The following is a 40,620-nucleotide window of genomic DNA, read 5'->3' as shown; positions in this document are numbered from 1 at the left end:
CCGTCGCGCGGGTGCCCCCCCCCCCCGGCCCCCCTCGCCCCCCGACCCCCCGCGGGGGGGGGGGGGGCGGGGCCGGGGGGTGGGGGGGGGGGGGGGGGGGGGGGGCCCCCCCCCCCCCCCGCCTCCCGTCCGTTCGTGGTCGCGCCCATGGCACCTGGTTCCGGACACGGAACCACGGAACGGCGCGGTGTGGTGTCCGGAACCTGGTTCCGCGAGGGGCGCGTGCTTGGATGGTTCCGTGACTGACGCACCCATCGCTGACGAACCCGCCTCGTTCGAGGTCACCGAGTCGACCGTCGTGTACGAGGGCGCCGTCTGGGACGTCCGGCGGGACGCGATCGCCTACAACGACGAGACGATGGTCCGCGAGTACATCGACCACACCGGTGCCGTCGCGGTCTACGCCGAGGACGACGAGGGCCGGGTGCTCGTGATCCAGCAGTACCGGCACCCGGTGCGCGTGCGCGACTGGGAGCTTCCGGCCGGCCTGCTCGACGTGGAGGGCGAGGACCTCCAGGTCGCCGCCGCGCGAGAACTCGCGGAAGAGGCCGACCTCGAAGCGGACACGTGGGAGCCGCTGGTCCGGTACAACACCTCGTCCGGTGGGAGCGACGAGTTCCTGCAGGTCTACCGCGCGCGGGGTGTCCGGCCCACGGCGACCGCGTTCGAGCGTGAGGCCGAGGAAGCCGACATCGTGAAGCGGTGGGTGCCGCGGGCGGAGCTGGTGGAGGCGATCCTCGAGGGACGGCTGCACAACTCCGGGCTCGTCGTGGCCGTGCTCGCCGTCGATGCGCTCGAGCGTCGCCGCGCATGAGCCTGCGCGAACTGGTCGACACGGCCAGCTGGACGCACGAGCCCGAGGCGGCAGTGCTCGACGGCGACGTGCTGCGCGTCACGGCCGTCGAGGGCAGTGACGCCTGGCGGACCACCTCGTACGGGTTCGTCCACGACTCCGAGCATGCACTGGTGGAGCGCATCGACGGGGCGTTCTCGGTCGAGGTCTCGTTCGTGCTCGACTACACGGAACAGTTCGACCAGGCCGGCGTCTTCCTGCGCGTCGACGAGCGGAACTGGATCAAGGCCGGTGTCGAGGTCTCCGACGGGACGCCGCAGCTCGGCGCCGTGGTGACCCGCGACTTCTCGGACTGGTCGGTGGCGCCCGTACCGGAGTGGGTGGGACGCGTCGTGACGATGCGGGTCAGCCGCGACGGCGATGCGGTGACCGTGCGGGCGTGGGCCGACGACGAACAGCCGCGCCTCGTCCGGGTCGCGTACCTCGATCCCGATGCCGCCGTGTCGGCTGGACTGCTGTGCGCTGCTCCGACGCGTGCCGGCCTGACCGTGAGCTTCACCGGGTACCGGGTCGGGGCGCCTGACGAGGCGCTGCACTGACCGTGCGCCTGCTGTCGTGATCCCGCTCGACCGTGCCACGGAGACGTACCTGCGGCACGTCGCGATCGAGCGCGGGCTGTCGCAACACACCTTGTCGGCATACCGGCGTGACCTCGCGGTGTTCACGTCGTGGTTGGCGACCGCTCCGGTGGTCGATTCCGACGGTGCCGACCGGGCCGGCGGGGCGTCTGCGATCGACGACGTCGGGCGGCTGGCGCGTGCGGACGTCTCGGAGTTCGTGACCCACCTGGCGACGAAGCCGGACGGTCCGCTGGCACCGAGGTCGATCGCCCGGATGCTCAGCTCGGTGCGGTCGTTCACGGCCTTCGCGGCAGGAGAGGGCTGGCTGCCGCTCGACCCCGGTACTGCCGTCCGGCCGCCGAAGGCCCCGATGCGGCTGCCGAAGGCCATCTCGGTGGAGGACATGGAACGGCTGCTGGGCGCGGTGTCCGTCGACGCCGACGACCCCGTCCAGTTGCGGGACAAGGCCCTGCTCGAACTGCTCTACGCCACCGGCGCGCGGATCTCCGAGGCGGTGGGGTTGTCGGTGGACGACGTGACCACGCTGTCCGACGACTCGGCTCCCGACGCCGACGGCCTCGCCGTCGTGAAGGTCACCGGCAAGGGGAACAAGCAGCGGGTCGTGCCGCTCGGCAGTTTCGCCCGGGCGGCGATCGACGCCTACCTGGTGCGTGCGCGGCCGGTGTTCGCGGCACGCGGGCCCTCGACGCCGGCGCTGTTCCTCGGCGCCCGGGGCGCTCGGCTCTCACGGCAGAGCGCGTGGCTCGTGATCCAGTCGGCGGCAGAGGCGGCGGGCCTCGAGGCGCACGTGTCGCCGCACACCTTCCGGCACTCGTTCGCCACACACCTGCTCGAGGGCGGGGCCGACGTGCGCGTGGTGCAGGAGTTGCTCGGGCACGCGAGCGTCGCGACGACACAGATCTACACGATGGTCACGGCGGACATGCTGCGGGACGTGTACCAGACGGCGCACCCGCGGGCGCGGCGGTAGGTCTCGGCGTTCGGCGGCCCCGGGCGTGCACTTCGTGAGCAGAAATGGTCGGGTCGCTGGTCGGCACCCGACCATTTCTGCTCACGAAGTCGGACGGTGACGCTACGGGCGCGTCAGAAGAGGTGGAACTGGGTCGAGGCCGCGACCGCGGCGGTCGCGACGGCCACGACGATGGCGCTCGCCGAAGCACTCCTCGCGAGCACACGCCACCCACCGGTCGCACCGGGGCGGACGACACCGATGAACCCGCACACGAGCGCGAGCGCGCTGCAGACACCCAGCGGGTTGCAGAGGATCGACGTCAGCGCCAGCAGCACCGCGAGCACCGTGAACACGCACAACCGTCGGTCGCGGGCGCCGCCGGACGCCCACGCGTGGGTCCGGATCGATGCCGTGTGCACGGAGAACGAGGGACCGACAGGTGCGACGACGATCGGCATGACCGGTTCCGGAGCGCTCGGCAGGACGCGCGTCGCAGCACCCCAGGCGTGACCGTCCCACCAGCGCAGACGGCTGGCGTCCTGCGGGTCCGGGAACCAGCCTGCGGCCGGCAGCGTCACGGGGACTCCTCGAGGTGCGGGGGAACGGTGCTCCTCGACGGTACGAGTCGGGACGGTCCTGCCACAGTCCCAAGGCGGGTGTCGGCACAAGTGCGGACACCCGGCGGTGCGCTACGGTCGGCTGGTGGCCACGACCCTCGACGACTTCTGGAATGAGCGGCGCGCCGAGGCCCCGGAGCTGCCCGTCGAGGCGCCGGAGGCGTGGTCGTTCGGTGCCACACCGGAGCAGGCTGACGAGCTGCTCGAGCTGGTGCTCCGAGGGGTCAAGGACGGTACGGCGTCTTCGCTCTGGGACTACGAGGCGTCGGGTGACCCGCTCCCCGTGACCGGTGAGTGCAGCATCGTGACCGACGGCGCCGGTGTTCCCCGGGCCGCCATCGAGACGACGGACGTCCGGATCGTCCCCTTCGATGCCGTCGGAGCCGAGCACGCGCGTGCCGAAGGCGAGGGCGACCGGACCCTCGAGCACTGGCGAAGAGTGCACGAGGCGTACTGGCGCGCGCACTCCGAGAACCCGCGCGGCTTCGAACCGGACATGCCGGTGGTCTGCGAGCGCTTCCGGCTGCTCTGGCCGACGCCGACGCCGACGTCAACGGCGTCGACGCCACCGCCGACCGTCAGCGCCTGATCGAGCAGGTCAGGCCGGGACGGGCGCCGCGTCGACCTCGGTGAACACGTCCTTCACGGCGGCGAGCAGCCGCGCGTTGAAGTCGACGCCGAGCTGGTTCGGCACCGTGACGAGCACGGTGTCGGCAGCGCGGACGGCCTGGTCGGCTGCCAGCTCCGCGACGAGGTCCTCGGGCGAGCCGATGTAGGACCGGCCGAAGCGTGCCAGTCCGCCGTCGAGGTGTCCGACCTGGTCCTGCCTCTCGACCTGTGCGCGGACGCCGAAGTAGTGCCGCGACTCGTCGTCGATGATCGGGATGATGCTGCGCGAGACGGAGACGCGCGGGGTCCGCTCCCAGCCCGACTCGGCCCAGACACGGCGGAAGCGTTCGATCTGCTCAGCCTGGAGCTCGTCGAACGGCACACCGGTGTCCTCGGTGAGCAGCGTCGACGACATCAGGTTCATACCCTGTTCGGCGGTCCACTCGGCGGTGGCCCGGGTGCCGGCACCCCACCAGATGCGGTCGCCGAGCGAGTCGGAGAGCGGGGAGATCGGCAGCGAACCGACCGAGCCGGTCATCTGCGGGTTGGCATTCGCCATCGGCTCGCCGGCGATGGCGCGACGGAACACGCTGGTGTGTGCGCGGGCCATGTCCCCGCCGTTCTCGTCGGACGCGTCCGGCACGTAGCCGAACTGCTGGTAACCAGCGAGGGCGGTCTCGGGTGATCCACGGGAGACGCCGAGCTGCAGTCGTCCGCCGGAGATGAGGTCGGTCGCCGCTGCCTCTTCCGCCATGTAGAGCGGGTTCTCGTAGCGCATGTCGATCACGCCGGTCCCGATCTCGATGCGGCTGGTCTTCGCGGCGATCGCGGACAGCAGGGGGAACGGAGCAGCCTGCTGCGGAGCGAAGTGGTGCACGCGGAAGTAGGCGCCGTCGACGCCGGCCTCTTCGGCAGCGACCGCGAGGTCGATCGCCTGCACCAGGGACTCACGCCCGCTGCGCACCTTCGACCCCGGCACGTCGCGCCAGTGTCCGAACGACAGGAACCCGATCTTCGTCATGTCGATGCGAACGCATCCGGAGAACCGCGCATTCCGTCGCGACTACGGTGTCCGCCATGGACGACCCCCGCCCGGCACTCGATGCCGAACGCGCCCGCAACGAACGGCTGCTCGCCGACGTCGAGCGGAGCATGCGCGACGTCAGCGACGCCCGGCAGGACGCCAACTCCGACGACGAGCACGACCCCGAGGGCGCGACCCTCGCGTGGGAGCGCGGCTCGCTCGGTGCCGTCCGCGACGCGGCACGGCAACGGATCGAGCAGGTGGACGCCGCGCTCGCGCGGCTCGATGCGGGCACCTACGGAACGTGCACGGTCGGAGGAGAACCGATCCCAGCGGCCCGATTGGCCGCCGTCCCGTGGGCCGCGACGTGCGTCGCGCACGCATGACGGGCCTCCCGGCAGACACCAGTTGACGGCCTGGAGGCACGGTGCGGGCCCGCCACGTCGCTCCCCTCACGCGCACCGCGCGTCCACCGCGTGCGCCGCGGATTCCCAGCCGCACGCCCTACGTTTTCGGCATGGACGGTGACCCGAACGACGGAACCGGCGAGAGCCGGGCCGAGGGTGCGCCCCGTCAGCGCTTCCAGTGGTTCCACGACGTGCGGACCTGGATCCACGCCCGACCGCACCTGCACCTGTTCTACAAGGTGCTCGTCGGAATCGTCGGCGGGCTGGTCGTCATCATCGGACTCGTCCTGGTGCCGCTGCCCGGGCCGGGGTGGCTCGTGGTGTTCATCGGCCTCACGGTGCTGGCGAGCGAGTTCCACTTCTTCCACAAGATCATCGTCTGGCTCAAGGCGCAGCTGCACCGCTTCTGGGACTGGGCCAAGCGGCACGGACCCAAGCGACTGCGTGACGCAGCCGACCGGGGCAAGGCCGACGTCGACGCCGCCCACACCGGTGCGGCGCGGACGGTCGGGGTGCGTGCGCGTGGACGGGCGCGCGGCGCCAACTCGGCGCACCCGGGTCACTAGGTCGGGTCGTCGCGGCCGTCACCGTGCTGTTTTCGTCACTGCGTGCGAGGTTGGTCGCTCGGTGCGGCGCTGCAGACTCGCACTGAGCGAGCAACCTCGCGCCGAATGGGCATTGCCGCACCGTGCGAGCGCGCCGCACCGTGCCGGCGCGCCGAGCGCGCCTACTCCGCAGCGACGCGGACCGACCCCGTGGCGGTGCGCTCGATGACCTCGGCGGCCTGCTCCTCGACGAGGGCCGCGTCCTTCGACACCAGCTGCAGCACGAGTGCGACGACGGCGGCGAGGACGATGAACCCGCCGTACCCGGCGATCACCGGGACCAGGCCGATCGACGGTTCGAGCAGGCCGCCGATGACCGCGGGGACCCCGAACGCCAGGTAGCTGACGACGTAGATCGTCGAGAGCAGGCCGGCGCGGTGCGTCGGCGCAGCGGTGGCGAGCAGCATCCGCAGCGGTGCCTGGAACCCGGCACCGAAGCCGATGCCGGCGATCGCGCTACCGACCACGAGGCCGGGCAGGGAGTGCGCCATCACGAACGCCACGGTCACGATCGGACCGAGCACCAGGGCGACGAGTCCGACGAGCACCGCACGACGTGCGTCCATGCGCTGCGTCGCTAGCCCGGTCAGTGCGCCGACGCCGGTCACGACGGCGATGAGTGCTCCGGCCGCGAAGTGGTTCGTGATGCCGAACACGGCACCGAGGGCCGAGGGGACGAGCGAGAGGAACATGCCACCGAGCGCCCAACTGGCGACGAGGGAACCGACGACCCCGCGGAACAGCCGGCGGGAGCTCCGCGGCACGCTGATCGTCGGACGCAGGGAGCGGAGGGCTCCGGGGCGCCGCTGGACCTGCTCGGGCACCACGAACAGCGCGAGGACGAGCAGGACGAGCAGTGCGCCGAACACCAGGTAGACGAGCTGCTCCGGCGCCGGACCCCACTGGACGAGCGCGCCGCTCGACATCGCACCGGTGGCCAGGGCGATCGGCGGGATGACGCCGTTCAGCACGCCGGCCAGGGTCGGGTGCCGCTCGAGCGAGTTGTCGATGAGGGCCGCGCCGAGCGCCCCGATGAGCAGCCCGACGGAGACGCCCTGCACGATGCGGTCGACGATGAGCGCGCCGACGCCGTCCGCGATCGCGAACAGCCCGAGCGAGAGGGCCACGCCGAGACCGCCGGCGACGAGCACGGGCTTGCGGCCGACGTGGTCCGACAGGCGTCCGGCGACGAGCAGGCTCGCGAGCAGCCCGGCGACGTAGATGGCGAAGACGCCGGTCAGCATGAGCGGCGTGAGGTGCCACTCGGCGGCGTAGACCGGGTAGATCGGCGAGGGGACCGCGGACGACGCGACCGACACCAGGAGCATCGCCGCGAGGATCCAGAACCCGACGACCGAGCGAGCTGACTGCTGCATGAGCATCCTTCCGATGGTCCGTTGTACGAGTGCATTCGTACCGCAGTCCGCTGTACGACGCAAGTCGTACAGCAAGCCGAACGGTGGTAGCGTCCCGTCCATGCCCGCGCACGTCGATGCCCCCGAGCGGCTGCCCCAGCCGTCCGTGGCCGAGATGGACCTCCCCGTCGTCCTGGACGCCCTGAGCGACCCGATCCGGCTGGCGATCCTGCACCGCTACCTCGTCGACGCGGCCGGTGGTGAACGGAGCTGCGGCTGGGTCGGCATCGACCGACCGAAGTCCACGCTCACCCACCACTTCCGGGTCCTGCGCGAGGCCGGACTGCTCGAACAGCACCTCGAGGGTCTGACCCGCATCAGCCGCGTCCGGATCGAGGACGTGCAGCAGCGGTTCCCGGGGCTGCTCGACCTGGTGCTCGACTGGCAGGTGCCTGCGGCACTCCTCCGCGACGGGATCGAGTCGTGAGCACGGTGCCCGGCGCGGGTGCCGGCGTGCACACACTCCCCGACATCGGGGCCGGGCCCGCCGTGTCGACGGCGCTCGCCGCGGACCTCGACGCCGCCGGCTTCACCGTCGACCGGGTCGACGCACTCTGGGGGACCGAAGCGGCCGCATCGCTGCACCGTGGGTCACGAGTCGCGGCCCTCCGTGCACTCGCAGCGCGCGAGACGACGCCGCTCGGCACACTCGCCACCCTGTTCGTGCTCGGGCTGCCGACGTCCCGAGCGGACGCCGCCGAGGCGTTCCCGACCGCCGGGCTCGACGCCGTGATCACGGCGGGGCTGCTGACCGGAGACGAAGCCGACGTCCGTCCGACGGTCGACCTGCGCCCCTACGCCTTCGTCGACGACCTCGGCGCCGGCAGCTGGTGGATCGTGTCCGACCTCGGGGAACTCGCCCTCGGGCACGCGATCAGCGAGGAGCACGTCCTCGGCATCGGCGGCGCCACCACCACGCTGAGCGGCCTGCAGGTACCCGTCCCCGTCCGCACGGTGCTCGACCTCGGTACCGGCTGCGGGATCCAGGCCATGCACGCCCGACGCTTCGCCGAGCACGTCGTCGCCACCGACATCTCGCGCCGCGCCCTCGACATCGCCCGCTTCAACGCGCAGCTGAACGGCATCGACGGGATCGACTTCCGGTACGGCTCGCTCTTCGAGCCCGTCGCGGGGGAGCGGTTCGACCGCATCGTCTCGAACCCGCCGTTCGTCATCACGCCCCGGCGGCCAGGCGTCCCCTCGTACGAGTACCGCGACGGCGGCATGGTCGGCGACGCGCTCGTCGAGACCGTGCTCCGAGGGCTGTCCGACCACCTCGAGCCCGGTGGGACCGCGCAGCTGCTCGGCAACTGGGAGTACCACTGGGGCGTCGACGGCCTCGACCGCGTGCGCGGCTGGTTCGCGGACACCGACCTCGACGCATGGGTCATCGAGCGCGAGCGCCAGGACCCGACGTCGTACGCCGAGACCTGGATCCGCGACGGCGGCACGAAGCCCGGAACGCCCGAGTTCGACACGCTGATGGGCGCCTGGCTCGACGACTTCGCGGACCGCCGCGTCACCGGCGTCGGCTTCGGCTACGTCGTGGCCCGTCGAGCCCAGCCAGGAGGAACGGCGAGCCTCCGCCGGTTCGAGCGCGTCCCCGAGACGCTCGGCTCCAACCCCGCAGGGCTCGGTGCCACGGTCGCTCGCGTCCTCGACGCGGCCGCCTGGCTCGCCGACCACGACGACGCCGCGCTCGCCGTGGCGCACCTGACGGTGGCGGGCGACGTCACCGAGGAGCGCTACTACTGGCCGGGCAACGACGACCCGACGGTGATGACCCTCGTGCAGGGCGGCGGGCTCGGACGACGGGTCGATGCGGACACGGCGCTCGCCGCGTTCGTCGGAGCGTGCGACGGGGACCTGTCCGTCGCCGCGATCGTCGGCGCGCTCGCGCAGATCACGGGTGTCGACGAGCAGGTGCTCGCCGCCGACCTGCTGCCGGCGGCGCGCGACCTGGTGCTCGACGGGCTGTTGCTGCCGGCGTAGCCGCGGTCGCGGGCGCTGTCAGCGCCCGTCGCGCCAGCTGTGCTCGGGGGCGTAGCCGAGCAGCTCGCGAGCCTTCTCCGACGACAGCAGCGAGCTGACGCCGTCGATGTCCGCGCGACGCTCGATGTCGGGCACGTAGCGCTCGACGAGCTCGATCGTCGGGGTGTCCATGACGGTGTCGGGGCTCGCGATGACGAACGCCTCGAACCCGGTGAGCTCGGCCTCGACGGCCTTGCGGACCGCCTGGGCACCGTCGCGCGAGTCGATGTACGACCACAGGTTGAAGGTCTTCGCCTCGGGGGTGGCGTCCCACGGGAACGCCGGGTAGTCCGTCTCGTCCATCACGTTCGAGAACCGCAGGCCGATCATCTTCAGCTCCGGGTCCCAGCGGGTGAAGTGGCGCGCCATCTCCTCTTCCACGGCCTTGCCGAGGGAGTACGACGACTGCGGGCGGACCGCGAACTCCTCGTCGACGGGCAGGTAGGGCGGGTGGTGCTCGCCCATCGGGATGCCGAGCAGGGTCTCGCTCGACGCCCACACCAGGTTCTTGATCTTCGCGGCGCGAGCGGCGTGGAAGACGTTGATCGACGCCGTGACGTTGTTCGTGATGAGCGCCACGTCGGGGACCTGCCCCGGAGCGGGGACGGCCGCGAGGTGCACGACGGCGTCCACGTGGTCGTAGCGGTCGTCGACGCCGAGCAGGGCGTTCAGCACCTGGCCGTAGTCGGTCAGGTCGATCCGAACGAACTGCACGCCCTCAGGCTGGTCGGGGGAGGGCACGCGGTCGAGCAGCACCACGTCGTACCCGTGCGCATCGAGGTCGCGCACCACCGCTCGTCCGAGCTTGCCGCTGCCGCCGGTCACCACTACACGCGTCATCGCGTCACTCCACATCGTCGTCGGGTCGCCCTGACGGGCACGCCCCATCCTGCCCGGCGCTGCCTGACCCGACCAGGCCCTGTCCGTACCCCGCTGTCGCCGCGCGAACCAGGTTCCGGACACGACACCACGGAATCGCGCGGTGCTGTGTCCGGAACCTGGTGCCGGCGGGGAGCGCCCGGCGGGGAGGGCGAGAGACGCGTCAGGCGGTGGGAGCGACCTGGGCCATCGCGAGCCGGGCGACGAGCTCGACGTGCTGCGCCATGTCCCGCGAGGGGTCGAACAGCCACTGGATCTGCATGCCGTCGGACACCGCGAGCAGCACGCTCGTCAGTTCCTCGGCGTCGACGTCGGAGCGGAGCCGTCCGTCCTGCTGCATGGCGCGGAAGTCGGCGGACAGGTCGCGACGGCTGCGCTCGTAGCGCTCCTGGAAGTACGCGTGCGCCGGGTGCTCGGGGTCGGTCGCAGCGGCGGCCGACAGGTTGACGAACATCTGCACCAGGCCGGGGACCTCGGCGTTGTGCCGGACGATCGCGGCGAGCAGCGCGGCCGGGTCCGACGCCTGCCAGTCGTGCTGCAGGTCGAGCTCGTCGCGTCGCCGCAGGATCTCGACCCAGAGCTCGTCCTTCGAGTCGAAGTAGTGCAGCAGGCCGGCCTGGGTCAGTCCGACGGCGTCGGCGATGTCCTTGATGCTGGTGCGGCGGAAGCCCTGCGAGGCGACGAGGTCGAGCGCGACCGTGAGGATCTCCTCGCGCTTCGCGATGCCCTTCGCGTACGAACCCCGTCGTGCCATGGCAGGACTGTACCGCTCGGAGTGCACCCCTAAAACCTAGCCAGGCTTGGTTTTGGTGTTACGGTGGCACGAGCCGCCGACGAAGGCGTGCGAGTCACCGACGCAGGTGGCGCACCCGAGAAGAGGTTGCAGTGGCCAAAGACGCCCTGACAGTCAGCGACACCCCGACCGCCGTCGCCCCCACGCACGGCCGAGGGGCCCCGCTCATGTACACGCTCGGCATGCCGATCGCGATGCTCGGCCTGTACATCGCCCTTTTGCCACCGGTGCTGGTCGCCATGGCGCTCAAGGTCGCCGAGATCGCGCCGGACAACCAGGCGGGCGTCCTCGGTCTGGCACTCGGCGTCGGCGCGTTCGCCGCGATGGTCGCCAACCCCCTGGCCGGTCGCTTCAGTGACCGGACGTACGGGAGGCTCGGCATGCGTCGTCCGTGGATCATCGGTGGCACCGTGGTCGGCTTCGCGGGCCTCGTGGTCGTCGCGACGACCACCTCCACCGTCGTGCTGGTCATCGCGTGGGGCGTCACGCAGATCGCCTACAACGCCACGATCGCCGCCCTGACGGCCGTCCTGCCGGACCACGTCACGCGGTCGCAGCGTGGCCGGGTCGCGGCGCTGCTCGGGCTCGCCCAGAACCTCGCGCTGGTCGGCGGCACCTTTCTCGTGCAGCTCTTCTCGACCTCGGCGACGCAGATGATCATCCCCGGCGCGATCGGGTCGATCGTCGTCGTGCTCTACGCGCTGGTGTTCCGCGACCGCGTGCTCACGAACCGGCCGACGTCGAAGCTCGGCATCGGGCAGGTCTTCGGCTCGTTCGTCTTCAACCCCGTGAAGCACCCGGACCTCGGATGGGCCTGGCTCACCCGGTTCCTGATGGTCGCCGCGCAGTACACCGCGGTGAGCTACCTGACGTACTTCCTGCGGGACGACATCGGCGTGGACAGTGACCACGTCGCGAACGCGGTGTTCCAGGGCACGCTGTGGAACGTCGTCGGCATCGTGCTCACCTCGCTCATCGCCGGCTGGCTGTCGGACAAGCTCGGCCGCCGCAAGCTGTTCGTCGCGGTCGCCGGCATCGTCGGCGTCGTCGGGCTCGTCATCATCGCGCTCGCGCCGTCCCTGGGCATGGTCCTGGTGGGCGAGTTCGTGATGGGTGCCGGCATGGGTGTCTTCTACGCCGTCGACCTGGCGCTCATCACCGACGTGCTGCCGTCCGACGAGGACAACGCGAAGGACCTCGGCGTCGTCAACATCGCGCAGGCCCTGCCCCAGTCGATCGTCCCCGCGGCGGCCCCGGGCGTCATCGCCCTGACCGGCGGGTACAGCGGCTTCTTCATCACCGGTGCCGTCGTCGGTCTGCTCGGCATCGCCTCGGTGTCCCGCATCCGCGGCGTGCGCTGACCACCTGTTCCGGCTCTGAACGAAAGGACCGATCACCGTGACCACCGTGAACGACGTGACCGACGCCTCCAGTACGGCTGAGCGCATCGACGCGCTCGTCGACCAGCTGACGACCGACGAGAAGGTGCAGCTCCTGACCGGGCGCGACTTCTGGACCACCTGGCCGATCGAGAAGATCGGGCTGCGCCGCATCCTGATGTCGGACGGCCCTTCCGGCGTCCGGGGTGAGGTCTGGGACGAGCGCGACCCGTCCCTGAACCTGCCCTCGGCGACCGCGCTGTCGGCGTCGTGGGACCGCGCGATCGCCAAGCGCTACGGCGCCGCAGCAGCCGTCGAGGCCCGCCGCAAGGGCGTCGACGTCGTGCTCGGCCCGACCATCAACCTGCACCGCTCACCGCTCGGTGGTCGTCACTTCGAGGCGTTCAGCGAGGACCCCGTCCTGACCGGCGACCTGGCTGCGTCCTACGTCGACGGCGTGCAGGACAACGGTGTCGCCGCCACCCCGAAGCACTACATCGCGAACGACTACGAGACCGACCGCTTCACGGCGTCGACCGAGGTGTCCGACCGAGCCCTGCGCGAGCTGTACCTGCTCGCGTTCGAGAAGGCCGTGACCGAGGCGCACGCCTGGGCGATCATGTCGTCGTACAACTCGATCAACGGCGTCACCGCGTCGGAGCACGACCTGCTCGAGACCCCCTTGAACTCGGAGTGGGGCTTCGACGGCATCGTCGTGTCCGACTGGACCGGCGTGCGCTCGGTCGACTCGGCGAAAGCGTCGCAGGACGTCGCGATGCCCGGACCGAACCAGTGGTGGAGCGAGGGGCCACTCCTCGCCGCGGTGCAGTCCGGCGACGTGCCGATCGAGGCCGTCGACCGCAAGGTCCGCCGCGTCCTGACCCTCGCTGCCCGTGTCGGAGCACTCGAGGGCTTCGAGCCCGTCGCCGAGCAGCCCGTGCACGTCGAGGACGGCGTCGCGTTCGTCCGCGAAGCCGAGGCCGAGGGCACCGTCCTCGTCCGCAACACCGGCGTCCTGCCGCTCGACGCGCCCGCCGTCTCCCGCATCGCCGTCATCGGTCACAACGCCGACCAGGCCCGCACGCAGGGCGGTGGCTCGGCCACGGTCGTGCCGTCGCAGGTCGTCTCGCCGCTCGACGGGATCCGCTCGGCGTTCCCGGGTGCCACGGTCGACTACGCCATCGGTGCCGTCGTGCAGGAGGGCATCGCGGAGTTCCCGCTGTCCACCATCACGAACCCCGGCACCGGCGAGCCCGGCGCCCGCGTCGCCTTCGTCAAGGACGGCGAGGAGCTGTACGTCGAGGACCGCCGCGCCACCGCGCTGTTCTGGTTCGGCGGCGACGCCCCCACGCGTGAGGCCGACCGGCTCGACATCACCACGACCTACACCGCGCCGTCCACCGGCACCGTGCGGATCGGCATCGGCGCGGCCGGCCGCTCGCGCATGTGGATCGACGGCGAGCTGCTGCTCGACGAGGACGTGCCGTTCGAGGGCGACCAGCTCGGTGCGGCGTTCCTCAACCCGCCGGCACGGTCGGTGCCCGTCGAGGTGACCGCCGGGCAGGACGTCGCGATCCGCATCGAGTACGACGTCATCCAGGACGAGACCCTCGGCGGGGTGCTCGCGTACCAGTTCGGCACCGAGCCCAGCGACGAGGACCCGTCCGTGCTGATCGACGCGGCGGTGTCCGTGGCCCGGTCCGCCGACGTCGCCGTGGTGGTCGTCGGCACGAACTCGAAGGTCGAGTCCGAGGGCTACGACCGCTCGTCGCTCGCGCTGCCCGGCCACCAGGACGACCTGGTCCGCGCCGTCGCCGCGGCGAACCCGAACACGGTCGTCGTCGTGAACGCCGGCTCGCCCGTCGAGATGCCGTGGCGGAACGACGTCGCCGCGGTCCTGCTCACCTGGTTCGGCGGTCAGGAGTACGGCAACGCACTCGCCGACGTGCTCACCGGCGTCCAGGAGCCCGGCGGCCGACTGCCCACCACGTGGCCGGTCGCGATGGCCGACGTGCCCGTGCTGGACGTGACCCCCGTCGACGGCAAGGTGTCGTACGACGAGGGTGTCCACATCGGGTACCGCGCCTGGCTCCGTGCCGGTACCGAGCCCGCGTACCCGTTCGGGCACGGCCTCGGCTACACCTCGTGGACGATCGACGGGGTGGCGGCGACCCCGACCGTGTCCGAGGGGGATGCGGTCATCGTCACCGCGACGGTCGCGAACACCGGTGCTCGCGCCGGCAAGCACGTCGTGCAGGTCTACGCCTCGAGGGAGTCCTCTGCCGTGGACCGCCCGGTGCGGTGGCTCGTCGGGTTCGCCCCGGTCCGCCTCGGAGCGGGGGAGTCGACCGAGGTCTCGATCGAGGTACCGGCCCGGGCGTTCGCGCACTGGGACGGGGCCTGGCAGTACGAGTCCGGTGCCTTCACGCTGCACGTCGGGGCATCGGTCAGTGACGAGTCCGGAACAGCGGCCCTCGAACTGGAGTGAGCGGGTTCGTCCGGTTTCCGCGCATCGACGACGCCTGTTGAGTACCATCGATGTGCGCCAGTCGGCTGGTTACCGTCGGCGCACGCACCGACTACGGGGTCGCTGGTTGTGCGACTCAGCCTCCTGATCCGGCTGACGATGCCCCAGCTTCCCCGGTGCGTCCAGAATGCGTCCCCGCGTCCGCGCGGGGGCGCATTCGTCCGTTCCGGCCCGGATCCGCGCCCGATCGGTCTTCAGTCCGGCGAACCGGTTGACGGACTTCGTGCAATCCGGGCAAAACGGATGAAGGATGATCAACTTTCTTCGCCCGTGGGTCCATCTCGGTGTGACAAACCGCTCGGTAGGTGGAACGATGGTCCCACCATCCCGTGCGGATCAGGGACGAGATGGTCATCCGGCAGGGCTCTCGGGACTCACCGATCCGATCTGAGCCCGCCGGATGTCCTGATCCGTCCTCAGGCCCGCAGCGCCGGTGCGATCTCCTCGGCGACGATGCGCAGGATCCGCTCGTGGGCGACCACGTCCCCGTTCGCGGGCAGGGTGATCACCAGCTCGTCCGTCGCGGTGACGGCGGGGTCGGCGAGCAGTGCGTCGACGATGGCGGACGGCTCGCCGGACAGGACCTTGCTGAACCGGAACGGGGGACCGGAGAGCGGCCGGCCCTCGTCGTCCATGCCGGCGGCGTACCCGGTCAGGAACTCCTCGTGCACCGCGCGGTCGTGGTCGTCGAGCAGCGGGACCACGATGCGGCCCACCGCGACCTTCGACGTGCGGCCGGTCTCGCCGTGCAACTCGGTGAACCGCTCGCGGTAGGCGGCGATCTGGTCCGCCTGCGCCTGGGCGAAGGGAGCGCCGGTGTCCTCGGTGTTCAGGGTCGAGCAGTGCAGGAGCAGCCCCTTCTCGGCCGTGCGCACCGCCGTGCCCATGCTGCCGCCGCCCCACCAGACACGATCGCGCAGACCGGGGCTGAGCGGCTGCAGGGCGAGGTCGGCGCCCGCCGGGATGCTCTCGTACCCCTTGCCCGCGCTGCCGAGGGGCTCGCCCTGCAGGACCTCGAGCAGGCGGGCCGCGCGGGCCTCGGCCTCGTCGCGGAAGGGACGGTCGACGGCGCCGAACACCGGGTCGAGGATCGGCCCGTACCCGGCGATGCCCGTGCTGATGCCGAGCTGCACCCGCCCACCGCTCAGCAGGTCGACGGTGCTGGCGTCCTCGGCGAGCCGGACCGGGTCCTCGTACCGCATGCCGAGCACCGCGGTGCCGAAGGCGATGGTGCTCGTGCGCTGAGCCGCGGCGGCGAAGAAGGTCATCGGGCTCGTCAGGAACGGCTCGAAGTGGCGACCACGGACCCAGCCCGTGCCGTAGCCCAGGGACTCGGCCGTCTCGAACAGCCGGAGGCCGTCCTCGAGGGCGCTCGCCGCACCCTCCGTGCCGCCGTGGTTCGGGACGAAGGTGAGGAAGCCGAGTTCGCGCATGACGCGAGTCTATGCGCGCGTATGGAGCCGGGCCTCCCGGTCATCCGTCCCCGACCACCTCGTCACCGCAGCCTGGGAGGATGGGCGCATGACCGACGTCACCACCGTGCCCCCGCTCGTCGCCGCGATCCCGGCGGCGGTGGACGGCGTCGTCGACCCCGACGAGGTCTACGAGGCCTTCGCGGCATGGGCCGAGGAGGGCGGACGGCCGCTGTACCCGGCGCAGGACGAAGCGGTCATCGAGCTCGTCTCCGGCGCGAACGTCGTGCTGAGCACCCCCACCGGCACCGGCAAGTCGCTCGTCGCGGCCGGCGCGCACTTCGCCGCGCTCGCCGAGGGCAAGCGGAGCTACTACACGGCACCGATCAAGGCGCTCGTCTCCGAGAAGTTCTTCCAGCTCGTCGAACTGTTCGGCGCGCAGAACGTCGGCATGGTCACCGGCGACTCCAGCGTGAACGGCGACGCACCCATCGTCTGCTGCACCGCCGAGATCCTGGCGAACCTGGCCCTGCGCGAAGGCCCGGACGCCGACGTCGACGTCGTGGTGATGGACGAGTTCCACTTCTACGGCGACCCCGACCGCGGCTGGGCGTGGCAGGTGCCGCTGCTCGTGCTCGAGCGTGCGCAGTTCCTGCTCATGTCGGCCACCCTCGGCGACGTCACCACCATCGCCGACGACCTGTCCCGACGCACCGGCCGACCCACCGCCCGCGTGACGGGTGTCAGCCGACCGGTGCCGCTCGAGTACGAGTACGTGATGACGCCCGTGCAGGAGACCGTCGAACGGCTGCTGGAGGAGGGCAAGGCACCGATCTACATCGTGCACTTCGCCCAGGCCGCGGCGCTCGAACGGGCGCAGTCACTGATGTCAGCGAAGGTCGCTGATCGGGCGCGTCGAGACCAGATCGCGGAAGCGATCGCGGGCTTCCGCTTCAGCGCCGGCTTCGGACAGACCCTGTCCCGCCTGATCCGCGCCGGCATCGGTGTCCACCACGCCGGCATGCTGCCGAAGTACCGACGGCTCGTCGAGCAGCTCGCACAGCGCGGGCTGCTGCCCGTCATCTGCGGCACCGACACCCTGGGCGTCGGCATCAACGTGCCGATCCGCTCCGTGCTGTTCACCGGACTGACGAAGTTCGACGGCACGAAGATGCGCCAGCTGTCCGCGCGCGAGTTCCACCAGATCGCGGGCCGTGCCGGACGCGCCGGGTACGACACCGAGGGCGACGTCGTCGCCGAAGCCCCCGAGCACGACATCGAGAACGCCCGCGCCGTCGCCAAGGCCGGGGACGACCAGAAGAAGAAGAGCAAGATCAAGCGGAAGAAGGCACCGGAGGGGTTCGTGTCCTGGGGGCAGGCCTCGTTCGACCGGCTCATCGGCGCCGAACCGGAACCGATGGTGTCGCGGATGCGGATCACGCACGCGATGGTGCTGTCGGTGGTGGCCCGCGGGGGTTCCGCGTTCGACGAGGTCCGGTCGCTGGTGTTCGACAACCACGAACCGCGCTCCCGCCAGCTCGCGATGGCCCGGCGCGCACTCGTCATCGCCCGGACGCTGATCAACGCCCAGGTCATCGAGCGGGTGCCGGGGCCTCCGGTCACGTACCGCCTCACCGTCGACCTGCAGTCGAACTTCGCCCTCAACCAGCCGCTGTCGCCGTTCGCGCTCGCCGCGTTCGAACTGCTCGATCCTTCGTCTCCCACCTACGCGCTGGACATGGTCTCGATCGTCGAAGCCACCCTCGACGACCCGCGCGCGATCCTGTCGCAGCAGCAGTTCAAGGAGCGCGGTGAAGAGGTCGCCCGCATGAAGCGGGAGGGCATCGAGTACGAGGAGCGGATGGAGCTGCTCGAGGAGGTCACCTGGCCTCGCCCCCTGTCCGAGCTGTTGGAGGCGGCCTACGAGGCGTACGCGGCTGAACAGCCGTGGGTCCTCGACTTCCAGCTCTCGCCGAAGGCCGTCGTCCGCGACATGTACGAGCGCGCGATGACCTTCGGCGACTTCGTGCGGTTCTACCAGCTCACCCGCTCCGAGGGGCTCGTGCTCCGGTACCTGTCCGACGCCTACCGCACCATGCGCCAGACCATCACCGAGGAGCAGCGGAACCCGGAGCTCGACGACCTGATCGAGTGGCTCGGCGAGGTCGTCCGGCAGACCGACTCCTCGCTCGTCGACGAGTGGGAGGCGCTGCTCAACGGTGACGTCCTGCTCGCCCTGGCCGAGGAGCAGGAGATCGCGCCGCCGCAGCCCGCACGGCTCACCGGCAACGTGCGCGCCTTCACGGTGCTCGTGCGGAACGCGCTGTTCCAGCGGGTGCTGCTCGCCGCGCGGGACGACGTCGACGGCCTCGGCGCGCTCGACGCGGCTGCCGGGTTCGACGGGGACGCGTGGGACGCGGTGCTCGAGGAGTACTACGAGTCGCACGACGAGATCCGCACCGACGCCGACGCCCGGTCGATGTCGTACCTGGTGCTCGACCAGACGGGAGCGACGGGTGCCGGGGCGACGGCGGCTGCGGGTGCATCGCGCGTGTGGCGTGCACGGCAGATCTTCGCGGACCCGTCGGGCGACAAGGACTTCGGGTTCTCGGCGACGATCGACCTCGACGCCTCGGACGAAGCCGGCGAGGCCGTCGTCCGGGTCACCGAGATCGGACGGTTCGACGGGTGGACCGACGTGGACGTGGACTGATGCCGGGCGGTGCTGGTCCGTTCGTCGTGCGCGCGCTCGGCGCTGACGACGTCGACGCGTTGCAGGCGCTGCTCGAGACCGTGCCGGACTACGCCGAGCGGATCACCGGGTACCCGCCGGGGCCGTCCGACGGACTTAGCGCACTCGTGTCGGTGCCGGACGGCTTCGACCCGGCGGGCAAGCACGGGATCGGGCTGTGGGACGGCGACGCGCTCGTGGCGTTCGCAGACGTCCTGCTCGGGTACCCCGCACCGACCACGGCGTACATCGGTCTGCTCATCACCCGTGGTGATCGGCACGGTGCGGGGCTCGGACGCAGGCTGCACGAGGCCGTCGTGTCCCTGGCCACCGATGCCGGCGCCGGCCGACTGCGGCTGGGCATCGTGGCGACCAACGCCGCCGGTGCCGAGCCGTTCTGGCGAGCGCTCGGGTACGCGCCGACGGGGGAGCGGAAGCCGTACCGGTACGACCGGCTCGAGAGCACCGTGGCGCTGTGGGAGCGGGCGGTCTGATCCTCGTGGGGCAGGAGTGCGTTCAGTGCTCCGGGAGGTATTCGTGCCGGAACTCAGCGACAGCCGATGCGATGTGCTCGTAGTCACGGTCGGAGCTCAGAACCGTCGCCCCGTTGCAGACGGCGTACGCGGCGATGTGGACGTCGACCGGCCCGGCGCCGCGCACGTGTCCGTTGCGCCACAGTGCGTTCTGGATACTCGTCACCGCCGTCACATCAGGGTGGGTCGACGCTTCGAGGAACGCCGCCATGTCATCGCGATGGTCGTCGTGGTCGGAGCTGGACTGCGCTGAGTGGCAGTACTCGAGTACCTGCGGAGGGCACGTCAGGATGAGGTCCTGAGTCGCGATCTCCCGCAGGCGCTGAGCGATCGCCGGGGAGCGGTGCGCTTTCCACCAGACCGAGTTGTCGACGATGTACGTCGCCATCAGGGGTGCAGTTCGTCCGCGGCCGTCGGGTCTGCGGCGAAATCCCGGGCGATGATCCGCTCGACCGCCGCAGGCTGCCGTCGCACAGCGATGAGTGTCTCGAGCGCGCGCTGGACGACCTCTCTGTTCGAGCGTGCTCCGGTGAGTTGCTTCGCGTCCTCGAGGACTCGCTGATCGAGGTCGATCGTCGTCACTGCCATGAGCACCTCCAGTTTATACAAGCCACTATATACGCTGGCCGGTTCCTATCGGCCGATGAGGCCCTTCGCCACCAGGCTCCGGGCCGCCGCCACGATCGCCTGGTGGGGATCACGAGGTGTCCAGCCGAGCACGGTGCGGGCTCGCTCGTTCGAGGCGCGCTTGGCGTAGCCGAGGTCGGGCACCATCGCACGGAACTGCGGCTGGGTCTCGGCCGCGGTCCGTACGACGTCGTCGGGCAGTGTCTGCGTCGGGACCGCCCGGGCGTCGTCACCGAGGTGCTCGCGCAGGGTGGCGGCGATCTCGGCCATCTCGAGCGCCGGACCGTTCGAGAGCAGGAACCGCTTGCTCGCCGCGTTCGGTTCGGTCGTCGCGGTGACGTGCGCCGCGGCGACGTCACGGACGTCGACGATGGGGATGAACAGCCGCGGGGTCGCGGGCATCGCCCCGGAGAGCATGGACTGCAGGATGTGGTTCGCGCCGGACACCGCGTGCCCCATCGCCGGACCCATCACCGCGACCGGCATCGTCGTGACGAGCTCCGGCGCACCGGGCTCGGACGCGACGAAGTCCCAGGCGGCGCGTTCGGCAAGGGTCTTGCTCGTGCCGTAGGCATCGACCCCGGGCCCGTCGAGCACCGTCCAGTCGGCCTCGGTGAACACGTGGTCGGAGTGCGGGTGGCCCCAGCTGACCGCGTGGAAGGCCGAGGTCAGCACGACGCGATCGACTCCGGCCGCGTGTGCGGCGCGCAGCACCCGCAGTGTCCCCTCCACCGCCGGACGGATCACGGAGTCCTCGTCCTCGACGTGGCCGGGCATCACCGGCGAGGCGACGTGGTGCACGACGTCGATGTCCGCGACCGCCTGAGTCCATCCGTCATCGGACGTCAGGTCGGCGGCGACGAACTCCAGCCGGTCGTCGGCGGTCAGGCCGGCTTCGGCGAGGACCGCACGGACCGCGGGTTCACGCTCGAGGGACCGGATCGTGGTGCGGACGCGGTGCCCGGCGTCGAGCAGCTGCAGGATCAGGTGGCCGGCGATGAAGCCGGAGCCGCCGGTGACCAGGACGTGTTCGGTGTTCTCTATGCGTCCAGCATCGTCTCGGGGTCGGATGCGGACCAGTGCCTCGGTGTTCCTGGGTCTCCCAGGCCCAGGCTGACCGAGTTCGTCGGTCAGAAGAGTGTGGCCGGCGGGGTCGCCTCGGGCAGTGCGGACGGCTCGGTGACCTCGACTCCGGGCCAGCCCGGACCGTGCGGCACGTCGGTGTGGTTCTGGTACGCGGTGGCGGCACCACGGGCGCGGACGTCGGCGGCCTCGTTCATCTCGTGACCGACGTGGCCACGGACCCACTCGAACGTGACCTTGCGGCCCTGCAGTTCGGCGTCGAGCTCCTTGATGATCTCGACGTTCATGACCGGCTTGCCGTCGGCCTTGCGCCAGTTCTTCCGTTTCCACCCTGCGAGCCACTCGGTGCAGGCCTTGATGGCGTACTGGCTGTCGCACAGGATGTGCAGCGGTTCGCCGGTGTCCTTCGTCGCGCGGAGCAACTGCAGGACGGCCGTGAGTTCGCCGATGTTGTTCGTTGCCCGGGGCCAGCCACCGGCGGCCCAGCGGTCGTCGTCGACGTACCAGGCCCAGCCGGCGGGGCCAGGGTTGCCGAGGGCTGAGCCGTCTGCTGCGGCGACGATCGTCACGAGGGGACCTCCTGGTCGGGGCTGGTGCCCGTCGAGCGTAACGGACGGTCGCGTGCCGTCCGCGCCGAGGTCAGCGGCGCGCGGGATCGATGTTCAGCGTGTTGCCCTCGAGCAGCCAGTCGTCGGCGCGCGGCTTCATGTACGGGTTGAGCCACTGCACCTCGGCCGGTGTGATGCCGAACCGCTCGGCGACGGTCGAGAGCTCGTCACCGTGGGCCACCAGGTAGCCGGCCGGGCTGCCGTCGGCCTGCGTGACGATGCCATACGCCCCCGGTCGGTCCTCGCCCACGGTGACCCGCAGGTCCGGGTAGGGGTTCGGGATCGTCCACGTGAGGTCAGCGGCGGCGAGCACCGATCCGACCCACGGGCGCTTCGACGGGTCTTCGTCCGGCACCGACGCGGGGACGAGGACGACACTGCGCAGGTAGTCCGGTCGTGCACCGGCGTCGTTCATCACCACGGTCTTCGGCGGGCCGGAGGCGGCGGTCCACTCGGTCGTGTCCCGCGCCGAGGCGTCACCGCCGTCGAGCGGGCTCGCGTGCCGGTGGCGGAACTGCAGGCTCATCTGCTGCGGGTTGGTCGTGCGGTAGCCGGAGAGCTGCGCGGTGAACGTGCCGCTGTCGTTCGCAACGATGCGGACGTGGATGCTCGTGTCACCGCTCGGGGACGTGACGTCGGTCTCCGCAGCGACCGTGCCCGTGGGCAGGACCTGCTCGACCTCGTCCGGGTCGTCGTCGACCTGTTCGGTCGTGAGCGTCGGATCGGGGATCGGCTCCGCCGTGCGCTCGGCCGCCTGTCGGGTCGGCTTCGGCAGGGGGTCCTCCCCGCCGAACGCCGTGCAGCCCGTCAGCAGCAGCCCGACCAGTGCCGTGCCGACGACCGCGCTCGCCGCGGTCCGCTTCCGTCTCATCGTTCCCCCCACGTCGGTGAGCGTACCGCCGGGGTCGAGCACGACCGACCGTCGTGACCGAACTGTCACTCGGGGCACACGGACTACCGTCCGGGGGCATGAGCGACAGCATCCCCCAGGCCCCCGGCCCCGAGCCGTCCGACGATCGTGCACGCACCGACGCACTGCGTGACGCCGCCCACAGCGACGACGTCGACGGGGTCAGCGAGCGCGAGCAGCGGGCGGCCGACACCGCGTACAGCCCGTCGAGCGAGCGCGAGATGGACGCGTCGCAGACGAAGCAGCGCGACGACGCCGACCTGCGTGCGGACGGCATCGATCCGTCGAAGGTCATCGCCGCACCGGGCACCGGTGGCGCTGACGATGCCGGTGACGTCGAACCCGAGCCCGGTGCCCTGCACCTGCCGTGGCAGTCCGAGGAGGACCGCCGGGGCTAGCTCGGCTACGACACCGAGTCGGGGTGCGAGCCCGTTCGCTGCCCGGACTCGAGCGTGGCGATCGCCGCGAGCTCGTCGTCGCTGAGCACGAAGCCGTCGACATCGAGGTTCGACCGGATCCGCGAGGGCGTCACCGACTTCGGCAGCACCACGACCCCCTGCTGCACGTTCCACCGGACGAGGACCTGTGCGACGCTCACCCCGTGGGCGTCCGCGATGCCGGTGAGGACCGGTTCGTCGATCAGCCGTCCGCGTCCGAGTGGCGACCAGGCCCCGGTGACGATGTCGTGCTGCTGGTGGAACGCGACGAGCTCGTGCTGGGGGAGCCACGGGTGCCGTTCGACCTGGTTCAGCGCCGGGACCTCGCCCGTCTCGTCGATGAGTCGTTGCAGGTGCGGCACCTGGAAGTTCGAGACCCCGATGCTCCGCGCCCGACCGGAGTCGCGCAGTTCGACGAGCGCGCGCCAGGTCTCGACGTAGCGGTCGTTCGCCGCGGCGGGCCAGTGGATGAGGTAGAGGTCGACCGCGTCGAGCCCGAGCCGCTCGAGGCTGCCGTCGAAAGCCCGCAGGGTCGCGTCGTGCCCCTGGTGGTCGTTCCACACCTTGGTCGTCACGAAGACGTCGTCACGGTTCAGTCCGGAGGCCCGGATCGCCTTCCCGACGCCGGTCTCGTTGCCGTACATCTCGGCGGTGTCGACATGGCGGTAGCCGGCGTCGAGCGCGAGACCGACCGCCGTCTCGGCCTCGGTGTCGTCGACCTTGTAGACGCCGAACCCGATCGCGGGGATCGCGGCGCCGTCGCGGAGGGGAAGTGAACTGACCATGCACCCATCCTGCCGGTGCGTGGCGGGCGCGCGCCGGGCCTCCCGGTCGTCTGTGGAGAACGCGACCCGCGTCCCGGGCGCACGTTCCTTCCCACACCGGCTGCGATGGCAAGTGGAAACGGGCGTACCTGGTCGGAACTCCCGACCAGGTACGCCCGTTTCGACAAGGTATGCCCGAAACCGCACGCTCAGGTCGGCAGGTGCACCGGCTCGGTGTCGGGGAGGGGGCTGGCGTCACGGCCGCGCAGGTCGGGCAGCCAGCTGCGCATCGCCAGGGGGAGCAGCACGCCCAGGCCGGCCATCACGGCGCCGACGGTGAAGCCACCGACGGGGCCGCTGCCGTCGATCAGGAAGCCGGCGATCGCCGAACCGCCGGCGGCACCGATGAGCTGGCCGGTGCCCATCCAGCCGTAGGCCTCGGCCGTGTCGGAGAACTTGACCGTGGCGGACACCGAACCGAACATCACCGCGAGGGCCGGCGCGATGCCGATGCCCGCGATGACGAGGGCGAGGCAGAGCCACCAGAAGTTCGTGCCGCCCAGGGCGAGTGCGAGACCGACGAAGACGATGGCCATGCGCGTCCACAGGGTGTTGGGGGAGATCGGACGGTGGCCGAACGCCAGGCCACCGAACAGCGACCCGACCGCGAAGACGGCCAGGACGATGCCGGCGTTCGGGCTGCCCTCGCCGAAGACGCTGGTGACGCTGGCCTCGACCGCGGCGCACGCCCCGATGAGCAGCAGACCGGTCAGGGTGGCGACGACGACCGACGGGCGCTTCAGGACCACGCCGAACGCGCGCTTCGAGCGGGGGATGCGGACACGGCCGAGCTCGGGGGAGGCGATGAACCACGTGCCGCCGACGACGAGGAAGACCATGGCGACGACGATCGCCTCGACCGTCCCGATCTGGGTCGCGACGAACGTGGTGATGACCGGGCCGGCGACCCAGATGAGTTCCTGGGCGCTGGCGTCGAGGGAGAAGAGGGGAGTGAGCTGCGATGAGGTCACCATCTTGGGGTAGATGGTGCGCACCGCCGGCTGCACGGGCGGGACCGCGAGACCGCCGAGGAACCCGACCACCACGTAGCCCCAGAGTGGCATGAGCACGAAGCCGATGACCCCCATGCTCACGAGCGCGACGATGCTCGTCAGGATGAGGACGGGGCGCATGCCCCAGCTGCCCATCCACCGGCTCGTCAGCGGACCGGCCAGCGCCTGCCCGACACTCGTCGTCGCGAGCACCAGACCGGCGGCGCCGTAGGAGTGGAAGACGTGTTCGACGTGCAGCAGGTAGGCCAGCGACAGCATCCCGAACGGGAAGCGCGCGGTGAGCTGTGCAGCGATGACGCGACCCACGCCGGGGGTCTTCAGGAGGGGGCCGTACGTGCTCACGAGACGAGTGTACGGACCGGACGGAACGGGGTGTCACCCGTCCGGGGGAGGTGTGGAGGAGGTCCTCGTCGACACCGTTCTCAGACACGCCGACGGGAGGTGTCGAGAACTTCCGTCCACAGCTTGTGGAGAGTGTCGGTGGTGGGTGCGAGAGTGGCGGAAAACCGGGCCTCCGGGAATCCACAGTCTGTGGATCGGGTTGTGGAAACTACAGGCGTGTAACACTTTCTCTTGTGGTCGACGGGTCCGCCTGGCACAACATGTAGTAGCGTCGTCCTCAGCACCGCACACGAACTTCGGACCTGGAATCAGGCCCAGAAACCAGGGGAGAACATGGCCGTCACCGTCTACACCAAGCCGTCCTGCGTCCAGTGCACCGCGACGTACCGGGCCCTCGACAACAAGGGCATCGAGTACGAAGTGCACGACGTCTCCACGGACGAAGCAGCGCTCGAGCACGTCAAGAGCCTCGGCTACATGCAGGCCCCCGTCGTCGTCACGGACGACGACCACTGGTCGGGCTTCCGCCCCGACAAGATCGCGACGCTCAGCGCCGAACTGGCGTAGTCGCCTCCCGTCCTGTGGGCGGTCACCCGGTTCCGTTCAGGAGGCCCGGCAACCGCCCGTAGGACACCCTCCGGTCCGCCTGTTCCGCACCTTCACCACAGGAGCGCACCATGAGCCGATTGGTCTACTTCTCGAGCGTGTCCGGGTACACCGCACGCTTCGTCGAGAAGCTCGGCCGCGACGCGGACCGGATCCCGCTCTACCCGAGCGAACCCTTCCTCCACGTGGACGAGCCCTACGTCCTGTTCCTGCCCACCTACGGTGGCGGCAACGGCGAGGGTGCGGTCCCCAAGCAGGTCATCAAGTTCCTCAACGACGCGCACAACCGCTCGCTCATCCGCGGTGTGGTCGTCGGCGGCAACACGAACTTCGGCGAGGCCTACGGCCTGGCAGGGGACGTCATCGCACGGAAGTGCAACGTCCCCCTTCTCTACAGATTCGAACTCTTCGGGACCCCTGACGACGTGTCGGCGGTCAACTCAGGATTGGATGCATTTTGGACGCAGCAGTTGCAGACGTCGATCTGACGTCGCCGCAGACGGGGATGGACTACCACTCCCTCAACGCGATGCTCAACCTCTACGACGCGGACGGGAACATCCAGTTCGACAAGGATCGTGAGGCCGCCAAGCAGTTCTTCCTGCAGCACGTCAACCAGAACACCGTCTTCTTCCACAACCTGAAGGAGCGGCTCGACTACCTGGTCGAGAACGAGTACTACGAAAAAGCCACGATCGACATGTACTCGCTGGACTTCATCCAGCGACTCAACGACCTGGCGTACTCGAAGAAGTTCCGGTTCCAGACGTTCCTCGGCGCGTTCAAGTACTACACGAGCTACACGCTCAAGACGTTCGACGGCAAGCGCTACCTCGAGCGCTTCGAGGACCGCGTCGTCATGACCGCCCTCGGCCTGGCCCAGGGCAACGAGCAGCTCGCCATCGACCTGGTCGAAGAGATCGTCGCTGGCCGCTTCCAGCCCGCGACCCCCACGTTCCTCAACACGGCGAAGGCACAGCGCGGCGAGCTCGTCTCCTGCTTCCTGCTCCGCATCGAGGACAACATGGAGTCGATCTCGCGCGGCATCAACTCCTCGCTGCAGCTCTCGAAGCGCGGCGGCGGCGTGGCCCTGCTCCTCTCCAACATCCGCGAGGCCGGCGCCCCGATCAAGCAGATCGAGAACCAGTCCTCGGGCATCATCCCCGTGATGAAGCTGCTGGAAGACTCCTTCTCCTACGCGAACCAGCTCGGTGCGCGTCAGGGTGCCGGTGCGGTCTACCTCAGCGCCCACCACCCGGACATCATGAAGTTCCTCGACACCAAGCGCGAGAACGCCGACGAGAAGATCCGCATCAAGACGCTGTCCCTCGGCGTCGTCGTGCCGGACATCACGTTCGAACTCGCGAAGAACAACGAGGACATGTACCTGTTCTCGCCGTACGACGTCGAGAAGGTCTACGGCGTCCCCTTCGGCGACGTCCCGATCTCCGAGAACTACCGCGCGATGGTCGACGACTCGCGCATCAAGAAGACGAAGATCAAGGCGCGTGACTTCTTCACGACCATCGCCGAGATCCAGTTCGAGTCGGGCTACCCGTACATCGTGTTCGAGGACACGGTGAACAAGGCCAACCCGATCAAGGGTCGGATCAACATGTCCAACCTGTGCTCGGAGATCCTGCAGGTCAACACCCCGACGACCTTCAACGAGGACCTGTCCTACAAGGAGATCGGCAAGGACATCTCCTGCAACCTCGGCTCGCTGAACATCGCGCTGACGATGGACTCGCCCGACTTCGGCAAGACCATCGAGACGGCCATCCGCGGCCTGACCTCGGTCTCGCAGATGTCGCACATCACCTCGGTGCGGAGCGTCGAGGACGGCAACGACAAGTCGCACGCCATCGGCCTCGGCCAGATGAACCTGCACGGCTACCTCGCTCGTGAGCGCGTCTACTACGGCTCCGAAGAGGGCATCGACTTCACGAACATCTACTTCTACACGGTGCTGTTCCACGCCCTGCGTGCGTCGAACAAGATCGCGATCGAGACCGGCGAGACCTTCGACGGGTTCCGCGACTCGAAGTACGCGTCGGGTGAGTTCTTCGACAAGTACACCGACCAGGCGTGGACCCCCGCGACCGCTCGTGTTGCCTCGCTGTTCGACAACGCGAACATCACGATCCCGACGCAGGAGGACTGGAAGGCGCTGAAGGCGTCCGTCCAGGAGCACGGCATCTACAACCAGAACCTGCAGGCCGTCCCGCCGACCGGTTCGATCTCGTACATCAACCACTCGACGTCGTCGATCCACCCGATCGCGTCGAAGATCGAGATCCGCAAGGAAGGCAAGCTCGGCCGCGTCTACTACCCGGCGCCGTTCATGACGAACGACAACCTGGACTACTACCAGGACGCGTACGAGATCGGTGCCGAGAAGATCATCGACACGTACGCCGCGGCGACGCAGCACGTGGACCAGGGCCTGTCCCTGACGCTGTTCTTCAAGGACACCGCCACCACGCGTGACATCAACAAGGCCCAGATCTACGCATGGCGCAAGGGCATCAAGACGATCTACTACATCCGTCTCCGCCAGCTCGCGCTGGAGGGCACGGAGGTCGAGGGCTGCGTCAGCTGCATGCTGTAGAGCTGCTGCTCTCTTCCTGGAGGCGCGGGGCGGGCCCCGCCCCGCGCCTCCAGTCCGTCATCAGATCACCATCTCGAATCCGGAAGACAATCCCATGACCCTCACCGACCCGGTCCACGCCACGGGCAAGTCCATCCCGCTGATCAGCTCGGTCAGTGCCATCAACTGGAACCGCATCCAGGACGACAAGGACGTCGAGGTCTGGAACCGGCTGGTCAACAACTTCTGGCTCCCCGAGAAGGTGCCGCTCTCGAACGACGTGCAGTCGTGGAACACGCTGACGCCGGCAGAGCAGCAGCTCACCATGCGGGTCTTCACCGGCCTGACGCTGCTCGACACCATCCAGGGCACCGTCGGCGCGATCAGCCTGATCCCCGACGCGATCACCCCGCACGAAGAAGCCGTCTACACGAACATCGCGTTCATGGAGTCGGTGCACGCGAAGAGCTACTCGTCGATCTTCTCGACGCTCGCCTCGACGCCTGAGATCGACGACGCCTTCCGCTGGTCCACCGAGAACGTGAACCTGCAGAAGAAGGCCCAGATCGTCCTCGACTACTACACCGGTGACGACCCCTTGAAGCGCAAGGTCGCCTCGACGCTGCTCGAGTCGTTCCTGTTCTACTCCGGCTTCTACCTGCCGATGTACTGGTCCTCGCGCGCGAAGCTCACCAACACCGCCGACCTGATCCGCCTGATCATCCGCGACGAAGCCGTCCATGGGTACTACATCGGGTACAAGTTCCAGAAGGGTCTCGAGGGCGCTTCCGAAGAGCGCAAGCAGGAGATCAAGGACTACACGTTCAACCTGCTCTTCGAGCTCTACGAGAACGAGGTGCAGTACACGCAGGACCTCTACGACCAGGTCGGGCTGACCGAGGACGTCAAGAAGTTCCTGCACTACAACGCCAACAAGGCGCTGATGAACCTGGGCTACGAGCCGATGTTCCCCAAGGAGACGACGGACGTGAACCCGGCGATCCTGTCGGCGCTGTCGCCGAACGCGGACGAGAACCACGACTTCTTCTCGGGGTCCGGGTCGTCGTACGTCATCGGCAAGGCGGAGAAGACTGAGGACGAGGACTGGGACTTCTGATCCTGGTTTGACTCGTGGGGACGCCCCGCTGGCTTCGGCTGGCGGGGCGTTTCTGCGTCCGCATGTCCGCCCGTCACTGAGATGAAGCGCGGACGGGCTATGTGAGACAGGGTTTGTCCACCTGCTCACGCGTGGAGCAGTGCGTTCGCTGGCCGACCGGCTACCGAGACGGCGGTACGAACGAGCGCCGACACCGCGGCGACGTGCAAGTCTGTCCAGGTGAATCTCGAAGGCCTGCCTCGACTCTCCGCTCCTAATCGGTGGGTCTATGTCGTCGGCAAGATTGTCGTTGAGTCCGTGAGCATGGATGCGCGGCTGCGAGCACTGCTGGCAATCATGCGCGGCCAGGCGGAGCCGGACGCCGCGCTGGAGGCGGCCCCGCCGTGGAACAAGAGCATCACCGACTGCCGGGAGCTTCTTCCCGCCATCGCAGACGACACCACTCGAGCTGCGGTCGCGGCTGTTCTGGGCGAGGCTGACCATGCCTGGAACGAGCGGAACCGGTACGTCCACGACATGCTCGTCGACAAGATCGCAGCAGACGACGATTCTTATCCGACAGTTGTCGGATCGAAAGGCGACGACCAACGGCTGCGAATGAGGCTCGCGCGCGACAAGAAGGGTGGCGCGCCGGCCGCTGAGGTGGTCTCCCTCCATCATGCCGTCGAGCTGGTTGAGCAGATCGTGTCGGCCACCTGGCGTCTGCAAGCTGCGCGGGGCTACCTCCTCGGCCGAACGAACATGTGGCGTCCTCTTCTCTTTGGGCACGTCACCGGAGTCTGGGACGGATCCGTCGAATGGATTTCTGTTGACGACGACGACGACTGAGGCGTCTCGGTAGCCGATCGGACGCTGCACGAGATGTCGCCTTCGCGTGCGTTATGCCTTGACCAGGTAGCCCGCCGCGTGCAGGATGAATAACTAGGCGGTGCTAATACGTATTAGCTCGATGGTCTTCAGAGAGGAAGGCTCCAAGCGACATGTTTCGACCACTTCAACGCATCAGCGTGATCGCGGCGGCAGCGATATCGGGGGCGCTGGTTCTCGCGACCGTGACCGCGACAGCGAGCTCGGCCGATACCAGCCAGTACCACGAGACGTACCGGCCCCAGTCCCACTACTCACTACCGTCCGGCTGGATCGGGGACCCGAACGGCCTCGTCTACGACGACGGGCTCTACTACCTGTTCAGCTACGGCACGTGGGAGGGAGCAGTGAGCAAAGACCTGGTCCACTGGGAGAACATCCCGGTGAAGGGGCCTGAGCCAGACCCGGGTAGCAACGCGTTCTTCAGCGGGGGAGCGGTTGTCGACAACGGCAACACCAGCGGCTTCGGAACCAAGAAGAACCCAGCCATGGTGGCGTTCTACACCAGCGTCCAGGCCGGAACCGGCATCCAGTCGCAGTCGCTGGCATACAGCACCGATCACGGCCGCACGTGGACGCGGTACGCCGGCAATCCGGTCCTCGACCTCCAGTCGACGAACTTCCGCGACCCGAAGGTGTTCTGGTACGCGCCGAAGAAGGAGTGGGTGATGGCGGTCACCCTCTCCGATCAGTACAAAATCGCCTTCTACACGTCGAAGGACCTGAAGTCGTGGACACACGCCAGCGACTTCGGTCCGCGCGGCGCAACCAGCGGCGTCTGGGAGATGCCCGACCTCTACGCACTGCCCGTGGATGGCAACAAGCGGCAGATGAAGTGGGTGCTCAGCGTCAGTGTCGGCAGCACAGGTGTCCAGTACTTCACCGGGCAGTTCGACGGTACATCGTTCACCCCGGATGGCCCGGCGACCTACACCGCTCCAGCCGGCGCGACAGTGGCCGACTTCGAGTCGGGAACCTACGCGGGCTGGACCGCGACCGGCTCCGCGTTCGGCGCGGCACCCGCAGCCGGCGCCCTCCCTGACCAGCAGGCCGTCGCAGGCTTCCAGGGCAAGTACCTCGTTGACAGCTACAACGGGGGTGACGGAGCAACCGGGACGCTCACCTCGGCACCGTTCACGCTCAACAAAGCGCGCCTGAACTTCCTCGTCGGCGGAGGCAACAACCCCGCTATCCCAGGCTCCGTTCCAGCAGGGACGGTTCCGAGCGGATCTGTCCTCGCTGACTTCGCCGGCCCCACCTACGGTGAGGGTTGGACCGCGACCGGTTCCTTCATCGGCGCCGGGCCGACAAAGGAATCACTGCCGAACCAGATCGGCAGCTCGGTGCTGGACACGTTCACCCCGGATGGGGATGCCGGGACCGGCACGGTCACGTCGCCGACGTTCACGGTCACGAAGCCCTACATCGACCTGCAGATCGCCGGCGGCGACCACCCGTGGGGACAGGCGAACCCCACGGCCGTCAACCTGATCGTTGACGGCAAGGTCGTGCAGTCAGTCACCAGCGACGGCACCGGGACGCTTCGATGGGCAAGCCTCGACGCCACGGCGTACCAAGGTAAGGACGCGCAGATTCAGGTTGTCGACGACAACGACGGCACGGGCGGCTGGGGTCACCTCATGGTTGGGCAGATCATCGCCGCGGACCAGAAAGCCGCTCCCTGGGACACGCAGACCACGGTGAACCTCCTCGTCGACGGGAAGGCTGTTCGCACTGCGACCGGTGCAAACAGCGAGACGCTGGATTGGACGTCGTGGAACATCGCCGACCTGCGCGGCAGGCAAGCGCAGCTCCAGATCGTTGACAACGCCACCGGCGGATGGGGCCACATCCTCGCCGACGGGTTCACGCAGAGCGATGCGCCGGCATTGACCCGGTACCAGCGTGCCAACTGGTTGGACTACGGGGCTGACTTCTACGCGGAGAACACGTGGGAGAACGCCCCCAACGGGGAGCGCATCGCCATCGCCTGGATGAACAACTGGGCGTACGCCTCAAACGTGCCGACGTCCCCATGGCAGGGCGCCGAGACGTTCCCGCGCGCCCTGTCACTGCGGACCATCGATGGGAAGCTCAAGATCGTCGAACAGCCCGTCGACGGTATCGACAAGCTGCACGCGGGTCGTCCTGCGCGGGTGAAGAACGTCTCTGTCGCGAACACGACGACAGCGCTCCCGGTGACAGGCCAGACTCTCGATGTGCAGGCCCACCTCACCGCAGGTTCGGCGAAGACCTTCGGCCTCAACGTGCGAACTGGTGCCGGACAGTACACGCAGGTTGGGTACGACACGAGCACCGGAACGGTGTTCATCGATCGCACCCGCTCTGGGAACGTGGCCTTCAGCAGCGCGTTCGCATCACGCAGCGATGCGCCGCTGCAGTTGACCCGCGGTGGCTTGGATCTACGGATCCTGGTTGACGCCTCTTCGATCGAGGTGTTCGGCGCGAACGGCCAAGTGGTCCTCACCGACCAGATCTTCCCGGACTCGACCAGCACCGGTGTCAGCGCTTTCGCTACGGGTGGTACAGCCCGCGTCGACGACCTCCGAGCCTGGAACCTCAAGTCGATCTGGAAGTAGCGCAACGAACGAAGTGCGCCTGCCCGCGATCCGGGGCAGGCGCACTTCGTCGATGCTGGCGCTAGCGAGTACTGACCGTCAGACGATCAAGGGTGAACGCGCCGTCCTGCGCGAAGACACCGACGCGCCCCGCGGGGCGATCGTAGAGACGCGTGCTCAACGCGACGGCCCCGTCGACGATGGCGACACAGATGTCCCCGTCCAACTGCACCTCGAGGTGATGCGCGCCTGGGGCGAGCTCCACCGGGCGCTCGAGCTCGACGGCGTGCGGAACGTCGCCGAGGATCTGCCACTGCTCGGTGCCAGTGCTGCCGCGCGGCCAGCGGTCCAGCACGAGCCGGTTCCGATCCGGCTCGAAGCGCAGGGCGTAGCCCTCTTCGCCGTCGTCGCTGGTACGCAGGAGTACGCCGAACGACCTGGTGTCTGCGTCGAGTGTCAGGTCCACCGCCAGGAGCGCCTCGGTCGGGAGCTCGGGCCCGACCCAGGACGCGTACCGGGTCGCTGCGCCAGCGCCCACGGTCGCTGCAGCACCGTTGACCGGTTCGAGGTGTGCCGTGAGATCGATCTCCTCGGTGTATGCCGCCTTGATGCCGTCGGGGAGGTCGAACCGCAGCGACCCGTCCGTCCGCTGGTGGGCTTGCAGTGTGGCCATGGTCCCGGCCCACTGCCACGCGCCGCCATCCCGCTGGTCTTCCTTGGACGCGATCCACCCGACGAAGTACCGCTGGTCGTCGAGTGCGACGGTCTTCGCGGCGTAGAAGGCTCGGCCGTCGACGGTGTCATCAGCCGGCGCAAACCATGGGCCGTCCGGTGACTTCGCGATGCGGTAGCGGGTGCAGAACGCGTCGGAGAACTCCGAGTACACGAGGTACCACCACTCGCCCCACTGGAACACGTCAGGGCACTCCTGGGTGATGAAGCGGTGTGGTTCCCAGATGGGGTCAGCGTCTCGCCAGGTGATGAGGTCGTCAGACTCGAGCCGTGCCACGACGCCGGAACGCCGATACGGCTCGTCCGGTCGCCGAGTGGCGAGGAGCATCTGCCAGGGCCGGTCGGCATTGGGACGGAAGACGAAAGGGTCTCGCCAGTCTTCGGGGGAGTAGCCAGCGAGTGCGGGGAAGTCCCACTCGGGATGCTTGGTCCAGTCGGTCAGATCACCGGATGACGTCGCGTGCGCGACAACCTGCGCGTCCTTGAAGCCGCCATCGGGTCCGGTCTTGATACGGGGATTGTGCCCCGTGTAGAACAAGTGCAGCGTTCCCTCCTCATCACGAACAACGCTGCCGGTGTAGCAGTCAAAGTCGCTCGCGTCGGGGCCGCCGGAGGGCAGTACCACGCCCTTGTCGGTGAAGGTGACGAAGTCGGTTGTGGTCACGACCGCCCAGGGCATGCCCGTTGCTCGCTTGAGCGGCGGAGCGTCCGGCCGTTCGTCGAGCAGGTAGAACAACCACGCGGTGCCTTCGTGTTCAAACGGGATGACGTCGCCGACGTAGCCGTTCGGGGGGCGGAAATGGGTGCTGGACGGGAGCGTCATTCAAGTTCCTTCGGGTCGTGGGGCCGCAAGCGAGCTGCGGGCGACGTATTCGCAGGGCACGAGGTGTCGGCCGGGCTGTTCCGCCTCCGCTAGCAGCAGAGTTCCGGCTTCAAAGCCCATCTGCTGGTGCGGCAGCGCGACGGTGGTGAGCGGTGGGTGCATCTGGTCGGCGAGGTCGGGTTGGTCGTCGAAGCCGACGATGCTGATGTCCTCCGGGCATCGCATTCCCAGTGCCTGAGCAGCCATCAGAGCGCCGACCGCCATGCGGTCGTTTCCGCAGATGATCGCCGTCGGACGGATGGCCACGTCGTCGAGGGCCTCGACCGCGAGGTCATAGCCGGATCCCACCTGGAAGGTGCCGAACGTGATCCTGATCTGTGTCGACGGGATGCCCGCGTCGGCGGCGGCGCGCTCGAGTCCGCGCTTTCGTTCTTGGCAGGCGTAGTCGTCCTCAGGGCCGCCGAGGAAGGCGACGGTGGTGTGGCCGGCTGCGAAGACGGCGGCGGCGACGTCGTACCCGCCCTGGTACTCGTCGGCGAGCACGGTGACTGCGGGTGCGTCCTCGGGTGGGAAGCAGTTGACGAAGACCGTTGGGACCGCGTCGAGTCCGGCAACCGGGGTGACGTACTCGGGCCCGGGCGCTGCGTAGACCAGGCCAGCGACTCCTTGCTGAACGAGGTTCTCGACGGCAGCTTTGCCTCCGTCGGACGTCTGCGCGGTCTCGACCACGAAGCACACGTATCCGGCCTCCTGCACGGCCTGCTGCACGCCGAGCACGATGTGACCCGCGTAGGGCTGGGAGACAAGCCGATCGGCGATCACACCAACTGTGTAGGACCGATTCGATCGCAGCGACTGCGCCGCCCGGTTGGGCTGGAAGTTCAGCTCCTTCGCGGCCTCGAGGACACGAGTGCGCGTCTCAGCAGCGATTGAAACGTCCCGGCGATCGTTAAGGACGAACGACACCGTCGGCTGGGACACGCCAGCGTGGCGCGCGACGTCCTTCATGGTGACGCGCTGTGACTGCGTTGTGCGCTTGCGGTTCGCCATTGAGCCTCCTCCGTTGCCATCATCATGCCAGAAGCAAATACGTATTGCGTCCGCTCCGCATGCTGTGTACGCTCGCCCTGCAAATACGTATTGGCCCCGACCTAGCGGGGTCACGATCGCTCAGAGAGGAGCGACCCATGGCGAACGGATTCAGCACCCCGATCGACCGGCGCACGCTGTTCAAGTTCGGTGGCGCGGGACTCGCGCTGGCCGGCATCGGATCGCTGGCGGCTTGCTCGACCACCGGCGGCGGGGGCAGCAGCTCCGGCACGGTGAAGATGCTCTACTTCGGTGAGCAGAGCGCGGCGACGGCCCTGCAGAAGGCCATCGAGCCGAAGATCAAGGCCCTCGACAAGAAGGCGAGTCTGCAGGTCACGGCGATCAACGGGACCGACTGGAACGACTTCCTCGCGAAGGTCCTCACGCAGATCGCCTCGGGTGACGTGCCGGACATCGTCAGCGTGGCAACCGAGGGGCAGCAGCTGCTGGCGTCGAAGAACCTTCTGACGCCTCTCGACGACTACGTCACGAAGAACCTGTCGGACCTGCACAAGTACTTCACCGGCGCCCACCCGGCGCTGCTGGAGTCGACGATGTACCAGGGGCACCTCTACACGCTTCCTGACAGCTTCAACGCGGGCAGCATGTTCTACTCGACCGACCTGTTCGACAAGGCCGGCCTGTCCCACCCGACGAGCAAGTGGTCGATGGGCGACTTCCACTCGTCGGCCGAGAGCCTGGCGAAGGTCGGGGGCGGCACGTACGCGTTCGACTGGGTGGTACGGCTCTGGGGCAGCTGGACGTCGTTCCTCTACGCCAACGACGGGAACCTCCTCGAGGAGGGCAAGTACTCCGGCGGTGACTGGCTGTGGAAGAGCAAGGCGTTCTCCGACAACCCGATCAGCGTCTCTGGGCGCAAGGGCGGCTGGAAGTGGGGCGACCCGACGGCGAACTCGGACGCGGCCGTCGAGGCGCTGCAGTACGTCATCGACCTGCAGAAGTCGGGCGCCTCGCCCTCGCCCGATGTCGGCGGTGGCGCAACGCTGCAGGGCCTGATGGCCTCCGGCCGGATCGGCATGACGATCGGCGGCGGCTTCTGGGCCGGCGGTCTCCACAACGCCGGGATGAAGAACGGGAGCTTCGACGTAGTCGAGTTCCCGACGTGGAAGAGCAACAAGTCGCTCTTCGGCGCCGGCGGCTACGGCATCTTCAACTCCTCGAAGAACAAGGACCTCGCGTTCGAGGTCATCAAGGTCATGGTGCAGCCGGAGAGCTTCGACGCCCTCTGGCCCGGCAACGTCACCACTCCGGCGCAGAAGCCGCTGATGACCGCCGACCGGTACAAGACCACCGGGCCGGAGCACTGGTCGGTGTTCTACGACCAGCTCGACAACTCGGTGCCGATCTCCGCACCGCCGTACTACAACGCCCTCGCCACGGCCCTCAACCAGCGCACCACCCAGGCGATTTCCTCCGGGAACGCCAAGAAGGCGCTCGACGGCCTCCAGGCAGACATCGAGAAGGCAGCCTCGCAGGCTTCGTGATGACAGCAGCAACAGAAACACCCATCCGGCGGGCTGCCAAGGTCGCAGCCCGCCGGCCGGCGGCCAAGCGCGCGCGCCGACGTGAGTCCACGTTCGGGTTCCTAATGATCGGGCTCGCGGTGATCTTCGTCGCCGTATTCACCCTCATCCCCATCCTCGCCTCCCTCGGACTCTCATTCACCTCATGGGACGTCATCAGCAGCCCGAAGTGGGTCGGGTTCGACAACTACACGCGGCTCTTCACCGACGGGCCAGTCCTGGCGTCGTTCGGTGTGACCGTGGCTCTCGCGATCGCGATCGTCGTGCTGCAAATCTCGCTCGGCCTGCTCCTGGCGGTGCTGGCGAACAACCGAAAGCACAACACCACGCGTGTGTTCTTCCGTACGTCGTTCTACCTGCCCCTGCTGGCCTCGACGGCGGCGGTGTCGATCTTCATGGGCTACATCTTCGACACGAAGTTCGGCCTCATCAACTACTACCTGAACGAGATCGGACTACCCGGCGCGCACTGGTTGAACGATCCCTTCTGGGCGAAGGTCACGGTCGTGATGGTGGTCGTCTGGCAGCAGGTCGGCTTCACCTTCGTGCTCTTCGTCGCCGCACTGCTCGCGGTACCCGTCGACGTGCAAGAAGCTGCAGCGATCGACGGTGCGGGGCCCTGGCGGACCCTGTTCCGGATCAAGATCCCGCTCATCAGCCCCACGATCCTGTTCGCGACCGTGATCGCGATGATCAACGCAATGCAGCTGTTCGACCAGCCATTCATCATGACCAAGGGCGGCCCCGGCACCGCGACGACGACCGCCACGATCTCCATGTACCAGGCCGGGTTCCAGAACCTGCAGTTCGGGTTCGCCTCCGCCATCGCGATCCTGCTGCTGGTGATCATCGGCATCATCACCGGGATCCAGTTCATCGCCGCACGAAAGCTGGTGTTCTACCAATGACGACCACTGACACCCTCAACCCGCTGCATGCTCCGGAGACGGTCGCGCAGCCCGCCGTCAGTCATATCGTTCGGCGCCGGAAGCCGGTGGCAAAGGTCGGCAGCATCCTCGGCATGATCATCCTGATCATCGCCGCCGTGTTCGCGCTCGGACCGCTGCTCTGGACGCTGACCACATCGCTGCGCACCCCGGCGGAGTCGTTCAACAACCCTCCGCAGTGGTTGCCCCTGTCCTGGGACTTCAGCAACTACGCGGCGGTGTTCAACCAGATTCCGATCGGGCAGTTCTTCGTCAACAGCGTCCTGGTGACACTGCTCATCGTCGTCGGTCAGACCATCACGTGCACCTTGTCCGGGTACGCCTTCGCGATGATCAGCTTCCCGGGGAAGAACACCATCTTCGGGATCTTCCTCGCCACGATGATGGTGCCGATCCAGACGATCATCATCCCGGTGTTCGTCATCCTGAAGGACATGGGGCTGACCGGCTCCATCGCGTCGCTCATCGTCCCTGCGCTCGGCAGTGCGTTCGGCACCTTCCTAATGCGGCAGTACTTCATGCAGATGCCGAAGGAACTCGGGGAGGCGGCCCGCATCGACGGTGCCAGCCAGTTCGGGGTGTTCTGGCACGTGTACTCGCGGATGGCGAGCCCGGCGATCGCGACGCTCGCGATCCTGAACTTCTCCGGCTTCTGGGCCGAGTACTACCGGCCGCTGATCTTCCTCAACCAGCAGGACACGTTCACTCTCCCGCTCGGGCTCGTCGGACTCCAGGGCAACCTCGGCACCGGATCGATCTCCGTCGTGCTCGCCGGCGTCGTGCTCACCATGATCCCGAGCGTCCTGCTGTTCATCTTCGCCCAGCGGTACTTCATTGAAGGCGTCACGGCGGGATCATCCCGATGACCGACCTTCACGCCCTGCCGACAGCACTCCAGGAAGCCGCACTCGCCGTGACCGCAGCCGACCACCACCTCCCGCAGTTCCACGTCCGACTCCCTCGCGGGTATGTCAACGACCCGAACGGCCCGATCGACATCGGCGGGCAGGCGCACCTGTACTTCCAGTCGCGGCCCAAGGTCGACCTCGAGATCCCGGTCGAGTGGGGACACGCCACCAGCGACGACCTGGTGCACTGGACCCTCCACCGCCCCGCCATTGTCCCCGTCCCCGGTGGCGCCGACTCCGGGGGCGCTTGGTCCGGCAACACGGTCCTGCACGACGGGGTCGTCCGCGCCTACTACTCCGGGAAAGTGGATCACAGCCCGTTCCAGTCGGTGCTCCTCGCCGAGTCCACGGACGGCGGGACCACCTACGGCGCCCCCGTGCAGGTCGTCGCAGACCCGTCCACGGACGAGGCGATCACCATGTTCCGCGACCCGTTCGTCTGGCAGACAGACGACGGCTGGTCGATGGCGGTCGGAGCGGCGGCCAGGAACCAGACCGCGTCCGTCCGCCACTACCGATCGACGGACGGCATCAGCTGGACGTACGTCGGCGATCTGGTGTCGATGGCACGCGACACGGTCAACGGCATTGACACCGGTGAGGGGTGGGAGTGCCCGCAGATCCTCACCGTCGACGGCACCGAGATTGCGATCGTGGCGTCCTGGTCCCATGCCGACGGCCCGGGTGACGTCGTCGCGATCCCGCTGACCGGGTCTCCTTCGCCGTTCAAGGTCGACGACGGGCAGCATTTCTACGCGGCTTCCGTGATGCGGACCAGCTCCTGGGGGCCGGTGCTCTTCGGGTGGGTCACAGAGGGCCGGACCGAGCAGTGGACCGAGCAGGCAGGTTGGTCCGGAGCGATCTCCCTGCCGCGCCGGGCGTGGATCACGAACGGTCGACTCGGCACCGAACCCCACCCCGCAATCGACGCCCTCCGCGCCGGCAGCTCGCAGGCTGCGCACGGTGCTCGCATCGGCGCGCAAGCCGAAATCGTGCTGCCTGTCGCCGTCACCGGCTGCATCCGGCTGCGCTTCTCCGAGACCGAATACCTCGACATCACGATCGACGTCGACGCGGGCACGCTCACCATCGACCGGGCACATGCCAGCACAGACCACCGCGCTGACCCGAGCCCCGCGGTGATTCGTGCTCCCTTCGACCGGACCGCGGACCGACCTGCAGTGCGAGTACTGCTTGACGGATCGGTCGTCGAACTGTTCACCAGCGCCGGACGCTCCATCACCACCCGCGTCTACCCGACGCAAGCACCGCCGTGGAGCGTGGAAGCCCCGAACCAAGCGTTGGTGTGGGATCTCGAGCCCACCGTCACGACCATTGCGGCTCCCGCCGCCGACGTCACCGCTGGATCCGCGCGATCTGACTGAGCGGCGCCGACAGGTCCACCGGCACCAACTCGTCCCGATCATCGAAGGAGATGACTGTGCATCGAATCACCGTTGCGGGAGAAGCGCTCGTCGACATCGTCCACGACGACGCCACGCGGGAGATCCCCGGAGGAAGCCCCGCGAACGTCGCCCTCGGTCTCGGACGGCTCGGCGCGCCGGTCGAATTCGCCACATGGCTCGGTGATGACGTGCGCGGCCACCAGATCGCAGATCACCTCGA

General features: G+C 68.6%; 39 protein-coding genes (1 of these 39 only partly in view). 24 read left to right on the top strand and 15 right to left on the bottom strand.

The window, feature by feature from the left end; translation table 11 throughout:
- Positions 1–238 precede the first annotated feature (238 nt).
- Genes ACVKXF_RS14820 through ACVKXF_RS14810 form a run of 3 tightly spaced genes read left to right on the top strand, consistent with a single transcriptional unit; the run spans position 239 to position 2,404 of the window.
- Entirely contained in the window at positions 239–814 is a 576-nt protein-coding gene (locus ACVKXF_RS14820; protein ID WP_456796190.1) for an NUDIX domain-containing protein, read from the top strand.
- Positions 811–1,392, top strand: a complete 582-nt coding sequence (locus ACVKXF_RS14815; RefSeq protein ID WP_456796189.1) for a DUF1349 domain-containing protein — start codon at positions 811–813, stop codon at positions 1,390–1,392. Before ACVKXF_RS14820 ends, ACVKXF_RS14815 begins: the two co-directional genes overlap by 4 nt.
- Positions 1,393–1,411: 19 nt before the next feature.
- Positions 1,412–2,404 (top strand): site-specific tyrosine recombinase XerD, encoded by a 993-nt coding sequence (locus tag ACVKXF_RS14810; protein ID WP_396291135.1) that lies wholly within the window; start codon positions 1,412–1,414, stop codon positions 2,402–2,404.
- Positions 2,405–2,517: 113 nt separating this feature from the next.
- On the opposite strand, the gene ACVKXF_RS14805 is transcribed toward ACVKXF_RS14810, so the two are convergent.
- Complete coding sequence (locus tag ACVKXF_RS14805; protein WP_456796188.1) at positions 2,518–2,964, bottom strand: DUF2510 domain-containing protein; 447 nt, start codon at positions 2,962–2,964, stop codon at positions 2,518–2,520.
- A gap of 124 nt (positions 2,965–3,088) precedes the next feature.
- Here ACVKXF_RS14805 and ACVKXF_RS14800 point away from each other — a divergent pair, with 124 nt between their 5' ends.
- Positions 3,089–3,592: an ASCH domain-containing protein gene (locus tag ACVKXF_RS14800; RefSeq protein ID WP_456796187.1), complete on the top strand. Its 504-nt coding sequence runs from the start codon at positions 3,089–3,091 to the stop codon at positions 3,590–3,592.
- Between the two features lie 9 nt (positions 3,593–3,601).
- Here the strand turns inward: ACVKXF_RS14800 and ACVKXF_RS14795 are convergent, their stop codons facing one another.
- Positions 3,602–4,633: an LLM class flavin-dependent oxidoreductase gene (locus ACVKXF_RS14795; RefSeq protein ID WP_456796186.1), complete on the bottom strand. Its 1,032-nt coding sequence runs from the start codon at positions 4,631–4,633 to the stop codon at positions 3,602–3,604.
- 56 nt (positions 4,634–4,689) lie between these two features.
- On the opposite strand from ACVKXF_RS14795, the gene ACVKXF_RS14790 reads away from it, so the two are divergent.
- A complete protein-coding gene (locus ACVKXF_RS14790) occupies positions 4,690–5,022 on the top strand; it encodes a TraR/DksA family transcriptional regulator (RefSeq protein ID WP_340195626.1) in 333 nt (110 codons plus the stop codon).
- Between the two features lie 131 nt (positions 5,023–5,153).
- The gene (locus tag ACVKXF_RS14785) at positions 5,154–5,609 is read left to right on the top strand and encodes a TIGR02611 family protein (protein WP_456796185.1); all 456 of its coding nucleotides are present in this window, start codon (positions 5,154–5,156) and stop codon (positions 5,607–5,609) included.
- A gap of 161 nt (positions 5,610–5,770) precedes the next feature.
- Here ACVKXF_RS14785 and ACVKXF_RS14780 read toward each other — a convergent pair whose 3' ends face one another.
- Positions 5,771–7,024, bottom strand: a complete 1,254-nt coding sequence (locus ACVKXF_RS14780) for an MFS transporter (protein WP_456796184.1) — start codon at positions 7,022–7,024, stop codon at positions 5,771–5,773.
- A 100-nt stretch (positions 7,025–7,124) separates the two neighbouring features.
- On the opposite strand from ACVKXF_RS14780, the gene ACVKXF_RS14775 reads away from it, so the two are divergent.
- Both ACVKXF_RS14775 and ACVKXF_RS14770 read left to right on the top strand, forming a co-directional pair.
- A complete protein-coding gene (locus tag ACVKXF_RS14775; protein ID WP_123314349.1) occupies positions 7,125–7,490 on the top strand; it encodes an ArsR/SmtB family transcription factor in 366 nt (121 codons plus the stop codon).
- The gene (locus tag ACVKXF_RS14770; protein ID WP_456796183.1) at positions 7,487–9,055 is read left to right on the top strand and encodes a DUF7059 domain-containing protein; all 1,569 of its coding nucleotides are present in this window, start codon (positions 7,487–7,489) and stop codon (positions 9,053–9,055) included. Before ACVKXF_RS14775 ends, ACVKXF_RS14770 begins: the two co-directional genes overlap by 4 nt.
- 18 nt (positions 9,056–9,073) lie before the next feature.
- Here ACVKXF_RS14770 and ACVKXF_RS14765 read toward each other — a convergent pair whose 3' ends face one another.
- Both ACVKXF_RS14765 and ACVKXF_RS14760 read right to left on the bottom strand, forming a co-directional pair.
- A complete protein-coding gene (locus ACVKXF_RS14765) occupies positions 9,074–9,934 on the bottom strand; it encodes an NAD-dependent epimerase/dehydratase family protein (protein ID WP_123314392.1) in 861 nt (286 codons plus the stop codon).
- A 202-nt stretch (positions 9,935–10,136) separates the two neighbouring features.
- Positions 10,137–10,727, bottom strand: coding sequence for a TetR/AcrR family transcriptional regulator (locus tag ACVKXF_RS14760; RefSeq protein ID WP_456796182.1), 591 nt, complete (start codon positions 10,725–10,727; stop codon positions 10,137–10,139).
- A 131-nt stretch (positions 10,728–10,858) separates the two neighbouring features.
- Here ACVKXF_RS14760 and ACVKXF_RS14755 point away from each other — a divergent pair, with 131 nt between their 5' ends.
- Positions 10,859–12,127 carry an MFS transporter gene (locus ACVKXF_RS14755; protein ID WP_260233168.1) on the top strand — a complete coding sequence of 423 codons (1,269 nt, stop codon included), beginning with the start codon at positions 10,859–10,861 and terminating at the stop codon, positions 12,125–12,127.
- Between the two features lie 37 nt (positions 12,128–12,164).
- Positions 12,165–14,633 (top strand): glycoside hydrolase family 3 protein, encoded by a 2,469-nt coding sequence (locus tag ACVKXF_RS14750; protein ID WP_456796181.1) that lies wholly within the window; start codon positions 12,165–12,167, stop codon positions 14,631–14,633.
- A 455-nt stretch (positions 14,634–15,088) separates the two neighbouring features.
- Here the strand turns inward: ACVKXF_RS14750 and ACVKXF_RS14745 are convergent, their stop codons facing one another.
- Positions 15,089–16,105 carry an LLM class flavin-dependent oxidoreductase gene (locus tag ACVKXF_RS14745; protein ID WP_123314345.1) on the bottom strand — a complete coding sequence of 339 codons (1,017 nt, stop codon included), beginning with the start codon at positions 16,103–16,105 and terminating at the stop codon, positions 15,089–15,091.
- Between the two features lie 88 nt (positions 16,106–16,193).
- Here ACVKXF_RS14745 and ACVKXF_RS14740 point away from each other — a divergent pair, with 88 nt between their 5' ends.
- Together ACVKXF_RS14740 and ACVKXF_RS14735 are read left to right on the top strand one after the other, a co-directional pair.
- Positions 16,194–18,797 (top strand): DEAD/DEAH box helicase, encoded by a 2,604-nt coding sequence (locus ACVKXF_RS14740; protein WP_456796180.1) that lies wholly within the window; start codon positions 16,194–16,196, stop codon positions 18,795–18,797.
- Entirely contained in the window at positions 18,773–19,309 is a 537-nt protein-coding gene (locus ACVKXF_RS14735; RefSeq protein WP_456796179.1) for a GNAT family N-acetyltransferase, read from the top strand. Before ACVKXF_RS14740 ends, ACVKXF_RS14735 begins: the two co-directional genes overlap by 25 nt.
- Before the next feature lie 22 nt (positions 19,310–19,331).
- On the opposite strand, the gene ACVKXF_RS14730 is transcribed toward ACVKXF_RS14735, so the two are convergent.
- The 5 genes from ACVKXF_RS14730 to ACVKXF_RS14710 all read right to left on the bottom strand — a co-directional run bounded on the left by ACVKXF_RS14730 (position 19,332) and on the right by ACVKXF_RS14710 (position 22,549).
- The gene (locus ACVKXF_RS14730; protein WP_123314342.1) at positions 19,332–19,736 is read right to left on the bottom strand and encodes a PIN domain-containing protein; all 405 of its coding nucleotides are present in this window, start codon (positions 19,734–19,736) and stop codon (positions 19,332–19,334) included.
- Positions 19,736–19,936, bottom strand: coding sequence for a type II toxin-antitoxin system VapB family antitoxin (locus ACVKXF_RS14725; RefSeq protein ID WP_123314341.1), 201 nt, complete (start codon positions 19,934–19,936; stop codon positions 19,736–19,738). The genes ACVKXF_RS14730 and ACVKXF_RS14725 overlap by 1 nt, the downstream gene beginning before the upstream one ends.
- Before the next feature lie 45 nt (positions 19,937–19,981).
- Positions 19,982–20,998, bottom strand: coding sequence for an NAD-dependent epimerase/dehydratase family protein (locus tag ACVKXF_RS14720; RefSeq protein ID WP_456796192.1), 1,017 nt, complete (start codon positions 20,996–20,998; stop codon positions 19,982–19,984).
- 107 nt (positions 20,999–21,105) lie between these two features.
- The gene (locus ACVKXF_RS14715; protein WP_111086567.1) at positions 21,106–21,627 is read right to left on the bottom strand and encodes a ribonuclease H family protein; all 522 of its coding nucleotides are present in this window, start codon (positions 21,625–21,627) and stop codon (positions 21,106–21,108) included.
- A 70-nt stretch (positions 21,628–21,697) separates the two neighbouring features.
- Entirely contained in the window at positions 21,698–22,549 is an 852-nt protein-coding gene (locus ACVKXF_RS14710) for a hypothetical protein (RefSeq protein WP_456796178.1), read from the bottom strand.
- An 86-nt stretch (positions 22,550–22,635) separates the two neighbouring features.
- Here ACVKXF_RS14710 and ACVKXF_RS14705 point away from each other — a divergent pair, with 86 nt between their 5' ends.
- Positions 22,636–22,974 carry a hypothetical protein gene (locus ACVKXF_RS14705; RefSeq protein WP_456796177.1) on the top strand — a complete coding sequence of 113 codons (339 nt, stop codon included), beginning with the start codon at positions 22,636–22,638 and terminating at the stop codon, positions 22,972–22,974.
- 5 nt (positions 22,975–22,979) lie between these two features.
- Here the strand turns inward: ACVKXF_RS14705 and ACVKXF_RS14700 are convergent, their stop codons facing one another.
- Together ACVKXF_RS14700 and ACVKXF_RS14695 are read right to left on the bottom strand one after the other, a co-directional pair.
- Entirely contained in the window at positions 22,980–23,798 is an 819-nt protein-coding gene (locus tag ACVKXF_RS14700; protein ID WP_456796176.1) for an aldo/keto reductase, read from the bottom strand.
- 188 nt (positions 23,799–23,986) lie between these two features.
- A complete protein-coding gene (locus tag ACVKXF_RS14695) occupies positions 23,987–25,192 on the bottom strand; it encodes an MFS transporter (protein ID WP_456796175.1) in 1,206 nt (401 codons plus the stop codon).
- Between the two features lie 333 nt (positions 25,193–25,525).
- On the opposite strand from ACVKXF_RS14695, the gene nrdH reads away from it, so the two are divergent.
- From nrdH to ACVKXF_RS14665, 6 genes are all read left to right on the top strand, one after another.
- Positions 25,526–25,759 carry a glutaredoxin-like protein NrdH gene (gene nrdH, locus ACVKXF_RS14690; protein WP_017886897.1) on the top strand — a complete coding sequence of 78 codons (234 nt, stop codon included), beginning with the start codon at positions 25,526–25,528 and terminating at the stop codon, positions 25,757–25,759.
- A gap of 110 nt (positions 25,760–25,869) precedes the next feature.
- Positions 25,870–26,286 carry a class Ib ribonucleoside-diphosphate reductase assembly flavoprotein NrdI gene (gene nrdI, locus ACVKXF_RS14685; protein ID WP_071291227.1) on the top strand — a complete coding sequence of 139 codons (417 nt, stop codon included), beginning with the start codon at positions 25,870–25,872 and terminating at the stop codon, positions 26,284–26,286.
- Positions 26,287–26,303: 17 nt separating this feature from the next.
- Entirely contained in the window at positions 26,304–28,409 is a 2,106-nt protein-coding gene (gene nrdE, locus ACVKXF_RS14680) for a class 1b ribonucleoside-diphosphate reductase subunit alpha (RefSeq protein WP_456796174.1), read from the top strand.
- 94 nt (positions 28,410–28,503) lie between these two features.
- Positions 28,504–29,505, top strand: coding sequence for a class 1b ribonucleoside-diphosphate reductase subunit beta (gene nrdF, locus ACVKXF_RS14675; protein WP_111086559.1), 1,002 nt, complete (start codon positions 28,504–28,506; stop codon positions 29,503–29,505).
- Between the two features lie 219 nt (positions 29,506–29,724).
- Complete coding sequence (locus ACVKXF_RS14670; protein WP_456796173.1) at positions 29,725–30,333, top strand: hypothetical protein; 609 nt, start codon at positions 29,725–29,727, stop codon at positions 30,331–30,333.
- A 152-nt stretch (positions 30,334–30,485) separates the two neighbouring features.
- Entirely contained in the window at positions 30,486–32,972 is a 2,487-nt protein-coding gene (locus ACVKXF_RS14665; protein WP_456796172.1) for a GH32 C-terminal domain-containing protein, read from the top strand.
- A 61-nt stretch (positions 32,973–33,033) separates the two neighbouring features.
- On the opposite strand, the gene ACVKXF_RS14660 is transcribed toward ACVKXF_RS14665, so the two are convergent.
- Both ACVKXF_RS14660 and ACVKXF_RS14655 read right to left on the bottom strand, forming a co-directional pair.
- On the bottom strand, positions 33,034–34,506 hold the full coding sequence (locus ACVKXF_RS14660) for a GH32 C-terminal domain-containing protein (RefSeq protein ID WP_456796171.1): 1,473 nt from the start codon (positions 34,504–34,506) through the stop codon (positions 33,034–33,036).
- Positions 34,507–35,556: a LacI family DNA-binding transcriptional regulator gene (locus ACVKXF_RS14655; protein WP_456796170.1), complete on the bottom strand. Its 1,050-nt coding sequence runs from the start codon at positions 35,554–35,556 to the stop codon at positions 34,507–34,509.
- A 137-nt stretch (positions 35,557–35,693) separates the two neighbouring features.
- Between ACVKXF_RS14655 and ACVKXF_RS14650 the strand changes: the two genes are divergently transcribed.
- The 5 genes in view from ACVKXF_RS14650 to ACVKXF_RS14630 are tightly spaced (at most 50 nt apart) and all read left to right on the top strand, a layout consistent with a single transcriptional unit that may run on beyond the window.
- On the top strand, positions 35,694–37,100 hold the full coding sequence (locus ACVKXF_RS14650) for an ABC transporter substrate-binding protein (RefSeq protein ID WP_456796169.1): 1,407 nt from the start codon (positions 35,694–35,696) through the stop codon (positions 37,098–37,100).
- Positions 37,100–38,047, top strand: coding sequence for a carbohydrate ABC transporter permease (locus tag ACVKXF_RS14645; RefSeq protein ID WP_456796168.1), 948 nt, complete (start codon positions 37,100–37,102; stop codon positions 38,045–38,047). The genes ACVKXF_RS14650 and ACVKXF_RS14645 overlap by 1 nt, the downstream gene beginning before the upstream one ends.
- Positions 38,044–38,952 (top strand): carbohydrate ABC transporter permease, encoded by a 909-nt coding sequence (locus ACVKXF_RS14640; RefSeq protein WP_083402920.1) that lies wholly within the window; start codon positions 38,044–38,046, stop codon positions 38,950–38,952. The genes ACVKXF_RS14645 and ACVKXF_RS14640 overlap by 4 nt, the downstream gene beginning before the upstream one ends.
- Positions 38,949–40,379 carry a glycoside hydrolase family 32 protein gene (locus ACVKXF_RS14635; RefSeq protein ID WP_456796167.1) on the top strand — a complete coding sequence of 477 codons (1,431 nt, stop codon included), beginning with the start codon at positions 38,949–38,951 and terminating at the stop codon, positions 40,377–40,379. Before ACVKXF_RS14640 ends, ACVKXF_RS14635 begins: the two co-directional genes overlap by 4 nt.
- 50 nt (positions 40,380–40,429) lie before the next feature.
- Positions 40,430–40,620: the beginning of a carbohydrate kinase family protein gene (locus ACVKXF_RS14630; RefSeq protein ID WP_456796166.1), read on the top strand. 718 nt of this gene lie beyond the right edge of the window; only the first 191 of its 909 coding nucleotides appear in the window; it begins with the start codon at positions 40,430–40,432; its stop codon lies beyond the right edge, outside the window.

The organism is Curtobacterium sp. PvP017 (assembly GCF_054060195.1).
Note: the sequence above shows the minus strand (reverse complement) of the source record. Positions and strands in the feature narration are given on the sequence as shown.

Bases quoted from the DNA above. Each gene is read 5' to 3' on its own strand.
- ACVKXF_RS14815 (WP_456796189.1), top strand. From the start codon at position 811: ATGAGCCTGCGCGAACTGGTCGACACGGCCAGCTGGACGCACGAGCCC.
- ACVKXF_RS14795 (WP_456796186.1), bottom strand. From the start codon at position 4,633: ATGACGAAGATCGGGTTCCTGTCGTTCGGACACTGGCGCGACGTGCCG.
- ACVKXF_RS14790 (WP_340195626.1), top strand. From the start codon at position 4,690: ATGGACGACCCCCGCCCGGCACTCGATGCCGAACGCGCCCGCAACGAA.
- ACVKXF_RS14785 (WP_456796185.1), top strand. From the start codon at position 5,154: ATGGACGGTGACCCGAACGACGGAACCGGCGAGAGCCGGGCCGAGGGT.
- ACVKXF_RS14780 (WP_456796184.1), bottom strand. From the start codon at position 7,024: ATGCAGCAGTCAGCTCGCTCGGTCGTCGGGTTCTGGATCCTCGCGGCG.
- ACVKXF_RS14775 (WP_123314349.1), top strand. From the start codon at position 7,125: ATGCCCGCGCACGTCGATGCCCCCGAGCGGCTGCCCCAGCCGTCCGTG.
- ACVKXF_RS14765 (WP_123314392.1), bottom strand. From the start codon at position 9,934: ATGACGCGTGTAGTGGTGACCGGCGGCAGCGGCAAGCTCGGACGAGCG.
- ACVKXF_RS14760 (WP_456796182.1), bottom strand. From the start codon at position 10,727: ATGGCACGACGGGGTTCGTACGCGAAGGGCATCGCGAAGCGCGAGGAG.
- ACVKXF_RS14745 (WP_123314345.1), bottom strand. From the start codon at position 16,105: ATGCGCGAACTCGGCTTCCTCACCTTCGTCCCGAACCACGGCGGCACG.
- ACVKXF_RS14740 (WP_456796180.1), top strand. From the start codon at position 16,194: ATGACCGACGTCACCACCGTGCCCCCGCTCGTCGCCGCGATCCCGGCG.
- ACVKXF_RS14730 (WP_123314342.1), bottom strand. From the start codon at position 19,736: ATGGCGACGTACATCGTCGACAACTCGGTCTGGTGGAAAGCGCACCGC.
- ACVKXF_RS14725 (WP_123314341.1), bottom strand. From the start codon at position 19,936: ATGGCAGTGACGACGATCGACCTCGATCAGCGAGTCCTCGAGGACGCG.
- ACVKXF_RS14705 (WP_456796177.1), top strand. From the start codon at position 22,636: ATGAGCGACAGCATCCCCCAGGCCCCCGGCCCCGAGCCGTCCGACGAT.
- ACVKXF_RS14700 (WP_456796176.1), bottom strand. From the start codon at position 23,798: ATGGTCAGTTCACTTCCCCTCCGCGACGGCGCCGCGATCCCCGCGATC.
- nrdH (WP_017886897.1), top strand. From the start codon at position 25,526: ATGGCCGTCACCGTCTACACCAAGCCGTCCTGCGTCCAGTGCACCGCG.
- nrdI (WP_071291227.1), top strand. From the start codon at position 25,870: ATGAGCCGATTGGTCTACTTCTCGAGCGTGTCCGGGTACACCGCACGC.
- nrdE (WP_456796174.1), top strand. From the start codon at position 26,304: ATGGACTACCACTCCCTCAACGCGATGCTCAACCTCTACGACGCGGAC.
- nrdF (WP_111086559.1), top strand. From the start codon at position 28,504: ATGACCCTCACCGACCCGGTCCACGCCACGGGCAAGTCCATCCCGCTG.
- ACVKXF_RS14665 (WP_456796172.1), top strand. From the start codon at position 30,486: ATGTTTCGACCACTTCAACGCATCAGCGTGATCGCGGCGGCAGCGATA.
- ACVKXF_RS14660 (WP_456796171.1), bottom strand. From the start codon at position 34,506: ATGACGCTCCCGTCCAGCACCCATTTCCGCCCCCCGAACGGCTACGTC.
- ACVKXF_RS14655 (WP_456796170.1), bottom strand. From the start codon at position 35,556: ATGGCGAACCGCAAGCGCACAACGCAGTCACAGCGCGTCACCATGAAG.
- ACVKXF_RS14650 (WP_456796169.1), top strand. From the start codon at position 35,694: ATGGCGAACGGATTCAGCACCCCGATCGACCGGCGCACGCTGTTCAAG.
- ACVKXF_RS14645 (WP_456796168.1), top strand. From the start codon at position 37,100: ATGACAGCAGCAACAGAAACACCCATCCGGCGGGCTGCCAAGGTCGCA.
- ACVKXF_RS14640 (WP_083402920.1), top strand. From the start codon at position 38,044: ATGACGACCACTGACACCCTCAACCCGCTGCATGCTCCGGAGACGGTC.
- ACVKXF_RS14635 (WP_456796167.1), top strand. From the start codon at position 38,949: ATGACCGACCTTCACGCCCTGCCGACAGCACTCCAGGAAGCCGCACTC.